Origin of the sequence: Paenibacillus sp. GCM10028914 (assembly GCF_042666275.1) — a bacterium.
Classification (GTDB): Bacteria; Bacillota; Bacilli; order Paenibacillales; family Paenibacillaceae; genus Paenibacillus_AQ.
In genome coordinates this window covers 115,343-173,013 of the sequence record NZ_JBHTFO010000001.1, presented here as the reverse complement: position 1 = coordinate 173,013, position 57,671 = coordinate 115,343, and the positions used below count along the sequence as shown (strand labels likewise).

Below are 57,671 nucleotides of genomic sequence, written 5' to 3'. Positions count from 1 at the left end.
CCAGATATGTACTGTCCTGAACAACTACATCTAGGGATTTCGCTTTCATCATAATACGATCTAAACAAGACATCTCCACAGTTATCACAAACTAGACCGTCTGCATCCAAAAACCTTCTCATTGCATTCATTCATAACCATTGTTATTGCCCTTGAGTTACGATGGTTATCTACTAATTCATCCGTTAAAGATTTGATTTGAACAATTGTAGAGGATGTTTCTGGTTCTTCTAATTGTAATTGAAGTAAATGTATGAGCTGTGAGATTGGATCGCGAATCATCTTTTACTTTACACAATGAAATATGAATGACCTATTCTCTGAACTTGCCTTTTTGAACTCCCAATCACCATAGGCTTGGATTTGTGCAAATCCAGCTCCTTTAAGGGACTCAACAAGTGCCTCGTATGTACGAAATCTTAATTGCATTTTCACATGAGCCAGCAATTGGCCTGATCTTGTATTTCTCACGGACTCGTAAAATGTATATACCTCTCCCGTTAACCCTTCATCTTCCGTAATTATCTCAAGCGGGTCTCCACTCTCCAAATCTGTAGCTGTATCGGGAGTATCATCTTTCTCCCACTCTTCCCAAACTTTTGCTAATGGATTTCGAGTATCAAAAATGAAATGACCTCCGTTATTCAAGGAGCCATATACGTCTGATATCGTTTGGGTCCATATTTCGTCTGTAAGAAATACCTGGGCAACATTCGCTGTCATAATGACAACATCATAGGCGGAAGCTAACAAATTCGTGCTATCCCCGACAATCCAGTTCACTTGGTCGGCATATTCTTTCAATTTCGCTTGCTCAATCGCCTTTGCATTGGGATCGATACCTGTTGTACGGAGGCCCATTTCTGAGAAACGGGTAGACAATCTTCCTGTTCCGCAGCCGAGATCCGCTAGATTTTTTACATTTAAATTGTCTAATAGAGATACAAAAAACTCCTCATCTATTCGACAACTATTAAGTTGGTCATATACTAACGGAATCATAGTTTACCTTCTTTCTACTTCTCTTTATATAACTCCATAATGTAGAGTATTCGCGAAAATATTGAGCTATCCTCCCCCCGTTAGCTTTATAGGCTCTAATTGGCTATGAATACAAGTTCTTGTTCGCAGCTCAAGACAAGAACTTGCATCGTTCAAACAAAAAAAAGCCGCGGATTCCGCGACTTCATCATAAAACGATTACTTCTAAACTTTTCGTACTGTTCAACGCACTAAGTGTCTTTTGAAAACTTAGCAGTCACAATCGTATTGTTCCACTCCACGTCTATACGGTATGAGCCAGATTTCAAATTCGAAAATGTCTTTTTATCTGTGTACTCTTGTCCTTGCTCCAAAGTAAGGTAGTCTTTGATTGGAACCCCGCCTTCTTCCACAACTTTATTGTCTTTTACCAACTCATATCTTGCTCCTCCGATAACGGTGACGTCTTTTTTGCTTTCATTCTTGAAAGTATAAGTAACGATTGTATCTGAATCTGAGTCTTCTACTTTGACGGTACCAACTAAGTCAGATTGAACAGTTGTTTGTGGCTTTGTACACCCAACAAAAATGGTGGAGATCACTATTATTAACATTACGAAAAGGCTACTCATTTTCGTCACTTAACATCACCTCGTATTCTTAACGAATACTTTATTGGTTTTGTTGCAACAACTGAACATGAAATCAAAGAGCTGCCGTGGGTGGATTTTTCATCGTGATCGACCTTTCTTTATAAATATTCAAACTACCGTATCAGTTGCAATTCTTTTATAGTATCCTTTATGTTATAGATTTACTATTTTAAAGGTAGAGACTACCAGATACATATGAAGTTATTTTTAAATAATCATCTGGAGGTAGAAATGGAACAAACCCTTTTTGATCAACTGAACGAGTGGCATGAAGAAGACCAACATCAGCGAATTGTTGATTGTCTAACAGCGATTCCTGGTGAAGAACGAGACTACGAAGTGGTCAGTCAGCTCGCTAGAGCATATAACAACTTGGGACTTTATGAAGAAGCGCTAAATCAATTCGAGACCATTTCTGAAGCTGGCAAACAAGATTTTCTATGGCATTATCGGGTAGGCTTTGCTCTTTATCATTTAAAGCAATATGAGGAAGCTGCTCAAGCTTTCAGCAGGTCTGAGCAATTAGAGCCTGGCGATCAACATACGGAGTATTTTTTAGAACAGAGTATTCATAAAGCGGAGAAACAAAAAAGAGAAGAAATACGGCTCGCTAAGAAAAAGGCATCTCAAGAGCTTAACGGATCCCAAGCGAAGAAGATTCCTTTCTCAGATATGTCTTTAACTGATTTTTGGGAGGACAGTGAGTATTCAAGGGAATCCTATCAATCTGAGCCCCCCACGGATGATCTAATCGATTCAATAGAAAAAGAGCTTGGGTATAAACTCCCCTCTTCTTATATTCATCTAATGAAGCAGCAGAATGGCGGGGTACCGAAGAACACCTGCTTTCCAACAGAGGAACCTACTTCCTGGTCAGAGGATCATATTGCGATTACAGGGATCATGGGTATTGGACGCGAGAAAAGCTATTCACTGTGCGGAGAGTTTGGCAGTCCATTTATGATAGAAGAATGGGGTTATCCTGACATTGGAGTAGTAATCTGTGATTGTCCTTCAGCAGGCCATGATGTGGTAATGTTAGACTACCGGGCATGTGGTAAAGATGGCGAACCAGAAGTCATTCATGTCGATCAAGAAGGTGATTACGAGATTACCTTCCTTGCCGATAATTTTGAGGAGTTTATAAAAGGCTTAGTGAGCGAAGAAGAATATGATACTTCAGAAGAAGACAAAGAAAAAGCCTTTGAAAAAGTTGCGCACGGTAAATTTTCTCCGCTCCTGGAGGAACTGTGCTCTCGAGTAACCGAAGTGGAGCAGGTTGAACAGAAAATCCGCAGTATTTGTACACGGATTGTCGAAGAGAAAGGCCATTTTTCTTTTCATGCAGATGAATTATCGTATGTCATGTATGATGTGCAGTTTTGGTTATATACCAAGTCGTATCCGGACACGAGTCGTGATCAATATCTGGAAGCCTATCAGAATATAATTGCATTTGGCAAAGAATTCGGTATAGGCGGATATGGTCCCTCTTTTATTACAGATTGGCTTGATAACCGCATCAAGGAAGGGCGGATCGTACAGGACCACGGGATGATTTGGTTTACCGATTCATATGCAGGTGAAGTAATTAAGTTATTAAGAGATGCCTAATCACGAAGTAAACCATATCAGTAATGAGAAAGAGCTCGCTTCCAAAGCGGGCTCTTTATTATAAGCTGATTAATCTTGATAATCTTAATAACAATCCCAATATAAATACCAATCGTTATCAATACTTGATTTGTAAATATATAAATTTCCGTTATCCCCTATCATTAGCCCTGGCTTTTCCTCTGAAGAAATTTGAAGAACAAATTCATATTCATCAGAAATAGGCGATTGAATATACGATGCATATCCTCCTATTTTAGTTTTAGAATAACTAGTAAATTCATCAAAGAATCTGTCATTCAATTCCTCATTTTCATTAATTTCAGTCATATCAACATATTCCCATGATTCTTCCCAACACGGATAATCTAGCTTTTCATTGAATTCCCATCTTACTGGAAATGGTTTGAGAATACTGGCGGGATCTGGTGTCTTAGTCGTTTTTAAATGATCTATTCTATTATAAAAAACGATCTTCCAACCATCTCCGTTCTTATTCACATCAATAGGTAGATTGTCTTTACTAAGATATATTTGCACTAGTATATAGTCTCCAAAAAATTTGTGTCCATCTTTGAGATCTGGAACATAGATTTGAATAATTGGCACTAATAATGATCCGTTATCATCTGGCCACTCTTCTGAAGGATCCAACAAGAAATTCCCACCAAACCAATTACGATCTGTATCTTCAGGTCGAAATCCACCAATTCTTGCAATAGAGGCATGTCTCCCAATTGATTTTATTTCATCAAAAATATTCATTATGAATGACCCTACCTTCTTGAAATATTTAAACTTCTCGTTTCTCACTTGGATCATTAATATTGGTAATCGGAATCTCTTGAATCCATATCGCCCAAAAAAATATACTCTTCTTGATGGTGCTTTATTTATATAAAATACTTATTAATTTCAGCTATATCAAAACACGGCTAAAAGCGATGTTCTCCCCTGGTGTAGGTTGCAGAAAAACTTGCGGACAATTAGGAAATCTCTTCTCCATTGTGCTCTTCTCCACTCTTCCTATAGGAGGTGCGAAAGGAATTTTTGAAGAGTTAAAGCCGTCATTTCTAATCATTTCAAAGAGAACATTTAAAAGTTCTCTCCTCATATATTCGTAACCATGTCGCTTGCTAATCTTCGCAACAAGTTTATCAGAGATTTGGGCTGTATGGGAAAGGGGAACACCTTTCTCATATAAATAAATCAATCCTCTCAATTGATAAAACACGAGCAAACCTGTTCCTTTATCGCATACGGGATTCGTGATAATTGCTTGCGGAATATCAAAATGTCCCTTCTGACAATGACGAACCTCATCAAAATGCAAGGACACATGATGGAGCGTATATGTATCTGAAATATTTTCGATCATTTCAGCAATGATCTTAACCCTTTGAGGTGAGTAATTACTGAATAGTTCTTTGACTTTCTGGCTGCTCTCCGTTTGATTAACAATTCTATCCCTCCCATTGCTTCAATATGGAAAATGAAAAACTTTGTAGTCAAGCAATTAGAAAAGATAAATTTACAGGTTCCGCAGATCTGATGAACTAGAGGCCGACACAAGGCAAATTTTTGTATCCGGACACCAGTCGAAAAAGAGCTCGCTTCCAAAGCGGGCTCTTCTCTTTATGATTACCTCCGGAGCTCCATCAATCATTTTTTAATACCCGTTTCTTCTATTACTTCACGTTTTGCACCTTCATCAGCATTCTCGCCTACTTCATTTTTACCACCAACACCGTTCCACACGCCCATAATTGGTGGTTATTCACTATGAAGTCTTCATTACATATAATTGAGAAATCGTTTGATCAAGTCTTTCTCTAATGAGAATCGCATTTTTATATTGGACAGGAATGCCTTCATAGCCATAATAAATACCTGCCAACCCTCCAGCAATGGCACCAATTGTATCAGAGTCACCACCTAGATTAGCCGCCTTTTGTACGACTCCTTCAAAATTGGATGTATGAAGCAAAATATGTAGCACCCATCGAAAAGTATGTACGACAAAACCACTCGGCGGACAATCCGGAAGTGCTTTAATACTTTCTTCATATTCACTTCCTGCAACCTCAGCCTTAATAGATGTTTCTAGATCTTCGCCCAGCAGTAGACGTTGAGCGATTCGGTTGTACATGACACAGACTTCAGCACACCTAGGATCATAATGCGTCATTCGAGACTGCATGATCGTCACTCGATCAATATCACCTAGCTCCTTGTAGGCCAGCGCCACCGGCAGGCATCGCATGAGCGAACCATTCCCACCGCTCTGCCCGATATCCATGTGAGCAACAAAAGCTGCTTCAAACCAGTCTCCTTCAAATTTTTCGAAAACACGACGAATGATGTTTCCTATATCTTTAGGGCGCGATTGGTACCATTCCATGAAAAAGTGCCCGATGGCTTCCATAGGTTCCTCCGTATTTTCGAGTATCCCATCAGCTACGCAAAGCGTCATCATCGTATCGTCGGTTACTTCTCCTGGTTCCAGGTTCCATACCCCGCCACCGATGATCTCCGTCAAATAACCATACTTTTCCTTGATCTCCCGTTCAGTCATAAACTCTGTTGTTCCGCCAAGAGCGTCTCCTACAGCCACACCATACATTCCACCCTTGATCCGGGCCATTAACTTGTTATCCATTCTAATCCCTCATTCTGTTCAAACTAAACTAGCCGAATTTTAATTTCGTTCCACATCGGCTGAGGCACCGTAGAAACCTACCACAGGAATATCAATAAGTCGCAAATATACCCGAGTCTAGCCCACTTACTGACTTCCCACCACTTCAGCACGAGTAAGAAGTACCCACTGATTAACTTCATCGTATCCTGATACTTCGGCGATCACACGATAGCGTGGGTACATCCATTCAGCAGGAGTTTCGGATTTCAGAGCGGCTGTGTCCGTTATACCTACAGCCTGAGGTTCCAATAAGTTAATCAAGGTACCTTGTGGAAAAAAAGCTTCTATATACCCTACCGCTCGAGTCCCGACAGGGAACAGGTTTTGGGTTCGATGCCAGTCTTCCATACCGAGTTGAAGTTGCTCGTACCAGAGTTCCTCGAATTCCGCCTGATTAATTTCCTTGTAATAGGATTCCTGCGCATCTAGTGGATGTTCAGCCAGCATATAATGATAGAGATCATGCTTTCGATTCGATGTGATACAGATGCCGTCATCATGATAAACCATCTGTCTATATGCCACACCATCGTTATCAATTTCAAAATACCAGGTCCCCATCCTCGGCTCCTGTATATCTTTTAAATATTTCAAAACAGTCACTCCAATCAGATGAGAAGTACTTTTTGGTAGCATATTCGTCTGTTACTTTAGATATTTCCCTATAATTGACTTCTATGGCTTAACTTGAATATAGGGAGCAATACGTGTTTGCGAAGTTCCCTGCGAGCAGATCTTCCTTTCGAATATAAAACTGCAATTCTCCAGCGTCCCACCAGCAGAATCCGACATCCTGATCGGAATCTAGCGCGAGCAGCAATAGAGTATCCTGCACTTCCTGCTTCGCTCTATCAGAATCACCTTTGAAGTAATCTGCAATCTGCTCCAATGCTGAATCCATTGAATAGTTATACTTTTGGCCGGTCAACAGATGTAGAGCTGCTTCATATTCACAATCTCCGTGTTGGGTTGAGGGATAACCAAACATCACTGCCAGATCACTTGAATTCTCATCATTCAACTCGAAGCATAACTCTTCGTACTGTTCATAATCATGCTCATCGTCTTCCACTATATCGTAATCTACATAACCATAATTGGGAGGTTCCATCGTTGATCTAGCATTTACCCGATAACCGGTAAACACATCCTCAAGAGCGGTCACTTCAGGCGAAGCGCAGCGTCTAGCTTCCTGAAGTTTATCTTCTGTTAGATATATCACCTTGTGCTCAATTCCATATGCAGGTTCATCTATTCCTATGAAAAAATACAACATTCCTTTAGCTGGTAGTAATGTTGATACATCATAGGGTACCAATTCATTTAAACGCAGCTGGGCCAAGAAGGTCATCGGAGTGCCATCAGAGTTCACCGGCCAATCTACCATAGCGGGCAAATCCGGATCGCCTCCTACACGGGAAAAGCCTATTTCGTTGTATGTTTCGATCTCTTTTTTAGATAAGCGAATGCCTTGACGTATAGTCTCTTTAAAATATTCCAATGCATGTTCGAACTGATATTCGTGGACGATCCGCTCGAGTTGATTTAAATTATTTTTACTAAGCAATCCCTACACCTTCCTTATTATAAATTCAGCTTTGCTGATACAACGTCGCTGTTATCGTGTCCTCTGGACATATAAACATATAAAATATGCCTTCCGAATACTCATCGAAATCAGCATAATCCATCTGCCCTATAAACTGCATTCTTCGTTGACAACAAGGACAAACCGGATACTCTGAATCCTGCACCCAACTTGGATGGCCACCAATCTGCGAATCCAATTGAGATAAGGCCCAATTTGAAGCATAATACGGCGATTGCGGCTCAAGTGAAAGTGATAATACAGGTGTTGAAACCGTACTGCTATCTATTGCTTCAACATCCGGAAGATAATCAGGTTCCTGATTATAACGGCTCCAGACTAATCCTCCCTTATCGTCCAGCTCCATGTAAATTGTGCTGAAGCCCCCACAAAGATCACAGGTTATCACCTGCAGCTTCTCCATCGGCAGGTCGAGATATTGCAAGGCCGGATGAGTGGTAGCGACATCCATCAATTTCGTTAACTTTCTTTTACACCATGGGCATGTAGAATGACTTATCTCAAGAAAGCGGGCATGATGTTCTTCATTTAAATTATCATTCGATTCATCTTGCTGTTCATCTGTTGGTCTGATCGCATAGCATAAATGATTCACTAGGTTGCGCCTTTCCCCATTCGGCGTAAGCTCCCAACCTCCATCAAGAGCATAAGTTTCAGGAGCTACATACAACTGCTCCGCCCATTTTGGCGGCTCTGTTTGCCATTCACGAAACTGGTCTATGACAACCTTATCACCAATCCATCCGAGCACAAGGAGAATATGGTTTCGGTTGTCTTCATCCCAGTTCACTTGCTCCAGAAGCTGATCTCGAATATTTTGTGCTGCGTCTTTAAAAAGGATCGGATTATGAAATAAGCCGCGTTCTATAAGCTCAGGCAAAACATCTGATACATTATGATCCCGGTAGCAAACCAGAGAAAGAAGAATGTTTTCTGCTTCACTTTCATTGTTAACGGTGAGCAATTCCATTGCATACTTCAGCATTCGGTCCGCTTCTTGATCGGATAAGGAAATGTACATCTGCTCTTTATTCAATGGATAAGGAACGTATTGAATAAGCGGGTCAAGCTTTCTTGGTGCATGCATCACCTTGAGAATGTCTACTGGATCTATTAATTCTGCATACAGATTCACTGTTTTGCGGTGCTTCTCAATATAAGCCTGCTGTTTTTTTCGTTCCTGCTCTTGGAAGCAAGGCATGCAGATGCCGTCTGTTTTGGCTGCGGTGTTCGGCAGGATCGTCGCGCTGCAGCCTTCCGTCTTGCATGGTAATCGTTCCGTCATATTCAGTTAACCCCCTTTATTACGAACCGATATACAGTTTGTTTTCCGAAAAGATCGCTGAGTATCCTAATCGATACAACTCAAAATACGGTGCGAACGGATCCCCTTTGAGCCCATAGCGGTGCCATTGGAGATAATAAGAAATCCAGTAATCGCAGGCAATCGAGTAATACGCCTCGTCCAATACCTCAATCGGTTCATCGTAATCCCTATGCTCGCTGATTATATCAGATATCGTTTCATAGATTTCTGGATCGTATTGCTGCCGAATATCATCTATTAATCCATGAGCTATGATTCTAACCTCTTTGATCCCAGCAAGGTAAGCTGCTGCATCTGCCGTATCAATCTTTTCAGAAGACTCGACGATCAGCTCCTTCAAACCTTGAATAAACTGCCTACCATAATCTATTAGAATGTCGCTCCGCACATCACTAGCTTTACTATTAAAATATCCAGGCACTTCGTTCCCGCTAAAATCGTCAGGGTCCAACATTTCATAGATTTGCAAAATTTTATGCAGATAAGTATCTCTATCCGCTAGAGGTTCAAAGGTAGACTCTACCCCTTTTCCATCTGGCATATACATTTGGAAATACCCATAAAACTGAGCCTCTTCAATATCCGATTCTTCTGAATTTATCTCTTCATCCATAAGTTGAAGCAGATTCCTTGCATAAGACTGTTTATCCATATGTATCTCTCCTCTTTCGCTTATCAACGGAGTGATGAGTCATATATAATCATATCCTATGACGGCATCATTCCTCAATTAATCTATTGATTTCGGCAAATCAAACAAGCCTGCCAAATCGGCAGGCTTATTCGTCTCTATTATAGCTCTAGTATTCAAGTTATCTTACTAATTAGAAGAATAGTTAACAATCATAGCTTCTTGCGTACCCTCATCGTATGCGATCCATACCTCATCTCCAGCAATCACACCATATACCGGTTCAATTGTCTGTTTAATGTGGTAGGTTACTCCGTCCTTTTCTACAATAATATTAGCTACTGGACGTTCTCCCTTTGTTCCATCAAAATGTACAGATTGCACTTTAGCCGCACCCTGCTTACCTCGAAGTAAACGGGTTTCTTTTTGTAAATCATCTTGTTCCATGTTGACAGGAATGACTGTACCCACATTTACGGACAGGTTTACTGGGGCAAAGATACTATTAACTTTACGGATTCGGTCCGCCCCGCTGGAAATCATGACTTCCATAAGCATAAGCTGCTTATTATCAATAATGATCGGCATTTTTTGGACATGGATCACTTCACTCTGCAATGAGAGTTGATCCGATGCTTTTACTGAGTTCTCACTTCCGTACCTGAAGATTCTCGCCATACCCTGAATCAGAATAAGGGTCGCTCGTTCACCCGTACGATATTCAAATCCAATTGGCTGAACAACTGGTAACGTATAAACGCGTCCAGCGGCTGTGAAATGAAGCTGAAGGGCTTCTCCCCGGTTTACTTTTCCATAACGTTCAATCCGGGTGAGGACAGCATCTTGAATCAGTTCCGGTTTAGACTCCTGCGCCGCATGTTTAAGATCCTCTTCTGTGATGAAAATAGCGTTGTGTTTCTTTCGGTTGTAACTGATCATGACCGGATCGCCAATTTGAACAGGATCCACAAAGGAAATGACCTGCTTGATTTCAACCTCTTTCATTTGACCCTCATCTTCGAACTGAACGATAAATCGAACCTGAGGTCGTTCATTCACAATTAAACCCGTTTCTTCCATATGAATAATCCGGCCCTGAATATGCTGGCCCTCTTTCATTTTATTCATTTTTGATCTCGCCGACATGCGAGGGAAGATTGCGATACTCAGGAATGTGATTAGAATAAGGAAGACCCAGACCGCCCAGTTAATAACAATCGCTCCACCTTGCTTAATATAATTCCAGAAACTTTGAAGCGAGACCTTGTTTTGAACTTCAGCTAGAGTCCATTTTTCAACCTGATCGCTCGAAAGAATCTTCGCCTGCTGAATTTCCATATCGACATAACCTGCCGCACTACCTTCACTATTATCTCCACTATTATAGTAAAGAACATTACTTCCCAAATTCTTATGGAATTCAGTCTTGTCAGTTTTCAAATTCTCATAAGGCAGCTGCTCCAAAAGAGCAGTGGCATCTTGAAATTTTCCGGATTTCTCATTGAACACATATCCAGTAACCGTTCCTTTTAATTCATCTTCTGCAGTAGACCCTGCAATCAGAACTTCCTCGTCATTCAACAGGAATACACGGGCTTGATATACTGGCTTAGGCGTAGGAACCGCAGCTCCCCAATGGTTCTCGTAAGCATTATAAAATGATGCTTCTTCAGGGTAGTTCCCATTCTCACGTACCAACTTGTTGTTATTGAAACCAAAGACTTTAGAGAATTGAGCACCAGCCCGATCCTGTGCATTAAACGTCCCCTCATCCTTGTCCTGAAGCATAATAGATAAATCACCATTATTATCTAAGATCGCGCTGACAAACGCTGTTCTATCATCCTTCAAAGCCACTGAAAATATGGGTACTGCCTGGTCGTTCTTAAAGCTCCCATGCACTTCATCGATCCGAACCGGCCTGGACGGAAGTAAACCTTCTTCGCCCAAATTAACTTTATCCAGCTTCCCGTCCTTCACCTGAGCTAATAAAAATGTATCATCTGGCGTTTTCCCTGCTACAATGAGTCTGCCACGCCAAGAATAAACATCTGAACTCCATGAGCCTGACAGCTCCATCGTTCCCTGAGCCAACTCTTCAACCTTACCTGTTGAGTGGAAGTAATTTATTTGCAGCCCATATGAATCGTCGTAGGTTGGGATGATGATTCCATCTCGGCTGTAGGTCGCCGGCCCAAGTCCGCCTATGAAACCGGTATGTACAGTTGTATCTTTAATCACAGTTTCCTTATTGGTATCAAAAAGGTAGACATCGTATTGCTCTCCAACAGGGTGCTTTGCTAAGCCAATCAATTGCTTTCCCTCATCCAGCATATAGACACGCTCAAAGGATGGTATATATTCATCAATATAATCCTTGTAATCATTCCACATGAAATAACTCAACAATATTACTGGAATAAAAAACAGTAAATTACCGAGAGATATCGTTCGCCTTTTCTTCATCTTGTTTCTCTCCCTTTAAACTATGTAAGTACACATTTTCGTTGTTATATGTTATGTAAAGATAACGTTTATCCGATGGTAGAAACCACATTTCCATCTTGATCCTTGATGTATGTTTTAACGACTTGTATGATTAAATCTTTATAAGAAGACAAATGAATTGTTCCTTCTTGGGGCAGCAATTTGTGCATGAGCTCGTCAACAACCGCTTCAGTAAGTTTCAAATGGACCTTCTGCTCATTTTTTTCGATTTCATTCGTTGAAGCGGGCTCCAATGATACACTTATCTCTTTGCTCATTAAATTCAAATCTTTACCTTTAAGCAACCGGCCACGCAGCAGCTTTCCAACCGTACCAGCTTGTTTCGCCCCTAATGTAAGCACAGACGGCTTCTTACTTAACAAAGTATTCTTACCGGGTTCCCAGGCCAATTGATCCACAAATAAAAATCCGGTGCTTGAACCGTCACGATCTATTCCTATTTGAACACTTTCCTGAATAGCAGGGACTCGCAGTATAGAATTTCGGGATAAATCTGTAATGTAACCCGGAAGTTCCTCTTTACCAGCTTCAAGTAAACCTTGTGTATTCCATGTTTTCATTGCTTCCAGCTCATCTTCAGTGATCCCAATCATTTGAAGGAATTCAACGCGTCCATTAGGCGTTTCCAGCGTATCAAGTTCTGGATCGGGTATAAAGGCAAGAGCGGTTAGCTCAGTGTCGGCTCCCAAGCAGATTGGTCCATTAGCATCCAAATAATCGCCTGAAGAGAATATATTACCGCTGCTAAACACATATCGTCCCATATTTTGAAGCAGGTTCAATGCCCAGGCGGGAGGCTCCTCTTCGTCCTTACTACGGGCTACGCGAAAAGTAAGTTCAAACCCATACCCGCTATACTCAGGATTCTTCGATTCCTTCTCATAAAGCTCCGAGAAACCAAAAGTTACAATATGCCAGTGCGGAATAGGTGCCTCCGCTTTATAGGCACTAAGTCCATCTAATGGATCTTGTCCACCAAGCATATAAGGAATTGCGGTACCATAATGCTTCGGTTCCTGTACCCCGTATATCTTCGTTACTTCCTCTTCAATTGCATCCCATCCTGTCGTGTTTACTTCTTCGGTCATTTTCTTCCCTCCAACTCGTATATTCTAAATTAACTAGATTCAATTGGAACTCATACTGGCTACTTATTACCGCAAACCTTTTACGTAAAAGAAATTCTGACCGTCACTATGTAATTGCGAGAACATTTTAATGCCTTTATCAAAATTCTTATGGTAGTATACCTGAGGTTGTTCTCCAAATCCACAAACACAAAATTCAAATTTACCTTTTGATAGACCAAACCCTTTTTTTAGTCGAAGGGTTGCATAGCCATCGTCTAGTTCCAAAAAGATAATTTCATCAGCTTCAATCAAATTCTTTGCCTGGAGTTCAAAGTTAACAAATTCCAGTTCATTATCTTCTTTGAATTTTGCAAAGTCTGATTCGGTTATAATCTGAAAACCTTTCATTTGATGTCATCCTTCCTCATGCTGTTATGTTCCAAATTGTACTATATGGGCACAAAATGAGTAAGACCAGCTTACATATCACTCTGTCAATCTATTAATTATACTAAAGGTATCCAAAATAAAAAAATAATCACTGATTTTAAATCAGTGGCAACAGAAAAAAGAGACTTAACATGGAATGGTTATATCCATTCATTGTTAAGTCTCTTGCTTTTAAATCATTTCAATGATCGTACAGCGTTTATTGAATATATCCTTATTTGTTCTCTAACATTCGTAGCATCTACATATTTCTCATCTCATGGATTTTTTGCAAGGTATTAAGGTGCAATGATTTATCTTCGGGCGACTCAGCGAATTTATACCACTCCACAAGCCTATATCCGAACATAATAAGGATTAGTTCATAGATACAATGATCGGAGATTTGTGACACATCCGCATATTCAGAGAAACCCTTGTAATATGCCGGAATGCATTTTTCGTAGTATTCAACCATATGACAGACGTCCGGTTCATCCGTTATTAAACTCGCGATATCCTCACCCATATACCCCCATCCGGCGGTATCCCAATCGATAAATACGATTTCACTGTCCGAATAAAATATGTTTTCTACCCAAAAATCTCTGTGGCAAAGCACTATTGGCAGCTTTTCAATGCGCCTGAATATTTCGTCTGCATTGTTATCTATGTCTATGAGCATGTCACACAGGTGTTTCGGAATTTCGCAGTCTTCGGAGCGTATATAATCATACAAAACATTCCATGACCGATACCGTAAATAGTAGTTTTTCATATACTCAACCTTGCTTAAGTTGGGGAGATTCTGCAATACGCTTGGTCGTTCCGTGTATAACTTGCCTTGAAATCGCCCCAATTCCTTGGCTATACGTTCATACATTTCCGGCGTCAGATTTAAGCCCGACACACCATCAATATACTCCATCCATAGTTGAATCTCATCGTCATTTATTTCGGCGTGATAACACTGCGGCCATCGGAACGAATCGGAGAAAACTTTATTGAAATCCGATTCATAGAGATCGTATTCCCTTCGCCATGATTCCGGATCACCATAACGATCGAATTTCTTCTGTATTTTCCAAACCATCTTATACGGCAGATTCTCACCATCGGACGTTTCAGCCATACCTGTTACAAGTCGAACATTTCCTATTGTCCCACCTTGCAACTCTTTAAGTTGATAATCTGCAAAAATGATTGTTTTATCGAACATTTTACTCAAAACAAGCACTAGTATTTCAATCTTTACAAAGTTAGTATCATGATTATTCATATCTTCTTTCCTCCTTTTTTACCCTTATGTCGCATCGCAATCGACTTTTGCGTTGCCCGTTTATCGATGAGATACCCTGATTTATCATTCACAAACTTGTTTTCTCTCTTCTGTACAAGGTAGCGCTCCCAATTCTCTGGCGCCAATGATCCATCTTTAAGGGCGGCAAGTACTGCGCAGCCTGGCTCAGTCTGATGGCGGCAGTCATTGAAGCGACACTGAGTGAATAACTCCTCCACATCGTTAAATCCCGAACTGATCCCTTCGTCTACACCGAACAGGCCAAGTTCACGCATCCCCGGCGTATCTATAACCATCGCGCCGGAAGGGAGCATGAACAGCTGGCGATGCGTTGTAGTGTGTCGGCCCCGGCTATCGGTCTCACGGATAGCATTGACAGTCATCACTTCCTGATTCATCAAGGCGTTTACTAGCGAGGATTTACCCACACCGGACATACCGAGGAATACCACGGTTTTACCAGGTTGTAGATATTCACTCAACGCGTCTAAACCACTCCCTGCGTGACTGGAAACTGCGTGTACCGGCACATCAGGAGCGATATTCTGAACCTCAGCTAACTGTGCGCTAAAATTAGGGGCCAAGTCAGCTTTTGTTAAGATGACGACAGGCTGGCCGCCGCTCTGGCGCGTTTGTGTCAGGTAACGCATGATGCGACTGACCTTGAAATCCCAGTTTAGGGATGACACGATAAATACGTAATCAAAATTCGTTGCTACGACTTGCTCCAGTATGGTTTTGGCATACCCTACTGCGTGTCCCGAATAGTCAGCGCGGGAGAATTTCGAGCGGCGAGGCAGCAATTTAGCAATACGCGAAGCGCCATTTTCGTTGTATTGTAGAAATACATAATCACCAACGCACGGAAAATCTTCTCGTGTTCCCGCCGTGTGGTAGAACCCCCCCTTCAATACAGCCGTCACTTCTCCATGTTCTGTGATGACGGTATATTGATCTCGCTGAAGTTCTGTAACCCTTCCGGGTATTAAATCTATAGGAGACGCTTCGGCTTCGATATAGCCGTATTGTTTCAAATCAATCATTGAACGGATCAACCCCTAAAATTTAACTTGTTTTTGGGCATAAAAATACCGCGAACAGGCAGCCTCCTAAGAAGCTGCTATTCGCGGCGAAAAAGCCAAAAATCGGCTTATAACCAAAAAGGATACGACTTTCATCGTATCCAGGTTAAATGGACTAACCGTTGCCCAAGGCAACGACCAGTCCCGCTAACAGCAGTATTCACGAAAGGTTACTGTTTACGGCATAGCAAAAAAACAGGTGATATACCCGGTTGCTCATTCCAAGCTATAATCAGAGATTGGAATTTACTATGCCCGATATTCGGTTAAAGAAAAATCACCCATACCATATTAGCAGCCATTATAAACATCTCCTTTCGAGGAAAAAATTTGAAATTAAATCGTACTTCTATAGTGTGCCATAACCCTTTGTGAGAAATCAACAGGAAAATTGATTATTATCAAATACAATAGATTGACCTAGGAAAGCGTTAAAACTTCAAACTGTTCAGCAAGTTCCATAAAGTGTCCCATGCTGGATATTTCTCCAACGGTCAACTGCTCTCTTAAGTTATAATAATCAACACAGGTAGCGCAGGCGAGCACAGGGATATTTTTGTCCATAAGCTCTTTCAAATGTAATGAAGTCAGAGACTGCTCCGTTAAAGCAAACACACCCCGATTAACACAGAAAATAGCTGCTGGCAGCTGTTCTCGCTGCTTCAAAAGTGTAAAGAAAGTTTCTAAAAGCTGCGTTCCAAGCTCCCTATCCCCATTGCCCAAGCTGTCCGTTGTCAGAAATATCAACTTATTCTTCATTGAAATATTCTTTCCTTTCGTATTTATAATCGTATTTTGCTCCACGTAAGATACTTATCTGTTATTATAACGGATACAATTCAGCAAAAATAGAATTCAACGAATAACTGTCATCACACCATCGTAAGTAATATTTTTATTACAACAAAAAAAAGCCGCTTTTCAGCGGCATGTTAAATCTTCTCGTCTATTCTCGGATATCGATTGGCCATTGGGATCGATCCTGCTGACCGGATGCGTCAGGCGCCCATTGCTTGCCGTCTCTCTTCAACCTGATGAATAAGCTCTTCCATCACAGATTCTAGTGAACGATTATTAAGCCAAGTCTGTCCATACATTTGGAACAGCTTAATGACAGGGGCGTCTTCCCAGAAACCAACGAATTCCTCATTCAGATATACTTTATCTACGACATGTTCATTCATTTCATTAAAGCACTCTTCTAACACTTGCTTCGATGCTTCATCATTGATCCAATCACTCAGAAGGCTGAACTTATGAAGCTTAACTTCCTCTGTACCAAAATCACAATACAGGCGCTCTGTAATCCGGATATCACGAGATGAACTTCCGAGTGCAATATGGAAATAACCTGTCTCTGCTACCCAGCGATTAACTTTAGTATTGTAGTAAGCAAAGTCTCTCTCTTCTAATTCAAATTCGATTTCTTTCTTCTCACCAGGTTCAAGCTCAACCTTCGTGAATGCCTTTAATTCTTTCTCTGGACGGATCCATTTACATTCTTCGTCATGTACATACAGTTGAACAACTTCTTTACCTTTCATATTTCCTGTATTCTCAATCGTGAAGGAGACTTTGGCTCCATTCTCTACCTGAGCAACTTTCAAATCTTTATAATCAAATGTTGTATAGGATAAACCATGTCCAAACGGAAATTGTGGAGCAAGTTCTTTTTTATCATAGTAACGATAACCAGTAAACAGCCCTTCACGATAAATAAGCTTGCCGTTCTCTCCATGAATACTCATGTAAGCTGGATTATCTGAAAGTTTAACCGGGAAGGTCTCAGACAATTTACCAGACGGATTCGTAAGGCCGAACAAAATCTCAGCAAGCGCCTTACCCATACCTTGTCCAGACAGCCATGAATGAATAACACCAGGAACATCCTGAACCCAAGGGCTCATCGCTAAGGCGGAACCGCTGCTTGTTATCACAACGCATTTCGGTTGAACTGCTGCAACAGCTTGAATGAGACGAACCTGTTGAATAGGGAGATCAATTCCTTTCAGGTCACGCATCTCTGACTCGGCATATTCAGGCTGACCCACAAATAGAATGGCAACATCTGATTTAGCCGCGAGCTCTACACTCTCTTTAATCATTTCTTCATTAATCGTATCATTATCCGGATAGCCTTCTGTAAAGTCTATTGCTACAGCGTCTCCAGCTATCTTCTTCATCTCATCCAAAGGAATATCCACCTGTGTCGGTGTAACTTTCGCGCTTCCAGCCCCCTGGATTCTAGGCTTTTGGGCAAAGCGGCCAATTACAGCAATGGACTTGGTTGATTCTAACTGAACAGGCAGTACACCGTTCTCATTCTTTAGAAGCACGATGCTTTCCGCTGCAGCTTTTCTGGCGAGAGCATGATAATCTCGATTGGACTCCGGAGTTGGTTTCTCACCTGTTACACGCTCAACAAATTTCAGAATGCGGCCTACCGTAGTATTGAGCTGCTCTTCGGAAACCTCACCACTTTCAACAGCCTTGATAATAGCGTTCGTATTGTAGATCGCAGGCCCCGGCATTTCAATATCTAGTCCCGCTTTTAATCCACGGACACGGTCGTTAACAGCTGTCCAGTCTGACAGTACAACTCCATCATATCCCCATTCTTTTCGCAAGATATCATCCAATAAGTGTTCGTTCTCACTCGTATACGAGCCATTAAGCAGGTTATAAGAGCACATTATGGTCCAAGGATCTGATTTTTTAATAATGCGTTCAAAGGCACTTAAATAAATTTCGCGAAGTGTCCGTTCGTCAATTTCTGAGCTGGTCACCATTTTTTCGTGCTCCTGATTGTTACCAGCAAAGTGCTTCAGTGAAGCTCCAACCCCTTTACTCTGAAGACCGTTAATAAAGGAGGCTCCGAGTTCACCAGTCAGGCATGGGTCTTCAGAGTAATATTCGAAGTTTCTTCCGCCAAGCGGAGTCCGCTTCATATTAATCCCTGGTCCAAGCAGAAGTTTAACATCCATCTCATTGGATTCATCTCCCAGTGCTTCCCCGACCTCTCTCAGCAGATCCGTATTCCAGGAAGAACCGATCGCTGATCCGGTTGGGTAACAGGTTGCAGGTACATTCTCCGAAGTAATCCCCATCTCTTCATCGCTCATCGTTTTACGAATACCGTTCGTTCCATCATACATATGAACTGCAGGAATATTCAGTCTTTCAATTCCCTTGGTCATCCACATATTCAATCCAGCACACAGAGATGCTTTTTCACTCAATGTCATTTCTTTAATCAAGTTCGAAATAGAAGTATTCATTCAAATCACCCTTTCATTTCATTACGCTGTTTCTTCTGGATGCTGTTCTTTCTTCAGTTCCTGAGCATCATACAATTTAAAGAATGGGAACCATACGGCAAACACAATCAGAAGGACAATAGCAAGCAAAATCAATCCGTTAAATCCAGACATCAGGTAAGTTGATACTCCAAGCGGTGTATACCATAACTGAAAGATCTTACTTGGAATTTGTGCAAATCCCATATCTAGAGCCAAGTACACAATAATTGGTGTGATCAGACCATTGATCCACATTGGCACCATCAAGAGCGGATTAAAAGCAACCGGTGCGCCGTATACAACAGGTTCATTAATATTGAAGAGAGAAGGAACAATCGTTGCTTTACCGATCGTTTTCAGTTTTTTCGATTTAGCGAACAGGAACCAAACGACAAGTGGCAGTGTAGCCCCCATACCTCCGATACCAAGCCAGCCGGAGAAGAATGTCTCAAATGTATTAATGTTCACTGGATCAAGACCTTGTGCCACCAAAGCAGCATTTTGTTCAATCGCAGGAATCCAGATCGCATACCAAATCGGCATGAGAACCCATGGGCTGACTCCAAAGGAATAGAGCACAACCCCGATAAAGTTAAACAGCACAAATCCAAACAAACTTTGACCCATAGCATTGATCGGTTCGAAAATGCTTACAATAAGTGCAAAAATATCGAAGTTCAATTGATATACCAGCAACCAACCTGTACCCAGAATCACTGCGATTGGGATAAGGAAGTCAAACCAATCCATGATGAACTCTGGCATCGACGAGCCTTTTTTAAAGAACGAAATTTTTCCGGTAATCGTCATGATCACAGCAACGAAGACACCAACAAGCAAAGCTGTAATCATGCCCCCAGCGCCGAAGCGCTCCAGAATAAAGCTAATGCTTCCATCTTCATTGATGGTTGGGTTAAGCAGCATGATGAATAATGATAATCCGGTCATACCGGCGAGCAGTTTAATTTTGTGACGTTCCTTTTTTTCCATTACGGTGTAAGGTGTCAGGAACGCAATAAACAGACCAAGTAAGCCGAAGCTAAATGTTGTGATTGGTGTTAAATCCGGCATTCCTGGAATAAAGTCTTGCAAAATCGAGATCAAAGTGATAATTGATCCGATAAAAATCATGGGAATGGCAACCATGATGGCTTCCTGAATGGAAGCAATCCAGATATTGTTTGTAACCGCCTCCAACCTTGGTGCAAAAGATTCTGTCATCCATTTCATAAAACGTTTCATCTATGTTTCCCCTCCTGTATGTCTCTTGGGTATGTTTATAGTATAGTTTTTGTTGCGAGCGCTTTCTTGTTCTAACTTGTCCCCGTTAGGGTCGTTTTTTGTTCACTTTATCCCTCTTCATCTGCTTCAATCATTCTGTCCAGAATAAACAGCAAAAAACACCCCTCCTTAAGACAGAGAGGTGTTCTTGAATTATTATGAATACTGTTTTTCAAATGTAAGTAACAAAATTCCGTGCGGGGGAAGATTAATTTCTTGGTACCAGCTGCTGTTCAGTATCATCTCTGTCCGGATCGCAGGCCCGCTTCTTCCTTGTATAAAGGCATGCTCCTCCTTTGACATCATCGCTGGCGCTCCTAAATGAACCCATTCATCAAACACAGATCCATGTTCCCGGTCCAACTGGTATTTAGTATACTTATAGGTTCCTGTAAGTTGTGAAATATTGATTCGAAATACTCTGTTCCCCTTCTCCTCAAATACTTCATAGCGATGAAGTTCAGACATTTCTGACCAATCTCCACTTGAGAACAGATGGTCCATATGGACATAGTGGTACAGAAGAAGCTGAAGACTCCCGTCGCTCTTTTGTGTACAGATATATCCTTCTCCTTTTGCAAGGATGCGATCACCTAGTTTCTGAAGGAATTCCAGAGCGTAGTAGCTCGGCTTCTTCAGTCCGTCCTTATTCATTAGACCAAATCCTCCATGAAATGGAGAAGGAGGCGGTACACTTTCCTCAAATACATCCGTAAAACACCAAAACGTCATGGATTTCATATCTCCGATTGTGTTCAGTGCATGGTGAATGACAAAGGGAGCCATAAACATGGTATCATGCAGCAAATGACGGTCATAAAGTGAAAAGTTCCATTCTGTCATATGCAGCTCCAAGTCAGGGTAACCGGCATGCTCCATTTTCTGCTGCATTCGGCTAATGCTATCCTTATAAAAAGAAGGCGGCATCATTCGAGACAAGCTTTGACCTTCAGATTTACGATAGGGATATTCCGAATACACATGAAATGAGAAGAAATCGAGCGGAACATTGCCTCTTTTACAGTAGTCCATAAACTCCTCAGCCCATGTATCGTTCCATAGGGAACCATAACCCAAAGCAGGACCACCGACTCTAAGCTCAGGCAGCACGGACTTGATCTCACGAGCAGTTGATTCATAAAAGTAAAAGTACTCCTCTTTGGTCCCTGCCCAGCATACGCCTGACAAGTCTGGTTCATTCCATACTTCGAAATACCACTGTGTGACCTCCTCCACCCCGTACCGGTTCAAACAGTGACGAACAAACTCACGTACAAGCGACTTCCACTTCGACATATCGGATGGCGGAGATATATGGCCCTTCCACCAAAATACGGTTTCATTAGATCGGGCGAGCTGTGAAGGCATAAAACCAAGCTCTACAAAAGGCTTTATTCCGATATCCAGAAGAAAATCATATAGTTTATCAACGTACGACCAGTTATAAGTTGGAGTGCCGTCATCTTCCTCGCTATACACCATCATTTCGTCATTGAAAATGCCATGGAACCGAATATATTGAAATGGAATTCGGCGAGCAAGTTCAGTAAGCTGCTTACGCCAATCATCACGGAGTCCTTCCACAGCTCTGCCTGCTGCCGTACTTACATTCCAGTGCTTCGTATATTCTTGGAATGGCATATCAGTCCGAATCCTGATATCTTCGTATTCCGTCACCATGGATGTTAGAGGATTGACCACCTCTTCTCCTGCTTTCGGTGTAAGATTCAGGTACTTATATAGCGCACCCATTGCGTGGATTGCATCCAATTCATAATAGTCTCCACTTGTTGACTCTTCATAAGTAAGTGGTTTTCGATTGGCCTTGTTCGGTTCCGCTGCCATAGAGGCTTCCCGATACGCACCTGGAGTACATCCGTATTTCTCTTTAAAGTATTTGTTGAATAACTTTACATTAGCAAAACCGCAATCCATAGCAATGTCGGTAATGCTTTTTTCACTTCCGGAAAGCTCTGATTGAGCTTTCTCCAAACGAATCAGTGTCAAATACTTTTGAAAAGGAATACCGATTTTCTTCGTAAAAAAGTGTGAGAAATAATGCAGGCTTAAATGCTCCTGCTCCGCCATCGTCTGCAGTGTTATTTTCTCATTGTAATGCTGATCTATATATGTAAGAACTCGGTTCAATCTTTTATAATCGTAGTTCTTATTCCCATCCTCTGCTTCCGGATTTATTCCCTGAGAGAAATAGCGAAGGAAATGACCACAAAGTGTTTGCAGTCTACCCATGATATAGCTTCGATACCCGGGTGCTTTTTTGTTCATTTCCCATACCATCTTCGCAAGCTCTTGCTTAATGGTATCATACTGAAATTCGCTCGGTTCTGCTTCTGATGCAGAATTACAGGAAATAAATACATTATCATTCAGCCACTCGGGACTAAACTGTAGCGTTAATAAAATATTATCATGGCTGCTCTTCTCAATCTGGTGAACCGACATGCTGTTTACGACAACCAGATCATCTTGATTCAGAGTGAACTGTTTCTGATCCAGATGCATAATAACCGAACCCTCAAGTACATAAAGGATTTCCACCTCTTTATGCCAGTGAAAAGGAATATATTTAACGCTGTTAACAAACAGCTTGAATGGCATATCTGCCTCGTGCTCAATAAACTCGTAAAGGTAACGCATCGTATGTCCTCATTTCTAACGTGAAAATAGTCGCTTATTTTATAGCATACATATTTACGAAGAGTCCATACATGCGCTACCAACTAAATTTTCTTTGGCTTCAATGACATTGCAATCCTTTGGTTAGACTACATTTTTTGCTTATCCAATAAACTCAGCTCTTCTTCAATCCGACTTATGTCAATGCGCTCGAACAAAAGTTCTAACTTTTGAACTTGTAAGTCAGCTGGTACAAAAATCAACTCCCAACTCGGCTGTTCAAGCTTAAGAAATGTTCTTATTTTCTCACAAGAGAAGGGAACGAAAGGTTGGAGCAAATTTGCAAGATTCGCAATAATTTGAACACATGTATGAAGTGTAAGTCCACACGCCTCTCGATTTTCCTTGATTTGCACCCATGGTTTTTGTTCATCAAAATATTTATTTGCTTGACGAACATAAGTGAAAATCAACTCAATCGCCTCTTTTAGACGGCCTTCTTCAATTAATGTTCCAGCATCTCGATACAAATCTTCAGTTGCCCTTATCCATTCCTGACTAAGTTCTCCTGAAGGAATACGTCCTTCAAAGGATTTATCGATAAACGCCAATGTACGGTTGACGAAATTCCCGAACGCACCAAGCAGCTCCCCATTGTGACTGTGAATGAATTCCCTCCATGAAAAATCAGTGTCACGTTTCTCAGGTCCATTTGCAATTAAGAAATAGCGAATAGAATCTGGTTGGTACCTTTTCAGAATATCCGGCACCCAGACTGCCCAGTTACGGCTTGTCGAGAACTTTTTCCCTTCTAATGTCATGTACTCACATGAGATAATCCGATCTGGTAAATGTAATCCCCCTACTCCCAGGAGCACAGCTGGCCAAATAAGTGTGTGAAAAGGTATATTGTCCTTTCCATGTACATAGTAAGCCGTTAGATTCTTCTCTTCGTTCAACCAAAAGGACTCCCAACGACCATCAGTCTGAGCTGCCCATTGTTTACTTGCAGACAGGTACCCGCTAACGGCTTCAATCCAGACATAAATTTTCTTGTCATCAAAACCTTCAACCGGGACTTCAACACCCCATGTTAGATCTCTAGTCACCGCACGATCTTGAAGCCCTTCATCTAAGTACCTATGAGTCAAATGGACAGCATTTCCTTTCCATCCCTGTGCTTTTTCAACGTATTCGGTCAATTCAGCTTGGAATTGAGACAGTGCAAGGTAAAAATGCTCTGTTGGTCGCTCGGTAGGAGGATTACCGCAAATTTTACATGTCTTTTCTGACAAATCTGCTGGATCGAGCAATGTTGAACAAAAGTCACATTGATCACCTCGGGCACGATTACCACAAACGGGGCAATTCCCTTCAACGTATCGATCCGGTAAGAATCTTTGATCTGTTTCACAATACGTCTGTAGAATGGTTTTTTTATATAGATGACCATTCTCCAAAAGCTTCAGAAACAAGTCTTGTACTACACGATGGTGAAATTCTTGATCGGTGCGAGTGTATAGATCATAAGTAAAACCCAAACGATTAAAGCATTCCACAAATTCCCGATGGTATCGATCTGCAATATCACCTGGTGAGACTCCCTCTTGAATAGCTTGAACAGCCACAGGAGTTCCATGACAATCGCTACCTGACACATATAATACGTCTTCTCCCTTTGCACGGAAATAACGTGCCACTACATCCCCTGGTAATAAACTTGCCAATCGTCCCAGATGTAAAGAACCATTCGCATATGGCCATGCTCCACCAATAAATACTTTCGCCATGAGATTCCCTCCCTCAATTTTGACACACAAAAAAACCCTCATCCCAAAGGGACGAGAGTTTAATCTCACGTGGTACCACCCAATTTTATTAAATGCCTCACGACATTCACCTTTTCAGGTACGACGCTATTCGCGTTTATACCCTAGCACATTAACGGGTGCGGGTTCCGGCGCAGCCTACAACCACATGAGGTTTCGATGCGCAGCTCTGAGACCATATTCCCAAGGATTTTTCTTTACTCCTTTTCAGCTACCGGAGCTCTCTGTAAAAAGACGTCACCAAGGTACTCTTTCTCTTCTTAGCTTTTCAGGTATTCAAGTTATTGGAAATAATATACTGAACATCATTTCCAAAGTCAAGTTACAAGTTTGGATTATCTCTTCTTTAATGATCATTCAGTTTACTTTTCCAAAAAGGCATCTAAGGAATCAAGCTTATTGCCTTGATAGTCAAATAACGTTAAATTTGACCAATTATTCTCGTGTCCAACCGACCACTCCGGCTTGGAAGGAATCCAGCACGGCTCCCAATAATAGATGCCTTGACCATGGCCATTCGGCACTTGCCTAATTCGTCGGATTAGTTCCTCAAGCCATTTCCTCTGCCCTTCTACGGTTGGAGGAAAACCGGGATGCACCCATTCCTCCGTGTTGAAAATTAGCTGCTGCTCGTCTGGCGGAGTCATTGTCCACGGATAAGCTACCTCTACGACTACAATTGGTTTACGGTAACGGCAGGCCAAGTCATTCATATTATCCGTGAATTCTTCTAAGGTGCCATGCCACCATGAATAATAGGAAAGCCCGATAATATCATAATCAATATCAAACTCTGAAATCTTGTCATAAAAGAATCGGCTGCCTGTATTATCTCCGCCACGATCGATATGGATCATCACCGGTATTGGTTGCCCATTCTTCGTCACAGCTCGCACACCCCGAACGCCGGCAGCGATTAGAGCTGTCAGCTTCTCCCACTGCTCCGGCGTATTATGCTCGCCATCGACACGTCCCTCTTCCCACAGCATACCGTTCGTAATTTCGTTCCCCACCTGTACCATATCCGGCAATGCATCCTCGGCTTCCAGCTTTCTCAGCATTGATGCTGTAAACTCCTCTACCTGTTCAACCAATTGCGGAAAGCTTAACCCTTCCCAATCCTTTGGCATAAATTGCTTGGACGGATCTGCCCAATAATCAGAGTAATGGAAGTCCAGTAAAAAATGTAGTCCTTTCTCTTTAATTCTTTTAGCCATTTTAAGGGTCTTTTGAGGGTTGCAATAATCAAAATCCGGATTGTTCCACAAACGCAGACGAGCTGAATTTACACCGCTATCTTTCAAAATATCCAGTACATCGCGCTCTTGTCCGTTCTCATAAAACGTGCCGCCTTCGCTTTCGATTTCGTCAACAAATGAAATGTCTGCGCCTTTAATAAATGATGTTCTCATATGCAACTGCTCCTTCTTTGTTAACTATCAGCTTTTGGTACCACTCAGTTTCAAAAAAAACAGGGGGTCAGCAGTCATTTCCTGATTGCTCCCCCCTTAATTCTGTTTAATATCTTATTTGTTGGCTAAGAAAGCATCGATTTGAGCCTGCAGCTCAGCTTGGATTTTATCAATACCAGCTGATTCAAGCTGCTTGTTCAGATCAACAAGACCTTTGTCGATATCTTTAATAACACCGTACTCAAGTGGAATTGCATAGCGTAGCATTACATTGCCTACATTGGCAATTTCCGTTTTTACTTTACTATTGTCAAATACAAACGTTTCAAGTGGATAGTGATAAACATCCGCTTCCCATCCATTAGCTAAATCGTTGGCTTCTTGCGGGAATGCTTCATTATCACGGTTTAGCGGCGAGTTGAAGTTCCAGTTCGAGAAGCCGGTATAGTTCGGATTTTTATCAAGTGCTTTATATTTATCGTCGCCAACCGCTTCATAGTGAACGCCATCAATACCATACATCATCAGATCATGCAGTTCTTTATCATTTTGCATCAAATCGATCAACATCAGAGAACGCTCTACATTTTTGGAAGTCGCATGGATGGACGTACCATTTTGTGTAGAAATCGCGATCTGTTTTTTCTTACCTGGGGTGACGTCGGCTAGTGCTACTTCATATGGAGAATTTTCTTGGCGCATTAAGGCCATAAGTGATCCAAGCGTTCCGTTGTTATGCGTGATCGATGCTGTTTTACCAGCTTTAAAATCGGCTTGATGATCATTTTTGCTATTCAGCACGTTTTTCGACCATGCATTATTGTCAGCAAGATCCTTGTAATATACGAGTAAATCTTTAAACTCTTTGGTTTCGTATACGTTAAACACTTGCCCTTTTTCGTCATCTAATCTGAAGGCAAAAGGAAGATCAAGATCGAACATATTCCATTCATTTTGCTGCTTCAGAAGTACACGGTCTAGATTATGATATTTCCAGTCACCTGTTTCAGGAGTGAAAGCCATAATACCTTTTTCGTTTTGTGCAACCGTCTTCAAATAAGTGGCATATGATTCTGGACTATTGATTTCAGGAAGGTTGTATTTCTTGCGCAAATCTTCACGATACAGTATAAGCTTTTCAATGGATTCCCCTCTGTTTTGCGGAACCATAAATAGCTTGCCGTTAACCTTGGCTTGATCCCAGCTCACTTCCGGCATAGCCGTCATTGTCTGTGGCATATATTTGTTAAGCAGCTCATCGGTTAGCTCGAGGAATCCACCCTTCAAAGCCATATCATTATAGCCTGCCCAGTTAGCCGAATAGATGAGATCGAAATCTTCGTCTGCTGCTAGCTTCAATGGATATTTTTGAGCCCAGTCAGACCAGTCCAGGAATTCACCTTCGATGGTGGCATTAATTTTTTCCTTTAAGATTTTATTGATTTCAGCGAAAACGCTATCATAATCTACAGGCTTTGGTCCTACAAAAATCATTTTTAGATTTACTTCTTTAGTAGTATCGGAATTATCTGAAGATCCGGAATTGTTTGCAGCATTCGTGTTGTTAGTAGAATCACTTCCTGCCTCCGGCGTATTAGCATTATTGCTGCCACCGCCACAAGCGCTCAAAATCATTACAATAGTTAAAACGAGTGCAAGCATAATGGATCTATTTTTTCTCTGCATTTCAAACCTTCCCCCTTGTATTTAATATATTGATAAACCGGATTGTCCCGGGTTCATCCTTTCACAGCGCCAATCGTCAAACCTTGAACGAAGTATCTCTGAACAAATGGATAGGCTAATAGAATTGGTCCGGTGGCCACAACTGTCATTGCCATCTTTAGGCTCTCGGAAGGGATTGAAGTGGTTACGACAGCACCTGCTCCCATCATGGCTTTTCGCATACCATCCATATTTCCAAGCATTTTGTACAAATAGTATTGAAGCGGCATCAGTTTTTCATCAGATATAAATAACAACGCATTATACCAGTCATTCCAATAGGCTAGGGCAAGAAACAAACCGATTGTAGCTAACGCCGGTTTGGACAGCGGTAGGATTAGACGAAGATAGATCTTAAAATCACCTGCTCCGTCAATTTTGGCCGATTCTACAATTGCATCCGGAATGCTGCTCATAAACGACTTCATAACAATAATGTAGAAAACATTGAGCATCAACGGAATGACTAAAGCGGTCAATGTATCTTTCATGTCGAGGTAGTTGACCATAAGCAGATACCACGGAACAAGTCCCCCGCTAAACAAAGTGGTAAAGAAGAAAAAGAACGAAAAATGATTCCGCCATTTAAAATCTTTTCTGGAAAGTGCATAAGCGGTCATTGAAGTCAGAAACAATCCTAGTATTGTTCCAATCACTGTAACGCTAATTGTCACCAAGTAAGCCTGAACCATCTGTTCGGGATACTTAAATAAAATACTGTAGGCTTCTGTAGAGAACGCAGTCGGGAAGAATTGATAACCCTCAGTTATGATTTTATTTTCTTCTGTAAGGGATGACGATATGACGAGCACAAATGGGAACAAACACAATATCGCGAGAGAGACAAGGGATACATAACCAATACCCGAAAATAATTTACGGTCGAACTGCTTCATATCGTTACCTCCATTATAAAAAACGATCTCCTATTCGTTAGAATAGTGCGCGGTCCTTATCATATCTGCGAACAGCATAGTTAACAGTCATGATGGTTGCGAATCCAAGAACAGATTGGAAAACACCTGCAGCAGCCGACATGCCAATATCATTCGAAGTAATCAGCGACCTAAATACAAAAGTGTCAATCACATCTGTTGAAGAGAATAACAACCCATTATTGCCGACCATATTATAGAACATCCCGAAATCCCCACGGAAAATATTCCCGACAGCAAGCAGAACTAGAATAATAATCGTTGGATAAAGATTAGGTATCGTCACTTTCATGATCCGCTGAAAAATGTTGGCTCCATCAATCTCAGCCGCTTCATACATCTCGGTATCGATCCCCGATATTGCGGCCAAATACATAACCGTTCCATAACCGAGGCTTTTCCATGCGGAGACGAGAATCAAGATATAAGGCCAGTAGGCTGGTGTGTTGTAAATATCAATAGGATCAAGCCCAATCCCTGTAAGCAGCGCATTCACCGTACCAATATCATAGTTAAGCAGGTTATAGGCAATCGCACCAACAACAACCCACGATATAAAATAAGGAAGAAATAATGCAGATTGCGTGATTTTACGGAACCATTTGCCTCCAACCTCAAACAGCATAATCGCAGTGAAAATTTGCAAAGCGTTATTTACTACGATAAACGCTATATTATACAGGGCAGTATTTCGTGTTACCCTCCAGGCATCCCCTGATTCAAAGAAAAAACGGAAGTTACTCAGACCATTCCAGGCACTACCGAAAATACCGCCAGCGTAATCATAACGCTTGAAAGCAACAACGATCCCTGCCATCGGGATATACGCAAATAGAAGGAAAAATGCAACCGCCGGGGCTAGCATCAGTAAGAGAACCCTATATTTTTTCAAATCGCTCCAAAATGTATGCCCTTTCATTTTTACTTTCCTCCCCCTCTCTTCTCTATATCTCTCATTATAAAAGGGCGGTGCCCATCAAATAATTCAGCAAAACAACTAAACATAATACTAATTCAACGATATATATAAAAAAATAAGACTCAGGTCTACCGATAACTTGAGTCTTATCCCTATTTATTCAAATCTTATTTCTTTTTCGGTACTCGCCGGGCGACATACCCATATACTGCTTGAACTGCCTGTTGAAATAAATAATGTTCTTATATCCAGCTTGCTCAGCAATTTCATAGATCTTCTTAGTCGGATCCTCGAGAAGCTCACATACTCTCTGCATGCGCAGCTCACTCATAAAATCGCTAAAGAGACTATTCGTTTCAGCCTTGAACAGATGGCCAAGATAGTTAGGTGAAAAATTAAAATGAGCAGCTACTTCGTTCAGTGTTATTTTATTCTCCAACCGTTCCTTTACGTATTCGATAATTTCATCGATCAACTTTCGTTTTTGCCTTTGCCGCTTCACATAAAGCAGCTCTGAGAGTTCAAAGAACCGTTTTCTGAGCCATGAGAGAATATCGTGCACGGTTTCGAACTGAAACAGTACAAATGGCTGGTGAGAATCCCAATTTAATATCTCGTACAGATGCTCATTCATTTGCTGCAGATCGGCATGAAGCTTAGAGGTAATGCGGATAATGATTTCATAGATATCGTTCTTGTGAGAAAGCGGACTATCGCCGTCAAATAGCTGCAGCAAGCAATCGTCAATGGTCGTAAGGTCGTACTCAAGCATCGCTTTAAGCATCCGATCAACAATAACCTCTAGATCGGTAGCTATTTTCTTCTTGGGCTGCCACTCAGAAGCATCATGGATGATTCTGTTTTTTCCAACAATCCATTTAATGCTTAGCGCTGCCTGTGCCTGCCGGTAGGAATCATGAAGCCTTTCTAATTCAGAAGTATACATTCCTACTCCGATCGTAATTGAATAGAAAAATTCCTGATAAAATGCTTGAATCAGCGCTTCCATTAAGGCAGTGAAATAAGGCTCCTGTATCGCAGCTAGAATAACAAAGTGATAGTCATAGGTAGTGAAGACCAAGCCTATATTATGATCTTCAACGTACTTCCGGATAAATTGATTTGCCTTGCTGCTCCACAAACTCCGCTTTTCTTCAGGCCAGGTTTGAATTTTCCATGCCATGTCGTCGATTTCAATGATGGCGACCGCCGTAGCGCCTTGTAAATATGTCTTGAGAAAGTTATGTATATGCGTCTCGACCTGTCCTGGAGCGGATTCATTAAACCAGCGGAGCAGCAGCTCCTGATTAACAAGTGACAACGTTTCCGATAAGGAGATGTGCTGCTTTCTCTGCTTCTCGATCTTGGCGCACAGCTCCTTCAGTGCCTTTTTCAGTTCATCATCATCAATCGGTTTGAGCAAATAACCGGATGCATTCAATTGAATAGCCTCTTTGGCATAGTTGAAATCCTGATGTCCACTAATAAAAAGAATATGAACCTCAGGATTAATCTCTTTCGCTTTTCGCACAAATTCCACTCCCGACATGATCGGCATACGAATATCGGAGAGAATAATGTCTATCGGATACTGTTCCATCATATTTAAAGCAGCAAACCCGCTTGTCGCCGTTCTAACGCTATGCAAAGGCAAATCTTCATTGCCCACGACACGTCGTCTGAGCCATTCCAATTCAACTGCTTCGTCATCCACTAGCAGAATGTTGATCTCCATCGCCACCATCCCCCTTATTCCTCCATAACATTCCGGATTTCAGCATTATCCACGGGTAAAATGATTTGAACGGTCGTTCCTCCTCCGAAGCAGCTCCCGATATGAATGCCAAAATCATTGCCATATCTCAGTTTAATCCGTTCCTCCACATTTCTAAGGCCATAACCGCCTGGGAGAACCAGACTAGATCGCATCTTCTGAAGGGTATCCGGGCGCATACCAATTCCGTTATCTATGACTTTAAGCTCTATTCGATCCTTTAGATGCTTTCCTGTAATTCGAATTCCTATCGACTCTCCAAACCAAGCATGCTTGAATATATTTTCCACGAAAGGCTGCAGGATCAGTTTAATAATCGGGACATGTAAAATTTCTGGATCGATATCATAATACACCTTAAAAGCATCCGCATATTTTACTTTCTGGATATCTAGATACATTCTTACCTGCTCCAGCTCTTGTTCAATAGAGATATAGACCTGACCTTCATTCAACGTAAGACGATAAAATTTAGAAAGAGCTTGTACCATCCGTGTAACCTTCTCGACCTCTCCTAAATTGGCCAAACTGCCAATAGTAGACAATGTATTATACAAGAAATGCGGGCTGATCTGCGCTTGAAGCACATCTAGTTCAGCTTGCTTTTTCTGTAATCCCTGCTCATAGACATTCTGAATCAGTTCCTGGATATTTGTTGCCATTTCATTAAAGCTATTAGCAATATAAACAAATTCATCGTTGCCGTGGAAACTGATTCTCTTGTAAAAGTTCCCCCCCTGAAACGATCTGACCAAATACACAATTCGCTTAATTTTCTTTCCGGACATACGGGCCACGATGAATCCAATTAAAGCCATGACCAAAAAGCTAATTAAACAAACCGTACCAATCGCTCTCTGCATTTTGCCTGCATCCTTGTTCAGATAGGAATTTGGTACACGCGCTTCAATAACATAGCCTGGCATTGGAAGCTCTTCGTATATCAATAGAGATGAGTTTGGGTCTGGATCTCCATTCTCGGTTCCTAGTTCATAGATAGGCTTTCCAAGGTTCGTATCCATAAGTCGAAGCTGAATACCCTGTTCCGTAGGAAAAGCATCAAAATTACCAAACAGCTCATCGATACGTGCTGTTACACGAATATATCCAATGATGGATGGAGCTACTTTTGATGTTACAAGCTTACGAAAGTATGAAATATTGCCCATCTCCCGATCGTTCTCCGTTTGAAACCACAAGCCATCCTTGTTGTTGGTTACGATTGAATGAAACCATTCTTCGTTCTCAATCGTTTGATGTGACAGAACATAATAATCACTTCTACTAATGGGCATGGACATATCGTCACCATCAATTTCAAGCATCGTTTCGTTGACCGTATAAAGCACAAATCTCAGCTTATTCCCGTATAGCTGTAGCGGTGATTTCATATAAGGGACAATATCATCTCTCATTTTGAGCATATTCTCCAAAGGATCGCCTCTAAATTGAAGCGCATCTTGAAAAGTCGTATTAAGAAACAACGAATTAGTCATTCTTTTGATTTCATCGGTTTGGTATTCAATATTGCTCCTGGTCTGCTTCAAAGCCGTCCTCACATTCGTTTCGGCCATCTCGGTTCTCGACTCTACTAGCATGGTATAGGATATATAACCGATCAATATGTCTGTTAGCAATACAAGAATGAGATAAGGAATCATCATCTTGTATGTGAAAGGTATATACTTCTTACTAGATATGAATCTCTCCATTGGAATACTCCCTTTTATCCGAGTGCAAGCAAGCTGCTAACTGCTGTCGACATCCGTTCTACAAAGCAGTGCAAAAGTTACTATGATTTGATCCATACGTTGTTTGAATCCTCATAGAAATAGACCGTCCGAAGGACGGTCTATTTCCTTTCTTAAAGTCTTTACAGTAGATTCATTATGATCAACACGGCCTCTGCTCTTGTTACTGTCTCGTTTGGTGCAAATAAATTGTCATTACGTCCGCTCATAATTCCTAACTTCTTCACAGCTGCAACCGCATCTCTTGCCCAACCAGGAATTTGGTTAGCGTCAGCAAAATCTGATGACGCTGAGGTCGCTAATTCTACTCCGGCTGCACTAGCGGCTATAACCGCAAGCTCCGAGCGTGTTAGACTAGCTCTCGGACGGAAGGTTTTGTCTTTGTACCCGTGAATAAATTTTGATTCTAAGGCTTGTGCAATGGGTTTTTGAGCCCATGCTGGGATTGAATCTTTGAAGTCCAGTTCCACTCCATTTTCTTTAGGCTTCAACGCATTCATCAGCATAACCGTAAATTCAGCGCGTGTTACCGCAGCATTCGGTTTAAATGTTCCACCTTTATACCCCTTGATCATCCCCATACTCGCCGCTTGTTTAATTTCGGCTTCTGCCCAATGCCCGGAGATATCGCTTAGTTGAACGTCTTTCGTCGGATCAGATGAGGGGACTGTTACTGTTTCTTCAATACTTTTATCAAAGCTAAGATAAAAATCATCAATTGTTCCCCATGCGCCTCCATCAGCTTTAATATTAGCACCGATCGTAAGCGTTCCATCAGTCACGAGAATATTCTGAATTTCAGGATTACTCCACTGTACCCATCCGTTTACACTAGTTTCTTTTTTAATTTCTTCACTTCCTGTTAAGGCAAATAGATTCATATTAGGATTTTTAGTGTCTCCACCTTGTATAAACATAGATAGATTATAATATCCCGGTTTCAGCCCCGAAAGGGCCTGTTCTACTCTAAAGTTCACCGCATCTTCGGAGTAGTAGTGAAGAGAATAGTTTCCGCTCTTAGCATCTGATGCTTTATTCTGATAGTTTGTATGCGGCTTTGTTCCCTCTGGATAGCTGATTTTCCACATGCTTCTATCATTACTTTCAAAGCCTGCATTTAGGACAAGATTCTCTTGTTTAATGACTAGAAAAGCCTTTACCGCCTGACCACCTTCAATAGTTCCACCAATCACATAGCTGCCAGCTCCCTGGCTAATAGCTTTCTCAAACGCAGCTTGGTCCCAGACTACTGAAGTCTTGCCTGAGCTTCCATCGTTGTATGTAACGCTTACATTTTCCGGAAGATGAATTTGCTCTCCAGCAATCGCCGTTATCGAGATATCTTTAATTTCATCTACAGCAACAGGAGCAACCGACCCTGTATTTACATATTTAAAAACATTCAGCGAAGCAAGTGGATGTCCATTAAAATCAAACAATGCTTGATTATCAACTGCACTTCCGCCATACCATAACCCTGCGTCTTTAGGATCATATTCTTTAGCATAGCTAGCTGCCCAACCAGAACCGTATTTCTCCCAAATCTGCTTATTGTTTTCTAGGTTCTCTTTTGGACCTACCGGAAGCCATGCAGGTTCCCAATAAAACACACCAATTCCCGCATCACCCACATTTGCAACGGCCTCGATCACGTCTCTAACCGAGCTGGCCTGGCCTTGGACACTAATTGGATAATTTAAGGTTTGACCTGAACTTTGAGGTGCAGTATTTTCATGTCCATCTCCATCCTCAGCAGTATAGGTGTACGAGGTCTCGGCAACCATCACTTTTTTACCATACGTATCGGCTACCTGTTTCAGGACAGAAGTAAGGTTACTTAATGTGCCGTGCCAGAATGGATAATATGAACTAGCGAAGACATCATAATCTACCTTATTATCCTTTAAGTTTTGTGCATAGGAATCATATCTGCCTTCCGATTCTGGGTTGGTAAAATGCAGCGCGATCAGAATGCTAGGATCAATCTCACGTATCGCCCTACTCCCCTCGTTAAACAATTCACTCATCTTTGACCAGTCAGATTCACCTACAAATTGTCCATTGGTTTCATTGCCTACCTGAACCATACCAACTTTTACACCCTGTTCAAGCAGGTATTTCAGACTGTCTTTGGTATAGTCGTACAAGGATTTCTTCTTATCCTCAAAGCTCATGTTTTCCCATGCCTTTGGTGTATGTTGCTTGCCCGGATCAGCCCAAAAGTCTGAATAATGAAAGTCTACGAGCAGCTTCATACCATTAGCGGTAGCTCTTTTGCCAATTTCAGCCGCACTTGCGAGATCATTATTGCCCCCGCCATAACCATTTCCATTTGAATCAAAAGGATTATTCCATACGCGCACCCGAATATAGTTAACCCCAGCGTCACTTAGCGTTTTAAAAATGTCCTGCTCTTTTTCATTTTCGTTATAAAACTTGACACCGCTTTTTTCTAAAGAAAGAATACTGGAGATATCCACGCCCTTAATAAAGTCAGACCGGAGACCTTCAACCTTCTTCACAGTAATATCCGCAGCAACCGGAGATTCCGATTCGGAACTCACTTGCTTCAGCTCAAAGCTGTCCATATATCCCCATGCTTTTGGAGTACCACTTATGTTCGCTCCAACGACAAGATTCATAGTATCTTGCTCCACAACAAACTTGAGTTTGACCGTCCCCCACTCATTATAGCCCGTGGTGGCAGTTACAGTGCCTTTGTTGTTTCCTGCAAATAACTCAACATTTCCCGCTTCTTCTGCAGCTCCCCCCATCGACTTGAGCGATAGCTCATAGTTTCCTGCAGGGAGGGCCGGAATGGTTTGCTTCACCGAAAAAGTCGGTTTTCCAGCTGCAGTCTCCTTGATCCAATATTTAAATGCTTGTTCATTTGGGTTAAGCGAGGAATCATTAGCATATGGAAATTGACTAAGTTCTAATTGATCCCAATTATTCGTCTCCACTGTCCATGATTGATCATTCCAAAAGTCAGTCTCAAAACCGCCATTCACAATGGATGAACTATTCGTTGAAACTGCAGCCATTGCTGTCCCCATGTTAAAGGATAGTGAACTTACTATTAACAGCGCTACTAATAATACAGAGAAAACCTTTTGTTTACATCTCATGTTGTCATCACCTTTTCATTTTAAATTTCCTATACAAATAGGTTGTCATTCTTTCTTGTAAGCCCTTACAGCTAAATGTACTATGTAAATATACTATAATGAATAAAATATGGAAATACTCAAAAAGTCACCATTAAGGTGACTAGAAAAATACCGTGCATAGAGCGATTGTCATGGTAGCCTTCAACAAAGATTCAGCGAGAAAGAACTAATCACTCATATAATGATATATTGGGTTACGAACACAATCGGTTCGTCAGCACGGATGTATTATGAAAATTCTCATTCTTTACCACCATTAGGCCATATAGAGGTGCCAACAAGCATTGCAATGTTCCCTGCAGATATTTTGTTGCCGCCCAAGGAATGGGCTGTACATAATCTAAATGTAACTCGCTGGACTCCAATGCCTCGCGGCGGACATTTTACCGCTATGGAAGAACCCGATCTTCTGGCCCAGAACATACGTGAGTTCTACAGACCTTTTAGAGTGAAAAAGCTTACTGATCATCCGTAATCAAGCATTTGTAATTCTTGTTTCTGTCCCAAGCTGGCGCTGCTCATGATTGATATGATTACAACAAAAATAGCCAAGGAAGTCCGCAATCAACCTACGGTCTTTCTTGGCTATTGTGCTATCTGTTCAGTCCTTCTTAAAGGAATCTCTAAGTAATAGAGCGCCATGCAGCATTGTTTTTTCGAATGGGCGATTCGGGTTCGCAAGCCGATGGAACAAAATCTCGACAGCTCGTCTTCCCAATGTCTCGTTCGGAACGTGAATGGTGCTCAAAGAGGGAAGTGTCGGGTCCCGTTCTTCATCCGTATGATCGAATCCAGTTACGGCTACTTCCTCGGGCACTTTGACACCGTTTGCAACCAGAGACTTCAAGATCAAATAGGCAAAAAAGTCGTTCGCGCAAATAAAAGCCGAAGGCAATTTCCCCTCTGAAACCAGTTTCGGAATTTCCCGATCGACAATGAGATAGGCGTGCTCCTCCATTTGAAGAAAGGGATCCTCTTCCGGCTTAGGAACATGTAAGCCAGCCTCCTCCATAACCATGCGAAAACCGAGCCAGCGGTCATGGAAGCTACGGGAATATTCCGGGTTTCCAGCGAAACGTATATCGTGATAGCCCTTTTGCAGGACAAGGGATGTCATCTGTCTCATACTATCATAATTATTCATGTATACCGAGTCAGAGGGAACGAGTGCATCTTCATGATCAACAAGAACGAACGGAATGTCTAAATAGCGGATTTCGAGAAGAAGGTTGGTCGCGATATATCCGATGCCGATTAGTCCCAACACGCCGTCCGGGTTAATACTTTTGAGCGCGCGATCCGAGTACCCCTCAGTCACCATCATGACGCCAACTTCCCGCTCAGCCAAGGCCACGGAGACGCCATCGATGATTCTTCCCCAGAACAGAGATTCACGGCTCTGGAATCGAACATTCGGCATGAGAATAATAACGGTCCCCTTGGAAACGGACGTTTCCCCTATGAAATCGCTCCCGCTACTATTTTCTCTTCTGAGAGATTTGGTCTTCATAGAATATCCGAGATCATTCGCAGCCCGAACAATCCTCATCCTCGTCTCTTCAGATACTCCCGGCTTTCCGGACAATGCTTGAGATACGGAAAACTTGGACACGCCGACCCGTTCGGCAATCTGATGCATCGTTACTTTTTTCAATGAGGTTCCCTCCGCATGATCAACTTCTCTCATTGTAACAAAATTATACAAACCATACCATTTTAGTAGCCGAGTTATCTTTTATTACCGTTTCTTGACGTACCATTCCTTCAATACTCGCTCTGCTTTTTTGCCATAAATATCAAAGCCGTTATTCACCTTTGCCTCTTCCAGAGGATACAACTTCACACTCCAATCCCACCAGAAAAAGCCTGCAAACCAAGGCTCCTCCCAGAATGTCTTGATGACAGAGCTATAGAAGTTTGCCTGCTCCTCCTCGCTCACGGGCAGCTCCTTATGCAAAAAATCCCATGGCATTGTTGCGCACCCCAAAGCACTTCGGCATCCGATCTCCAAGAAGGCAATTGGCTTGCCGAATTTGGCGTGCAGCTGAGATAGCTTATCCTTAACAGGCAGCCAATTCTCCATCATCGCCTCCTCACTGTCCCCAGGATGGTTCGCAACAGGATAATAAGCACTGGTACCGATAATATCCACCCGATCAAACCAGGCAATTCCTTCTTCTTTGCCATGATTGGCATTATAAGTGATCGGACCGCTGTATATCTGTCGTACTCGCTCGATCACTGCTGCCCAATGTCCGGTTTTCTTTTCTGTGGTGACCATTTCGCAGCCGATGCAGAACATCTCGCAACCGAGTTCGTGCGCCAGCTCGGCATAGTGACACAAGAAGTTAGTATACGAACGGAACCAAGCGTTCCAATACGGCTCTGCTCCCTCTTCTTCGGGAAAACCGATGTGGGCGCGCCAGATGCCATCAGCTGAATTTACGACGGGTTTCAGGCATACCTTTAACCCTAGCGCGTGAGCATGTTTAACCGCGTATTCGATATCCCGGTCCGTCATCGTAACGCCATAATCGAACGGTATTTCGGTTGAATAAACGCTTGGCTGAACCGTATAAAAAGCCAAAGCGATCCATTCGCTTCCCGTCTCCTTCAATTTACGGAGCGAGTCCAGCGCATGGGGCTGGCGGTAATCTCCGCGTTTGCTGTTCCACCCATAAGTCATACCTTTTATAAACAACTCGTCACTCCTCCCACTTGCAGCTGTCTTATTCTACTAGATGGCAAACAGCAAAATGGCCTTCAGATACTTTTCTCTGCTCCGGTTTGACGCTAACGCAGATTTCCGTTGCAAAAGGGCATCTTGGATGAAATGTGCATCCATTCGGCGGATTTAAAGGAGATGGTATTTCACCTTGGATGGATGTCATCTTCTGCTTTTTCTCCGGACTCTCCGGAATTTTTAATATCGAACTAAGCAGTACCTGAGTATAAGGATGCGTCGGTTTTTTAAACAGTTCATGCGCCGGGGCTTGCTCTACCACTTCTCCCAAATAAAGAACGGCAATTTCATCACTCAAATATTCGACAACCGCCAGATTGTGTGAAATAAAAATGTAGGTGAGGTTAAACTCTTTCTGTAAATCTTTGAGTAACTGGATGACCTGAACCTGAATGGATACGTCGAGTGCGGATACAGGTTCATCGCAAATGATCATTTTCGGATTTAGCGATAAAGCTCTGGCGATGCCAACGCGCTGCAATTGTCCCCCAGACAATTCATGGGGATAAGCATACTGAACTTCATCCGGCAGACCTACCCGTTCAAGCAATTCCAGTACGCGAGCGCGCCGGCTTGCCTTCGTCCCTATTTTATGAATCACCATAGCATCTTCAATGGCATCGTAAACTGTCATTCTCGGATTCAAACTTGCTTTGGGATCCTGAAAAATAATTTGCATCTGCTGACGCAATTCACGGAGATGCTTTTTCTTGATCTTTGATAGATCCATACCATCGAAAATAATCTTCCCTTTATCAGACTCCAGCAAGCGCAGCACCATTCGTCCCAATGTCGATTTCCCCGAGCCGCTCTCGCCTACGATTCCCAGTGTTTTTTCCGCTTCCAAGGTAAAAGAAACGTTCTCGATAGCATGCAGTTTTTTCCCTTGAACACGAAAAGTTTTCGAGACATTCTCTACTTGCAACAAAGGAGAATTAGACAGCATAGGAAGCGACCTCCTCAACATGATGACAGGCTATATAATGATCAACATCAAAGGCTCGAAGCTCCGGTACTTCGTTGAGGCAGCGCTCACTTCTGAACTGGCATCGTTCTGCGAACGGGCAACCTGTCGGGGTCTCCGTAATTGACTTTGCTGCCCCTGGTATAGGAATAATCTCTTTTCCTTTGTGTCCTACTTCAATAATCGAACGTTTCAACCCGAGGGAATACGGATGCATGGCCTTGCGAATAAACTTATCTGTACTGGCCGTCTCCATGATTTGGCCCCCATACATGACGATAATTTTATCGCAAAAATTAGTAGCCAGGCCGAAGTCGTGCGTCACAATGACCACACTCATTCCGCGCTTTCTGCGCAGTTCCTGCAAAAGAGCCAGAATTTGCATCTGAACCGTAACGTCAAGTGCCGTTGTCGGTTCATCAGCAATCAACAATTGCGGTTCACAAGCCAGAGCAATGGCAATCATGATACGCTGACGCATCCCTCCGGAGAACTCGTGAGGATAATTCTTAAACCGCGTATGTGGATCGGGAATCCCCATTTCCTGCAAAAGTTGAATCGTTCTTTTAAAAGCTTCCTTCCGGCTGGCGTATTGATGTGTCAGCATGGCCTCCATAATCTGATCGCCAATGCGCATAATCGGATTTAAGCTTGTCATTGGGTCCTGAAATACCACACCAATGTCGCGTCCGCGAATGTCTTCCAACTGTCTAGGACGTAACCTCAGCAAATCTTTTCCTTGAAACATAGCTTTGCCAGATGTTATTTTTCCATTTTCGCGGAGAAGACCGATCGAAGACATCAAGGTTACGGATTTGCCAGATCCGCTCTCGCCAACAATTCCTAACGCTTCATTTTCATGAATCGCAAAACTGATGCCGTTCACAGCATAAACTTCATCTTCGCTTCTGGAGAACTTTACTTGAAGATTCTCGATCGAAAGTAGCGGCTCTCTCATATCATTTGCCCCCTTTTGGACTGAATGCTTCTTGAAGACCGTCTGCTACAAAAAGGAAGGAAAGCAGCGTGATCGCAAAGATGCCTGCCGGAAAATATAACAACCATGGAAATCCAAGAATGTTCTCACTGGCTTGGGCAATCATGTTACCGAACGAAGGGATCGGAGGTTGAAGTCCCATACCGAAAATACTAAGTCCAGCAATTTGCGTGAGGTCCCCTGGGATGCCAAAGGCAAGTGCTACTCCCATGCTGCCGATGACATTCGGCAACATATACCGTTTGGCAATATGAAACTGAGAAGCGCCCATGGCTCTCGCCGCTTCCACCATTTCACTATTGCGCATGCCCAGTACCAAACTCCGGATGAGTCTCGCATAACCCGCCCAACCCGGAATCCCAATAGCCAATATCAAAGACCAATAACCGCGACCCAGCATAATTACCAAAATCAAGGCAAAGAGAAATCCCGGCAGCGTCATCATAAAGTCGACGGCACGCATAATAATCATATCTGCGATTCCACCACGAAGACCTGCCCACAGCCCCAAGATAATACCGATAATGAAGCTGACTAAAGTCGCTCCAACAGCGATAATGAGTGCACTTCGGATACTGTACAGAATCTGACTGAACATGTCGTGTCCTACGTTATCGGTCCCAAAAATATACTTCCATGTCGGGGCTTGATTAATCGCCAAGAAATCGCCGGTCCGGTAATCATACGGAGCCACCCATGGACCGATGATTCCTGCGAGGCAGAAGATGACGACCCATACTAGACCAATCACGGCAAGTCGATGTTTCTTGAATCGTTTCCAACCTTGATAAAGTTCCGATCTGCGAATATTTTTGTTTTTTTTCAGGACAACGTCTGATTGAGTCTTTGTAACGGTACTAGCCAAATGCGCCCCCTCCTATGATCATATACATGCTAGCTGCTTATAATTTGACGCGAGGATCGATAATGGAATAAATAATGTCCACCAATAAATTCATAATCATGATCATGGAGCCCAGCAAAAATACAGATGTGATGGCAAGCGGAAAATCAAAGCTGGTAAAGGCCGTCTGCATGATCTGTCCAAGACCCGGAATTGCAAAGATTTGCTCAACCCAAATCGTCCCCATGACAGTAAAGGCAAATTGCGGTCCAATGACGGTAATCATCGCGGTCAGTGAGTTTTTAACCCCATGCTTCATGATCATAGGCCAATATTTAACCCCTTTGGCTTTGGCCGTACGAATATAATCGGACCTTAAGGTTTCGATCAAGCTTCCCCGCATATATCTGGCAACAACGCCGACATTCGCGGCGGATAAGCAAATGATTGGTAGAATAGCTTCCTTCCAGTTCCCCCAACCGGTTACAGGCAGTATCCCTTGAAAGACAACACCAAATAACAAAACCAGAATAACCGCGAGAACAAAGGCAGGTATAGCTTGACCTGCAAGCGAGACCGTACTGACGAGATAATCGATCCAGGTATTCCGTTTTAATGCGGCAATAATACCAAGCGGTACTCCGATAATCACCGCCAATAGTACGGAACTGAACGCTAGAATTGTGCTAACCGGCAAAGTTCGCTCCAGTTGCGACATGATCGAAAGCGATGGATTTTGCATAGAGTTTCCGAAATCAAACGTTAATTCATGCCATACATATTTCATAATTTGCTGCCAAAGCGGCAAATTCAGACCATAGCGGCTTTGGAATTGATCCATAACTTCCTGATAGAGGACTGGGTTCTGACCTTGCAATGGCGCTAGAGCCGTGGCCATCGTACTCGTGTTCATGAACCCCCCCGGTGAAAAGTACATCATCATGTAGCTAACCGAAATAACTAAGATTAAGGTGATAATGATTTGGACGATACGCTTGGAGATAAATTTTAAAATGGCCATGATCGCCACCTCCTTTACCGATTCGAGGGCACCCGTACAGATGCCCTCGATCAGTAATTATTCAAACTTCACAACTTCAACTATTCGACATTCAAGAAATGAAGATTATAGAAGTTGCCCCACGCCCAAGGGTTGGATTGCACCCCGGTAATGCCCGGTTTCACCAAGAAGTACTGCACTTGATAGAATAGCGGGATGTCATAAGCATCTTCCAAGAGAGAATTAACGAGCTTGGCTGTGATTGGAGCGGCTTCTTCAACGGTCAAGGCATTCACAAATTGAGCTTGCCACATTCTTTGATCCCGTATTTTTGTGATTTCCGAAGTGTACTTGTTAAAGTAGACTTGAACATCCAGAGCGTTTTGATTCAATTTTCCGCCAGGTGCATTTGGCGCTACGAAGTTCCAAGCCGTCACAAAAGCACCATGCTTCTCATCATCGGTCTTAGCGTTTTTCCAAACATCGACGATTTGCTGCCACTGCTCAGCTGTCGTTGGCACTCCATCTTGTTTCAGATAAGGCTTCCATTCCTCTGGCTGTTCGGAAATCCACTTTTCCAGAAATTCGATATTCTCTTGTGCCGACTTTTCTAGAGCTGCCCAGTCACTCCATGCCACTCCCGCTTTCGCATCTTCCGGATTACCGTATTGCTCTATGGCAGGTTTATAATAGACGTCTTTGCTCCAGTCAACGAATTTTTGGGTAGCTTCTAATGGTGCATCGAGCGTTCCGATGGAGTAGAGTTGTTGAGTTGCCCCCATGTCCAAAGTTCCGGGTTCACTCCAGTTCGTAGCACCGGAAGCTAATACAAATCCTGGTTTCGCATCCGCTTGCGGTCCACTGTACTGGTAGGCGTTGAATTGCGTTTCGTTCAATTGAGATATTTCCGTCTTGATGCCCAAATTTTGCTGGAGGATTTGACCAAGCGCCAAGGCGATTTGTTCACCCTGAGCATCAACTTGTTTAACGCCGATATAAAGCGTAAGCGTCGGCAAGCCTTTGCCACCTTCATAGCCAGCATCCTTCAGTAATTTCTTTGCGCCTTCAATATCTTCTTCAATACCCTTCTCCATTTCTGCGGTCGGCCAGCCCGGGGTGGCAAAGATGTTCGTCGCTCCACCTAATCCGTTCAGGACCGAATCTACGATCGGAGAACGCTGAACCGCTTTTGCAATAGCCTGACGCACTTCTTTTTTATCATAAGGCGATTCCGTTTTAGGATTGCTCCATGCCATATATCGAATGGAATAATTCGGTGCTGAGTAGAGTTGATTTTTCAAATCCGTAGTCTTGACATACTGCAAATCTGAAGCCGTCTGAACGAGAACTACATCCGTTTGTTTGGACATATAGTCTTGGACCGGAACCGTAGTTGCCGGAAGCACGTGGATTGTCTCGACATTCCCGTGATTCAGTTGGTCGACTGGTCCTACATAATTAGGATTGCTTACCATCACGAGCTCGCCGTTAGGGGTAAAGGATTTCACCATGTAAGGTCCGTTGCCCACAAAGTTCTCCGGTTCAAACCATTTGCCCGGATGGGCTTCGGCATTTTTCTGATTCATCGGCATGGAGCCGGAGAGAACCAAGCTTCCCAATAAAGCATGCGGTAACGTAGTTGTAATTTCCAAGGTATAGTCGTCAATGACCTTCAATCCGACTTCCTCTTTACTCACAGAACCGGCATGATAGGCATAACTGTTCTTCACGAAGTTAAGAACGCTGAGCCATAATTGTCCGGTCGTATTGGCCGGATCGAGCTGATACATGTATGAATAATAGAAATCATGTGCCGTTACCGGATCACCGTTGGACCATTTCGCATCTTTTCTGAGTGTAAAGGTCCAAGTATTTTTATCTTCAGATACCGTATAGCCTGTGGCTATTTTCGGAACGATCTCATGGTCTTGATTGTAGCCGTAGAGTCCTTCAAGCAGAGTACCTTGCCCCACCAAAATCTGTCCTTGCCACTGCGTAGGATCCAAGGTAGGCATCTTGGGATTGAAAACGGTTACAGAACTTCCTGCTTTAATTTCCGGATCCGAGCTATTTTTATTTTTGGGCGACTGTGTTTCTTCCGTGATGACCGTCTTCGTCCCGTTATCTCCTTTATCCACCCCACTCTTGTTATTGCTGTTGCTGGAATTGCTATCTGTACATGCAGACGTAAATATCAACGCCAATGACAAGACTATAGCCGAAAATGTGGTTTTCTTATTCACCTTTAAGTAATCCTCCTTAAAAAAATGTTTTTGAAGATTCCAAAAAAAGCTAACATACATTCCAAACAAAACAAGAAAACCTCTTCCAAGACCCCAGTCAAGAAAACTAAATTTAGGCTAACCCCCTTGCTAAACACCTAATTTTAATAACGCTTTCATTTTAAATTCGCTTCTAAAATTTGTCAATAATCATTTTTTTGGCTTATTTTATCCTGATACATCAATGTTTTGTCGCTTTTTTATACATTTAACACGGATGGTTATTTGTTAGGTAAAGTTATGATATATAATGGCGAATTTTGGCGTTAGCAATTTTGTTAGGCACAAAAAACAAAAAAAGCCGCAATCTATATGCGGCCTTTGGGGTAAATATTATCCTCCCTATGAAATGAAAAGTCATTTCTTTAATCGTGAATTTTAGCATTATTCAATGCTTTCACGATTTCAACATCGTGATGATTTATTATATTACTTTTACCTAAATCAAGCGTAGCAATCTGTTCAATATCTTCTTGGCTCAGTGAAAAATCATAAATATTAATATTTTCTGCCATGCGTTCTTTTCGAACTGATTTAGGAATGATAATCACATCTCGTTCAATGTGCCAACGTAAGATGACCTGAGCAACTGTCTTATCGTATTTTTTTGCAATGTCTTCTAGTAATTTGTTATGGAAGATATTGTTGGTACCCTCAGACAAAGGCCCCCACGCTTCCATTCTTACACCATATTCATCCATAACAGCTTTAGCATCGTTTTGTTGGAAGAAAGGATGTACTTCAACCTGATTAACTGCTGGAACTATTTTATTATTTAAGATTAGATCGACTAAACGGTCTGCTTCGAAATTCGAAACACCAATGGCTCTAATTTTTCCTTCTTCATATAATTCTTCCATCGCACGCCAAGATCCATAAACATCACCAAAAGGTTGATGAATTAAGTATAAGTCAAGGTAGTCTAATCCAAGCTTGTTTAATGATGTTTCAAAAGCTTTTTTCGCATTTTCATAACCTTGATCTTGAACCCATAATTTAGTCGTAATAAACAGTTCCTCTCTAGGAATCCCACTACGTTTAATCGCATTACCTACAGCTGATTCATTCATATACGCTGCTGCAGTATCAATACTACGATAGCCAACTTCTAAAGCGTCTAATACACATTGTTCCGTTTCTTCTGGTGAAACCTGATAAACCCCATATCCTTCAATTGGCATTTCAATACCATTATTGAGCTTAACTGTTTGCATTAAATAACCTCCTGTTGATTATTATTGGATTTGTTTCTAAAATGACTATATCAACTTAGAGTCGCTCTAAGTCAAATATAGATAGGAGATTTCATATGTATACAGTAAAAGATGTTGCTGAGCGTTTGGGAATGAATCCTCATACCATCCGATTTTATACAGATCATGATTTAATTCCTGGATTAAAAAGAGATAAAAATAACGTAAGAATATTTGATGAAGATTCAGTAGCGTGGTTATTAGGAGTAAAGAATTTAAGAGATAGCGGGATGTCCTTAGAATCTATTAAAAGTTATATTGAACTGTGTTTAATAGGAGACGAATCTTTGCCAGAGAGAATTGAAATTGTTCGACAACAAAGAGAGAACATAGAAAATCAATTAATAGACTTGATGCGTTGTGCAAAGTACTTGGACAATAAGTTGGCTTTGTACCAAAAATTGATTAGTGGAGAAATTTCTATAGACGTAACTAATCCCAATCAATGGGATAAGAATAAAAACGATGATGAGGCTTTCGATATTAGAAACCAATGTTCCGTTAATTCTCTTTAATTTTCTCTTGATTACTCCCTAACAACCCCATGCATACTGGGAGATCAAGGGGGATAAAAAAGAGACCTGTGCCTTGAGCGCAGGTCTCTTTTTTAATGTTTATCGTACATACAACGAGTGAAAAGTGTTATCGTCTCTCCTTTTCCAGCGTTTTTATTCTTTGTACTGACGATCATAACCTTGCTGGTAAGTTTCCAGATATAGTTTAAGTCCGATTTTGTCCAGACTTTCTACATACTTATCCCAATCTATATCCAGATTCAAATCTCCCGTAATAAAACGAACGGTTGATTCCTTTACATAATTGGCCAATTCGACGGATATCGTCTGAATTTGCTGACTCTCTTCATCCTTGAATTTAATGGGTGGTAATACAGATAATGCATCGGTCTTTGGAACATAGGGTTCATATTTATTTTTCGTTTCATCACGTAACATCAACTCTAACCCTTCTGCGCTAAAGGGATCCACATTCGGATCCACCGCTTCGCCAAATCGGAATTCCTCCGGTGCATAATTGATCCCGATCTGCATTAATGAATGGTTTTGCGGTTCCTCGACATATGGAATAATTCTTTGCGATAGAGCCGGTTGCCCATTCAATCCAACATCGCCCGGTTTGGGATCTTCCCATCCTACTCCCTTCAACCCTACTTTTTTTGTAATGGCTCCTTCGAAGGTATAAATGTAGTCAGCCCACCGAAGCGCAGCTTCCGGATTCTTGCTCGTAGCCGGAATATAGAATGATCCCGGGATAGCAGCATCGTATTTCGAATGGGTTGCATATCGAACGCCGTTCGGACCTTCGAGTGGTGCCAGTGCGACATAATGTCTGTATCGTTCCGGGCCGACGGATGCCTCATCAATGATGTTGACATTCGCCCCCGACACAAAAGCTCCTAATATTTCGGCATCTGGGTTGGCTGCCAATTGTCTCAATTGATCATTATTTTGTGTATACGAGGGATTATAAAGCAAGCCTTCTTTATATAATCGTTGAATGTATTTCAATCCATCGCGGTATTCCGGTGTATTCACAATGGTTTCCACTTTATTGTCCTTAACAATAAGTTTTAAGTCATCCGAATTGGTATACGTAAATGCGTTCATGAGAAAGATATTTGGATCTGTGTTCCATCCGCTGGTAGCTCCGGCAAACGGAATTTCATCAGCCTTTCCATTGCCGTTCGGATCTTTCTCTTTAAACGCTTTCAATACTTGATAAAATTCTTCGGTTGTTTTCGGTTCTTCCAGCCCAAGCTCCTCCAACCAATGTTTATTGATCCAAACTTTTTTCGACATGCTGCAATGGTAACAATCATTCCATGAAGGCAAGCCGTAAATTTTTCCGTCCGTTGCCGTAATAATGCCTCGCAGGCCATCGTGTTTCTGCATAACTTTTTCAAAGTTTGGCGCATACTTCGGTATCATGTCGTCCAAAGGCAAGAACATCTGCTGAGATACTGCGTATTGTTCCTCATTAAATGTGACCCCAAAAAAAGCATCCGGCAGTTCACCGCTGTTTAAAATTAGATTCACCTTTTCCGTGGCCGAATCTGATGGAATGACGTCCCACTCGATTTCAATGTTTGTTTTCTCTTCGTACCATTTAACAAAATCATTATTCTTGTAATCGATAATCATCGGATCTTGTATAACAAGAAATTTGAGCTTCGTTTTATTTTGTACAATTGGGAATGTCTCTCCCTCAGCAACTTCTTCACGCTCTTCAGTAACGCCTGAACTCGCATTTTTAGAAAAGCATCCTGAAGTAATCATTGCGAGAACGATGACACATAAGACCGTCAAGTGAAATTTCTTCTTCATTGTAACCCCCACATAAATTTATTTTTTTCATCTGCCAGGACTCATTACCTACTAGCCTTTAATCGAACCAATCATGACGCCCTTAACAAAATATTTTTGTACAAATGGGTAAATGAGTAGAACAGGAACGCTAGCTACTACGATGACGGCGTATTTCAGCACATCGGCCAGACCTTGTTTGCGCTGCAGCACCTCAAAGTCCACGACCATTGTCGGGTCGATATTGTTTACCACTAGAATGCTCCTCAATATGATTTGCAGTGGGAACAGCTCTGGCGATTTTAAATAAATGAGTGCACTGAAGTACGTATTCCAATGGCCGACGCCGTAATAAAGCGCCATTACAGCAATGATCGGAGCTGATAGCTTGATGGCGATGCTGGCCAAAAAGCGGAAATCTCCTGCACCATCTAGCTGCGCTGCTTCATAGAGCTCTTGTGGAATGGTTGCCTGAAAGAACGTCCTCGTGATGATGACATTCCAAACGGACATTGCAGCCGGGATGATCAGGGCCCAGCGAGAATCCAACAATCCCAAATTTTTGACAAGCAGGTAACTGGGAATGAGTCCCCCTGAAATAAACATCGTGATTACAAAATAAAGCGTCACTACACTTCTTCCTTGCAACTCTTTACGAGAAAGAGGATAAGCCGCAAACACAGTCATAACGATATTCAGTGTTGTACCGACAACCATATAAAACAAAGAGTTCATGAATCCAGTTACGATTTGCGAATTTTTGAACACCGCTACATAACCTTGCAGAGTTGGTTTTACAGGAAATAACCACACCTTCCCTGAAACAACGGCTTGCGGATCGCTAAAGGATGAACTAAGGACAAATAACAGTGGGTAAGCTACGACAATAAAGCCTGCACCTAGTACTACATATACAAATACATCGAATATCCGATCCCCGACTGTTGGTTTAATCAATTTGCTCATCATGTCACCCCCTCAGATAAGTGTGCTGTAGAATTACGTCAATCCAGGCAAGTGAAAGCATCTTCATTTCAGTGCTTACCAGAGCCCGGAGTCTGTTAGCTTTCTCGCTGTAAAATTGGCGATGATGAGTAAAATTAAATTAATAATGGAGTTAAATAAACCAATCGCTGTAGAAAATCCATAGTTAGAGTTGATGAGTCCTACTTTATATACATATGTTGAAATGATTTCGGAAACAGAAAGATTCAAATTGTTCTGCATCAAATAAATCGTCTCAAATCCAACACTCATAATGCCACCGATGCTTAATACAAGTAAAATGACAATGGTGGACCTGATGCTTGGTAAGTCAACATGCCATATCCGTCTTACCTTACTTGCACCATCAATGATGCTTGCCTCCTGCAGATCTTTGCTTACTCCTGCGAGCGCCGCCAAATAGATGATGGCTCCATACCCAGTCCCTTGCCAAATTCCCATCCAGACGTAAATCGATCTGAAAGATTGTGGATCTCCCATGAAATTAATCGGGTCCCCACCGAAAAGTTGGATGAATTGATTGATTAGACCGATACGTGGATCCAGCACTTGCATAACGATCCCTACCAGGACAACCGAGGAAATAAAATACGGCGCATAAGTTAACATTTGTACCGATTTCTTAAACCACTGTACCCGAACTTCATTCAATGCTACAGCCAGCAAAATCGGCAACGGAAAACCTGCGACAAGCGAGTATAAACTGATAAGAATCGTATTTTTTATGATTCTCCAGCTTGAAGGAGAACTGAAGAATTGTTCAAAGTGGCTGAACCCCACCCAAGGACTACCGATGATTCCTTCTAGAAGTTTATATTGTTTGAAAGCGAGAAGGACACCGTACATAGGAACATAGCTAAAGATAGCAACGTAAATGATTGGCGGCAAAATCAGGACATACAGTGGCCAATGAGCTAGCATTTTTTTAAAGCCGGTTCTCATTCTTACTTTTATCGCTGGTTTATGTAGGAGTAATTTCGTATGCGCTTTCATGATCTGCGATCACCTCCCTTCACTCGTCATATATGGAACTGTGATTCAAATTATCATGGACGAATGAAGTTTCACAACAGACATGATTTGATGAGCGGACTATTCTTCATAAACAGGAATATTTAAAAAGTTAATGACAGCCAACTTGATGAGGACATTTTTTAAAGAGCGGACCAATGCTAAAAATAGACATTAATACTAAAAAAGATGACCTTTGTTTGGTTTCGAGACCAAAGCAATGGGCATCTCATTTGAATCCGGTATTCTTGGTTAAGTGGAATAGGCCATCGGAGAAACCCCCATTACTCGCTTAAAAGCTCTTCGAAACGAACGATCACTGCTATATCCGACCATCAGAGCAACATCCTTGATCGATATCTCTCGAGTTCTAAGTAGTTCGCATGCTCGACTAATTCGCATACTTTCAATGTAGTCACTGAATGTCATCCCCAAATGCTCCTTTATTAACTGGTACATCATGGTTTCGGTTGTCTTAAATTCATCGGCGACCATAGACAAAGTCAAATCGTCGCGTACATAATTCTGCTGAATATACTCCTTTACTTGATTACGCAGCTCCGTTTTTGCAGATTGATTATTGAAGTGAATAGCTTCGCAGTATTCAAGGTACACATCTCTGATTTTACTAAAGTGCTCCTCAATACTGTCATTCCTCTTCTGTATTCCCATGGACAGTTCACTCATGGCCATAGCTTTGGTTTGATCTAATCCCCTGGATACTGCGCCAATCATCAAAGAGAGAAACTGCTCCGCATCTGGCACGGATAAATTCCTTGTTACGAAATTTTCATTGTACAGTAGTGTCAATACTTGTTCCACATCCGTTCGATTCCCGGATTTTATACTGTTAATCAATCTTAATTCTAAGTCTATTGGAAAGTAGTACTTATCGCTTTCTTGCGGTATGTCCTCATAACGAGCAAACCTTTGTCCCTGATTTTTATTCAGTACATACTCCAGTGCTTGCTTTGCCTCATAAAAAGACATGTTTATATCGCGTATCCCCTTATAAACTCTGCCGAACGCAAAGGACAACCTCATGTGACTAGAATTATCTAGGGTATGGGAAAAGCTCTGAATGATCGATTTCGCATCCTCAATACCAAATTGCCTGTCTTTGTCTTCGTCGTTGAATTCGATAATAAGCGCAAATTTATTCTCGTCAATATCGTATTTGAAATACGTTAAATGCGTCATAGCTCCATCAATTGCATCGTTAATTACAATCTTTATCATTCGAATTTCCTCGAGAGAGGCTTCACTCGTGTTTCCTTTCAATTCATCTACGCGTAACAGAAGAACGAAAAAACTCCGATCAGATATTTCCATGCCAATATTATTTTGAAATATTTCGATTTCTTTATCATCAATGGATTCACCATAAAGAAGCCGGCGGAAAAACGCTTGCTGAAGTAAAGGAATATGCTCTTGTACCTTCTCATTTAGCAGTTGGTGATTTTCTATCAATCGGGAAATGGAGTCATTCAAATAGTTATATTCGTTCGTATGTCGTTCTTCTGCACTACCGAGCCATCCCCGTAATTGTTGAAGCAATTGCTTTATAGGCTTCCAATCACGATAGCCAAGAAATAGGGCAAGAAAAGTGCCCAACACGATCGTTATGAGCGCTGCTACTGTGGTAATATTTTTAATGTGTTGCACTTTGGCAAGTACCAAGGAGGCAGGCACAGCGGATACGTAATTCCAGCCATTCAGACTAGAAACTGCTCGTGAAACATACAGTTCGTCTCCATTTTCTGTTTTGAAAAAACCGTCTTTATTTAGTGAAGCCTCTAGTTCCTCCGGCGTCACCTTCGTCTGTTTCCCCGTTACGGATGTGACAACTTTCCCCTCTTCATCGCTTATATAAATCAATCCGCTTGCCGCAATATCCAATCTACTTAATAACTGATTAATTTGGTTTTGGTCAATCAAAATTAGAACAACACCGAGCGGATTATTTATAGCATCCACAGGAAACGAATGCAGATAATAGAGTACTTCTTGTTGTTTCTTATCCAATGTCACTTGGCTGCCAGGCAAAAATGTTGATTGATGAAACCGATCCCAAAGCATTTGATGAAATTGTTGCTTGTCAAAGGAAACATTCTCCCGAAACAAGCTCTTCCAAAACCATTCTATATCTGGAAATGACGTATCTGAAGAGATTATAACGGAATTGCTACGGAAGAATACGAAGTGATTAAGGACGAATGTGTTGATTGAGTGAAAATTTGGGCTGTCATTAATTGCCTTCCAAACAAGATACTGTTTCGGTGAGCCCTCCTCGATGTTTCTGACGTTCATAAGTGAAATCATTTTAGAATCGAGGGCTATCTGTCTACCGATCCCTTCGACCTCTTGAAGGCGAGCATCCATAACCTGTCTTGTTTGTTCTAGCATCAATAAATTATGCTGCATCGCATCAGTTTTAACTGTCTGCACAGCTGTATTGTATACAAAACTACTGATTAGTATGGGTATGATCAGTACAAGTAGATACGAGACCGATAATTTCCAGAATAACGACCGCCGGATTCGCCATTTGTAAATAACCAATGCAGTCCTCCTTATCAATCTAATTTTGTTCTTATGTCAGCTTAACGAGGTAGATTCTTTAAATTGTCGATAGGAAGCGCTTTCAATCATGGAAATACAATTCCATATCGCATAAGCCGGCAATTCTATTGACATTTTATAGAAGAACTAATTGTTTGACAAGTCAAATTGTAGCACCCTTGTTCAAATCTCCATTATTATCTCATCTTACCTTTTAATTATGGTTTTTTATAAACAAAAAAAGCCGCTATTTTAGCGACTTTCAATGAGAATATCTTCTTGTCCCTCGGCTATTATTCTCCGTTAACAGAGGTCTCCTGTCGATCGATGGTCTCTTCAGGAAGCTGTTTGGACATGCTTGGTACGTGTCGTGGCTGATATTCGATAAGCTCTGAGGAATGAACAGAAACGGCGATTCGTCCGCCGTTGCTGTAAGCCCGTATCAGAATCGGCTGATTGTAGGCATTCTGGAACACGAAATCCGGCCCTCCCCAGCTGACGGTTGCATCCCGCCCAGGCAAAACGTAAGGCACGTTCCGACTGTGGGAATACCGTTTCACGATCTGTAGTCCCGCTCTGTCAATCGCATTGAACAAAGTAGAAGATACTTGGCATATACCGCCTCCCACACCTTCAGAAAGTTCACCCCTGACGATGACGCCCGCTCGTTTATATCCTTTATCAATCGTTCTCATGCCCACAACCTCGTTGAATGAAAATGACTCTCCGGGAAATACCACTGCGCTGTCAATTGCCTTAGCGGCCAAGTCAATGTTATGCGACCGGTTTTTGTTATTAGAATTAAAATAAGTAACGTAATACCCGATAGGCTTCGTTCGAATCGAAGACAGCACTTCGGCATCTACTTTGGGATACAGCGGGTATGTCGGCACCTCGATCGTCGCCGCTCCTTTGCCATAATAATAGTCGTAGAATGATATCAGCATTTTTCGCCGATCCAAACGATACCCGTTTCGCCCCTCAACAATCTGTCCATTCGGAGCGATTCGCGCATTTTCTGCCTTTTTCAAACTTATTCGATCTAGTTGATCCGCCCACTGGTTGTAGGTATCCATGTTCAGGAGCGGGAATACCCCAAGACTATGCTGGCTTCGATCAATCTTACTCAGCGGGTTTCCATCTTGGGTTACCGTCAGCAGATCCGCCGGGTTCGCCTGTGTCATGAGTAGTCCCAGCAGACCCAAGATCGATAACCATTTCAAATTACATTCGCCTCCTTCCCCAATTGATTCCATATTAGTCCTTCTGGTATTATGGTAATCTTTTGAGAAAATCATGCATATGCAACAAAGACGGCCACTCTCTCGCTTGTGGGCTAAAACTCGTTTTTACAGGTGCTCTTACTTCCATTTATCATCGTGTCCTATGGGCGGACATAAGGCATCTCGAACTGAAGTCTAGATTATCGTAGTTTTAACTTATTTCCATCAAGGGTATACGCTTGAATTTCTGTACGTCCGTTCTTCACGAAGGAAAAGTTAATGACGGACTGACCACCCATAGCTTGGTAATGAGTTATAACCTGCTGCATACCTACATTTTGACGATTTGCAAAAGAACTGAACGCTTCACTAAAGTTCGCGATAGCAAACCTATCGTTTTGAAATCGAATAAGGGAAACCGCCGGTGGGTTCAACCCTTTTCCCGGGAATTGTACCCATATGCCATCGTTCCCGCTGGCAACCACTTTCCCCGGAACATGCATCACGCTCCATTGTTGATTCGATGGGTTGAACACTAAAATTTGTGAAGCGTATTCCGCCCCAAGTGTAGACACAACATGCCGCTGGTTTTCTCCCGAACCAAATGACAGCTCCAAATTTTGATTCTTCACTTCGTCGATCGTCCCCGCAGACAAGTCGTTTAATACAAACTGCTGATTGTTATACGCAAACACACCATGAATGAGGGGAAACCCAGCCAAATTGGTCTCATACAACTCCAAAACCAGTTCCGCTTGATTAACTTCACCTAACCGCAGGCTGCCCTTTTTCTCCCAAGCGGATGGAATCGTCTGAAGCTGTTCGACTTGTTCCAATTCAGTTGCTTCAAACTTCAACCCCAAATTATTAGGGAAAGTAATTGTGTTGGCTGTATCTACAGTTACCCGACGACTTTGCTGATCCCATTTCACACGAGCCCCCGTCCCTTCGGAAATGATACGAATGGGAACCATTGTTCTTCCGTTAATGATTTGAGACGAAACATCCGAAGCAATTGGGTTTCCGTTGATTACAATTCTTTCATTGCTTGGATTGGGGGCGTTGCTTACTTCGTTTTTATTATTCAAATACACGGTTCGGGTGCTTCGATTCCAACCTACCGTATAGCCTAACGCCTGTGAGATTTCTCTTGCCGGAACCAACGTGCGTCCTTGCTGTATAACAGGAGGAACCAACATATTTAATGATTCTCCGTTCACGAAGACCTTTACATCGCCCGTGAAATTAGCAAAGGAAGTACCCGTTAAAGATGCACACATAGCCGTTGTTATCAGTAATGAGATCATTTTTTTCTTCATGATTCTTCCCTTCCTTATTACTTGATATAATATTAGACGTTAAAAAATCGAATATGTTGTAGATTAACATTACGACTCGTTTATTTATTCAGAATACAAACTACGTTCTATTTCCTTAGCCCAAAATAAGAGGGCTTCATCATTCCCATGACTCCCAATACATTGAAAACCTAAAGGCATTCCACCAATATTAGTTACGGGTATACTTATCGTTGGAAGTCCTGCATAAGACCAGACTGCGGTCATCCCTGCCCAACCCGTTTTTTCAGAACCTTTTGGCGCCACTCCTCCTTGAGCAGGTGAAACCCACAAATCAATGCCATTCTTTATTTTGGTTTCTTCCAAATCAATTCTTAATTTCATTTGTCCAGCCCGGAGTTTTTCTATTTCCGCTAATGGCACGGCTTGACCGTTTTTAATTGCCGCCTTTACTGAAGAACCATATAGATGTTCATACTGCCGAAACCAGATTTCGTGGACTTGCGACATTTCACCTTGTACCAATCTAATCATGGCATCACCCGCAATAAAATCTTCATCCCAGGGCATATCGACAAAACGGATGGAGTATCCCGCTTGCTCCAAAGTTTTTAGCTGGTTTTCGAAGGTGCGTCTAACCTCATCGAACATAAAGCTCATATATATACCATTCGGAACACCCAAAATAGGTTTTTTATCTGATTGAAAGCTGTACCAGTTAGGAATTAAATGTGAACTTGTATATATCATACTCTCGAGGTCCTGTGTGAAAAATCCGATGGTGTCCATTGATGGTGATAGTAATACAACCCCATCTAAAGCAATACGGGCATAGCTAGGTTTAAACCCAACCACACCACAGAATGAGGCAGGAGCAATTACTGAACGGAGAGTCTGAGTGCCGACTGCGATTGGACATATGCCAGCGGCAACGGAGGCAGCTGATCCAGCGCTTGAGCCACCAGGAGTATGTTCAATGTTATGAGGATTACGGGTAGGAATTACGCTATGATACGCAAATTCTTCTGTAACGGTCTTCCCTGCAAATATTGCCCCCATGGATCGAAGTTTTGAAATAAAAGTCCCTTCTAGTGTGGTCAGAGCATCAGAGGGCAGATTGGAACCTGCCCGAGTTGGAAATCCATCAACGTGTATCAAATCTTTAATTGCAAAGGGGACACCAAAAAAAGCAGGTTTCTCATCAGGGAATTTTTTAATTAAACTACAAGCATCATTACTTAAACGCGCTTTATAATTATCTTCCTTAATAAAAGCGTTTATATATGGTTCGACTTTTGTGTAACGATCATGGAAATTGGGTAGATATTCAGTTAATAAAGCGTTGTTTTTGTCTACTAAAGATGCTTCATTAAGAAACAAAGAAATCCCCTCCAACAGCGGTAGTTTCCTAGATTATACACAATTAAATTCTTGAACGAAGTAGAGAAAGAAGTTCTTCATATATTCCTGGATTAGCGCAAACTATTTCTTCTCCATATATTTCGGCTGGATAACCCGAAGGTACCACACC

45 protein-coding genes, 1 pseudogene and 1 other annotated feature (1 of these 47 cut by a window edge) are annotated in these 57,671 nt (G+C 42.0%); of the genes and pseudogenes, 3 read left to right on the top strand and 43 right to left on the bottom strand.

Annotation, left to right across the window (positions count from 1 at the left end):
• Nucleotides 1–285 precede the first annotated feature (285 nt).
• Nucleotides 286–1,002, bottom strand: a complete 717-nt coding sequence (locus ACFQV5_RS00795) for a class I SAM-dependent methyltransferase (protein ID WP_379242613.1) — start codon at nt 1,000–1,002, stop codon at nt 286–288.
• A gap of 230 nt (nt 1,003–1,232) precedes the next feature.
• Nucleotides 1,233–1,622, bottom strand: a complete 390-nt coding sequence (locus ACFQV5_RS00790) for a hypothetical protein (RefSeq protein ID WP_379242611.1) — start codon at nt 1,620–1,622, stop codon at nt 1,233–1,235.
• Between the two features lie 243 nt (nt 1,623–1,865).
• Between ACFQV5_RS00790 and ACFQV5_RS00785 the strand changes: the two genes are divergently transcribed.
• Entirely contained in the window at nt 1,866–3,248 is a 1,383-nt protein-coding gene (locus tag ACFQV5_RS00785) for an SMI1/KNR4 family protein (RefSeq protein ID WP_379242609.1), read from the top strand.
• Between the two features lie 84 nt (nt 3,249–3,332).
• Here ACFQV5_RS00785 and ACFQV5_RS00780 read toward each other — a convergent pair whose 3' ends face one another.
• The 25 genes and pseudogenes from ACFQV5_RS00780 to ACFQV5_RS00660 all read right to left on the bottom strand — a co-directional run bounded on the left by ACFQV5_RS00780 (nt 3,333) and on the right by ACFQV5_RS00660 (nt 36,595).
• Nucleotides 3,333–4,013: a DUF1963 domain-containing protein gene (locus ACFQV5_RS00780; RefSeq protein ID WP_379242607.1), complete on the bottom strand. Its 681-nt coding sequence runs from the start codon at nt 4,011–4,013 to the stop codon at nt 3,333–3,335.
• A 154-nt stretch (nt 4,014–4,167) separates the two neighbouring features.
• Nucleotides 4,168–4,626 carry a DUF4274 domain-containing protein gene (locus tag ACFQV5_RS00775; protein WP_379242605.1) on the bottom strand — a complete coding sequence of 153 codons (459 nt, stop codon included), beginning with the start codon at nt 4,624–4,626 and terminating at the stop codon, nt 4,168–4,170.
• A 296-nt stretch (nt 4,627–4,922) separates the two neighbouring features.
• Nucleotides 4,923–5,012, bottom strand: a pseudogene (locus tag ACFQV5_RS00770) (NUDIX hydrolase); the annotation flags it as partial.
• 16 nt (nt 5,013–5,028) lie between these two features.
• A complete protein-coding gene (locus tag ACFQV5_RS00765) occupies nt 5,029–5,907 on the bottom strand; it encodes an ADP-ribosylglycohydrolase family protein (protein WP_379242603.1) in 879 nt (292 codons plus the stop codon).
• A gap of 126 nt (nt 5,908–6,033) precedes the next feature.
• Nucleotides 6,034–6,585, bottom strand: coding sequence for a hypothetical protein (locus ACFQV5_RS00760; protein WP_379242601.1), 552 nt, complete (start codon nt 6,583–6,585; stop codon nt 6,034–6,036).
• Nucleotides 6,586–6,631: 46 nt separating this feature from the next.
• Nucleotides 6,632–7,516, bottom strand: coding sequence for a YwqG family protein (locus ACFQV5_RS00755; protein ID WP_379242599.1), 885 nt, complete (start codon nt 7,514–7,516; stop codon nt 6,632–6,634).
• A gap of 25 nt (nt 7,517–7,541) precedes the next feature.
• The gene (locus ACFQV5_RS00750; protein WP_379242597.1) at nt 7,542–8,843 is read right to left on the bottom strand and encodes a DUF1963 domain-containing protein; all 1,302 of its coding nucleotides are present in this window, start codon (nt 8,841–8,843) and stop codon (nt 7,542–7,544) included.
• A 19-nt stretch (nt 8,844–8,862) separates the two neighbouring features.
• Complete coding sequence (locus ACFQV5_RS00745; RefSeq protein ID WP_379242595.1) at nt 8,863–9,537, bottom strand: hypothetical protein; 675 nt, start codon at nt 9,535–9,537, stop codon at nt 8,863–8,865.
• A 168-nt stretch (nt 9,538–9,705) separates the two neighbouring features.
• Nucleotides 9,706–11,982, bottom strand: a complete 2,277-nt coding sequence (locus ACFQV5_RS00740) for a hypothetical protein (RefSeq protein ID WP_379242593.1) — start codon at nt 11,980–11,982, stop codon at nt 9,706–9,708.
• A 68-nt stretch (nt 11,983–12,050) separates the two neighbouring features.
• Nucleotides 12,051–13,112, bottom strand: coding sequence for a suppressor of fused domain protein (locus tag ACFQV5_RS00735; protein ID WP_379242591.1), 1,062 nt, complete (start codon nt 13,110–13,112; stop codon nt 12,051–12,053).
• Between the two features lie 66 nt (nt 13,113–13,178).
• A complete protein-coding gene (locus ACFQV5_RS00730) occupies nt 13,179–13,502 on the bottom strand; it encodes a hypothetical protein (RefSeq protein ID WP_379242589.1) in 324 nt (107 codons plus the stop codon).
• A 283-nt stretch (nt 13,503–13,785) separates the two neighbouring features.
• The gene (locus ACFQV5_RS00725) at nt 13,786–14,802 is read right to left on the bottom strand and encodes an aminoglycoside phosphotransferase family protein (RefSeq protein ID WP_379242587.1); all 1,017 of its coding nucleotides are present in this window, start codon (nt 14,800–14,802) and stop codon (nt 13,786–13,788) included.
• Nucleotides 14,799–15,866 (bottom strand): ribosome small subunit-dependent GTPase A, encoded by a 1,068-nt coding sequence (rsgA, locus tag ACFQV5_RS00720; RefSeq protein WP_379242585.1) that lies wholly within the window; start codon nt 15,864–15,866, stop codon nt 14,799–14,801. Before rsgA ends, ACFQV5_RS00725 begins: the two co-directional genes overlap by 4 nt.
• Before the next feature lie 459 nt (nt 15,867–16,325).
• Nucleotides 16,326–16,664 (bottom strand): DsrE family protein, encoded by a 339-nt coding sequence (locus ACFQV5_RS00715; RefSeq protein ID WP_379242583.1) that lies wholly within the window; start codon nt 16,662–16,664, stop codon nt 16,326–16,328.
• A gap of 239 nt (nt 16,665–16,903) precedes the next feature.
• On the bottom strand, nt 16,904–19,183 hold the full coding sequence (locus ACFQV5_RS00710) for a beta-glucosidase family protein (RefSeq protein ID WP_379242581.1): 2,280 nt from the start codon (nt 19,181–19,183) through the stop codon (nt 16,904–16,906).
• A 21-nt stretch (nt 19,184–19,204) separates the two neighbouring features.
• Complete coding sequence (locus ACFQV5_RS00705) at nt 19,205–20,446, bottom strand: PTS sugar transporter subunit IIC (RefSeq protein WP_379242579.1); 1,242 nt, start codon at nt 20,444–20,446, stop codon at nt 19,205–19,207.
• Between the two features lie 195 nt (nt 20,447–20,641).
• Nucleotides 20,642–23,143 carry a GH39 family glycosyl hydrolase gene (locus ACFQV5_RS00700; RefSeq protein WP_379242577.1) on the bottom strand — a complete coding sequence of 834 codons (2,502 nt, stop codon included), beginning with the start codon at nt 23,141–23,143 and terminating at the stop codon, nt 20,642–20,644.
• A 128-nt stretch (nt 23,144–23,271) separates the two neighbouring features.
• The gene (gene metG, locus ACFQV5_RS00695) at nt 23,272–24,912 is read right to left on the bottom strand and encodes a methionine--tRNA ligase (protein ID WP_379242575.1); all 1,641 of its coding nucleotides are present in this window, start codon (nt 24,910–24,912) and stop codon (nt 23,272–23,274) included.
• A 44-nt stretch (nt 24,913–24,956) separates the two neighbouring features.
• Nucleotides 24,957–25,222, bottom strand: a binding site (T-box leader).
• 91 nt (nt 25,223–25,313) lie between these two features.
• Nucleotides 25,314–26,363, bottom strand: coding sequence for a glycoside hydrolase family 53 protein (locus ACFQV5_RS00690; protein ID WP_379242573.1), 1,050 nt, complete (start codon nt 26,361–26,363; stop codon nt 25,314–25,316).
• A 114-nt stretch (nt 26,364–26,477) separates the two neighbouring features.
• Nucleotides 26,478–28,049: an ABC transporter substrate-binding protein gene (locus ACFQV5_RS00685; protein ID WP_379242571.1), complete on the bottom strand. Its 1,572-nt coding sequence runs from the start codon at nt 28,047–28,049 to the stop codon at nt 26,478–26,480.
• Nucleotides 28,050–28,102: 53 nt separating this feature from the next.
• Nucleotides 28,103–28,984, bottom strand: a complete 882-nt coding sequence (locus ACFQV5_RS00680) for a carbohydrate ABC transporter permease (RefSeq protein ID WP_379242569.1) — start codon at nt 28,982–28,984, stop codon at nt 28,103–28,105.
• Nucleotides 28,985–29,021: 37 nt separating this feature from the next.
• Complete coding sequence (locus tag ACFQV5_RS00675) at nt 29,022–29,942, bottom strand: ABC transporter permease (protein WP_379242567.1); 921 nt, start codon at nt 29,940–29,942, stop codon at nt 29,022–29,024.
• A 160-nt stretch (nt 29,943–30,102) separates the two neighbouring features.
• Complete coding sequence (locus ACFQV5_RS00670) at nt 30,103–31,677, bottom strand: response regulator (protein ID WP_379242565.1); 1,575 nt, start codon at nt 31,675–31,677, stop codon at nt 30,103–30,105.
• Between the two features lie 14 nt (nt 31,678–31,691).
• Nucleotides 31,692–33,428, bottom strand: coding sequence for a sensor histidine kinase (locus tag ACFQV5_RS00665; protein ID WP_379242563.1), 1,737 nt, complete (start codon nt 33,426–33,428; stop codon nt 31,692–31,694).
• Between the two features lie 161 nt (nt 33,429–33,589).
• Nucleotides 33,590–36,595: a glycosyl hydrolase 53 family protein gene (locus tag ACFQV5_RS00660; RefSeq protein WP_379242561.1), complete on the bottom strand. Its 3,006-nt coding sequence runs from the start codon at nt 36,593–36,595 to the stop codon at nt 33,590–33,592.
• Between the two features lie 223 nt (nt 36,596–36,818).
• Here ACFQV5_RS00660 and ACFQV5_RS00655 point away from each other — a divergent pair, with 223 nt between their 5' ends.
• Nucleotides 36,819–37,112 carry an alpha/beta fold hydrolase gene (locus tag ACFQV5_RS00655; protein WP_379242559.1) on the top strand — a complete coding sequence of 98 codons (294 nt, stop codon included), beginning with the start codon at nt 36,819–36,821 and terminating at the stop codon, nt 37,110–37,112.
• Between the two features lie 126 nt (nt 37,113–37,238).
• On the opposite strand, the gene ACFQV5_RS00650 is transcribed toward ACFQV5_RS00655, so the two are convergent.
• The 8 genes from ACFQV5_RS00650 to ACFQV5_RS00615 all read right to left on the bottom strand — a co-directional run bounded on the left by ACFQV5_RS00650 (nt 37,239) and on the right by ACFQV5_RS00615 (nt 46,681).
• Nucleotides 37,239–38,291 (bottom strand): LacI family DNA-binding transcriptional regulator, encoded by a 1,053-nt coding sequence (locus ACFQV5_RS00650; RefSeq protein ID WP_379242557.1) that lies wholly within the window; start codon nt 38,289–38,291, stop codon nt 37,239–37,241.
• An 84-nt stretch (nt 38,292–38,375) separates the two neighbouring features.
• Nucleotides 38,376–39,338, bottom strand: coding sequence for a glycoside hydrolase family 113 (locus tag ACFQV5_RS00645; RefSeq protein ID WP_483874785.1), 963 nt, complete (start codon nt 39,336–39,338; stop codon nt 38,376–38,378).
• 28 nt (nt 39,339–39,366) lie between these two features.
• On the bottom strand, nt 39,367–40,326 hold the full coding sequence (locus ACFQV5_RS00640) for an ABC transporter ATP-binding protein (protein ID WP_379242555.1): 960 nt from the start codon (nt 40,324–40,326) through the stop codon (nt 39,367–39,369).
• Complete coding sequence (locus ACFQV5_RS00635; RefSeq protein WP_379242553.1) at nt 40,316–41,302, bottom strand: ABC transporter ATP-binding protein; 987 nt, start codon at nt 41,300–41,302, stop codon at nt 40,316–40,318. Before ACFQV5_RS00635 ends, ACFQV5_RS00640 begins: the two co-directional genes overlap by 11 nt.
• A gap of 1 nt (nt 41,303) precedes the next feature.
• Nucleotides 41,304–42,206, bottom strand: a complete 903-nt coding sequence (locus ACFQV5_RS00630) for an ABC transporter permease (RefSeq protein WP_379242551.1) — start codon at nt 42,204–42,206, stop codon at nt 41,304–41,306.
• A 37-nt stretch (nt 42,207–42,243) separates the two neighbouring features.
• Entirely contained in the window at nt 42,244–43,206 is a 963-nt protein-coding gene (locus tag ACFQV5_RS00625; RefSeq protein WP_379242549.1) for an ABC transporter permease, read from the bottom strand.
• An 80-nt stretch (nt 43,207–43,286) separates the two neighbouring features.
• Complete coding sequence (locus ACFQV5_RS00620) at nt 43,287–45,428, bottom strand: peptide ABC transporter substrate-binding protein (protein WP_379242547.1); 2,142 nt, start codon at nt 45,426–45,428, stop codon at nt 43,287–43,289.
• Between the two features lie 404 nt (nt 45,429–45,832).
• The gene (locus ACFQV5_RS00615) at nt 45,833–46,681 is read right to left on the bottom strand and encodes an aldo/keto reductase (protein ID WP_379242545.1); all 849 of its coding nucleotides are present in this window, start codon (nt 46,679–46,681) and stop codon (nt 45,833–45,835) included.
• Between the two features lie 95 nt (nt 46,682–46,776).
• Between ACFQV5_RS00615 and ACFQV5_RS00610 the strand changes: the two genes are divergently transcribed.
• On the top strand, nt 46,777–47,235 hold the full coding sequence (locus ACFQV5_RS00610; protein ID WP_379242543.1) for a MerR family transcriptional regulator: 459 nt from the start codon (nt 46,777–46,779) through the stop codon (nt 47,233–47,235).
• A 153-nt stretch (nt 47,236–47,388) separates the two neighbouring features.
• Here ACFQV5_RS00610 and ACFQV5_RS00605 read toward each other — a convergent pair whose 3' ends face one another.
• The 8 genes from ACFQV5_RS00605 to ACFQV5_RS00570 all read right to left on the bottom strand — a co-directional run.
• Nucleotides 47,389–49,062: an ABC transporter substrate-binding protein gene (locus ACFQV5_RS00605; RefSeq protein WP_379242541.1), complete on the bottom strand. Its 1,674-nt coding sequence runs from the start codon at nt 49,060–49,062 to the stop codon at nt 47,389–47,391.
• Between the two features lie 51 nt (nt 49,063–49,113).
• On the bottom strand, nt 49,114–50,010 hold the full coding sequence (locus ACFQV5_RS00600) for a carbohydrate ABC transporter permease (protein WP_379242539.1): 897 nt from the start codon (nt 50,008–50,010) through the stop codon (nt 49,114–49,116).
• A 72-nt stretch (nt 50,011–50,082) separates the two neighbouring features.
• Complete coding sequence (locus tag ACFQV5_RS00595; RefSeq protein WP_379242537.1) at nt 50,083–51,039, bottom strand: ABC transporter permease; 957 nt, start codon at nt 51,037–51,039, stop codon at nt 50,083–50,085.
• Between the two features lie 270 nt (nt 51,040–51,309).
• Entirely contained in the window at nt 51,310–53,619 is a 2,310-nt protein-coding gene (locus ACFQV5_RS00590) for a helix-turn-helix domain-containing protein (RefSeq protein ID WP_379242535.1), read from the bottom strand.
• 293 nt (nt 53,620–53,912) lie between these two features.
• Entirely contained in the window at nt 53,913–54,842 is a 930-nt protein-coding gene (locus tag ACFQV5_RS00585) for a VanW family protein (RefSeq protein WP_379242533.1), read from the bottom strand.
• Between the two features lie 200 nt (nt 54,843–55,042).
• Nucleotides 55,043–56,161: a copper amine oxidase N-terminal domain-containing protein gene (locus ACFQV5_RS00580; RefSeq protein WP_379242531.1), complete on the bottom strand. Its 1,119-nt coding sequence runs from the start codon at nt 56,159–56,161 to the stop codon at nt 55,043–55,045.
• Between the two features lie 84 nt (nt 56,162–56,245).
• Complete coding sequence (locus tag ACFQV5_RS00575; RefSeq protein WP_379242529.1) at nt 56,246–57,520, bottom strand: amidase; 1,275 nt, start codon at nt 57,518–57,520, stop codon at nt 56,246–56,248.
• 43 nt (nt 57,521–57,563) lie between these two features.
• Nucleotides 57,564–57,671, bottom strand: the 3' portion of a protein-coding gene (locus tag ACFQV5_RS00570) for an inositol monophosphatase family protein (RefSeq protein WP_379242527.1). The gene runs 702 nt beyond the window's last position; the window shows 108 of its 810 coding nt (coding positions 703–810); the start codon falls outside the window, past its right edge; the stop codon is at nt 57,564–57,566.

Excerpts from the sequence above, each read along its gene's own strand:
- ACFQV5_RS00795 (WP_379242613.1), bottom strand. The coding sequence starts at position 1,002 with ATGATTCCGTTAGTATATGACCAACTTAATAGTTGTCGAATAGATGAG.
- ACFQV5_RS00785 (WP_379242609.1), top strand. The coding sequence starts at position 1,866 with ATGGAACAAACCCTTTTTGATCAACTGAACGAGTGGCATGAAGAAGAC.
- ACFQV5_RS00780 (WP_379242607.1), bottom strand. The coding sequence starts at position 4,013 with ATGAATATTTTTGATGAAATAAAATCAATTGGGAGACATGCCTCTATT.
- ACFQV5_RS00775 (WP_379242605.1), bottom strand. The coding sequence starts at position 4,626 with ATGATCGAAAATATTTCAGATACATATACGCTCCATCATGTGTCCTTG.
- ACFQV5_RS00765 (WP_379242603.1), bottom strand. The coding sequence starts at position 5,907 with ATGGATAACAAGTTAATGGCCCGGATCAAGGGTGGAATGTATGGTGTG.
- ACFQV5_RS00760 (WP_379242601.1), bottom strand. The coding sequence starts at position 6,585 with ATGCTACCAAAAAGTACTTCTCATCTGATTGGAGTGACTGTTTTGAAA.
- ACFQV5_RS00750 (WP_379242597.1), bottom strand. The coding sequence starts at position 8,843 with ATGACGGAACGATTACCATGCAAGACGGAAGGCTGCAGCGCGACGATC.
- ACFQV5_RS00745 (WP_379242595.1), bottom strand. The coding sequence starts at position 9,537 with ATGGATAAACAGTCTTATGCAAGGAATCTGCTTCAACTTATGGATGAA.
- ACFQV5_RS00740 (WP_379242593.1), bottom strand. The coding sequence starts at position 11,982 with ATGAAGAAAAGGCGAACGATATCTCTCGGTAATTTACTGTTTTTTATT.
- ACFQV5_RS00735 (WP_379242591.1), bottom strand. The coding sequence starts at position 13,112 with ATGACCGAAGAAGTAAACACGACAGGATGGGATGCAATTGAAGAGGAA.
- ACFQV5_RS00730 (WP_379242589.1), bottom strand. The coding sequence starts at position 13,502 with ATGAAAGGTTTTCAGATTATAACCGAATCAGACTTTGCAAAATTCAAA.
- ACFQV5_RS00725 (WP_379242587.1), bottom strand. The coding sequence starts at position 14,802 with ATGAATAATCATGATACTAACTTTGTAAAGATTGAAATACTAGTGCTT.
- rsgA (WP_379242585.1), bottom strand. The coding sequence starts at position 15,866 with ATGATTGATTTGAAACAATACGGCTATATCGAAGCCGAAGCGTCTCCT.
- ACFQV5_RS00715 (WP_379242583.1), bottom strand. The coding sequence starts at position 16,664 with ATGAAGAATAAGTTGATATTTCTGACAACGGACAGCTTGGGCAATGGG.
- ACFQV5_RS00710 (WP_379242581.1), bottom strand. The coding sequence starts at position 19,183 with ATGAATACTTCTATTTCGAACTTGATTAAAGAAATGACATTGAGTGAA.
- ACFQV5_RS00705 (WP_379242579.1), bottom strand. The coding sequence starts at position 20,446 with ATGAAACGTTTTATGAAATGGATGACAGAATCTTTTGCACCAAGGTTG.
- ACFQV5_RS00700 (WP_379242577.1), bottom strand. The coding sequence starts at position 23,143 with ATGCGTTACCTTTACGAGTTTATTGAGCACGAGGCAGATATGCCATTC.
- metG (WP_379242575.1), bottom strand. The coding sequence starts at position 24,912 with ATGGCGAAAGTATTTATTGGTGGAGCATGGCCATATGCGAATGGTTCT.
- ACFQV5_RS00690 (WP_379242573.1), bottom strand. The coding sequence starts at position 26,363 with ATGAGAACATCATTTATTAAAGGCGCAGACATTTCATTTGTTGACGAA.
- ACFQV5_RS00685 (WP_379242571.1), bottom strand. The coding sequence starts at position 28,049 with ATGCAGAGAAAAAATAGATCCATTATGCTTGCACTCGTTTTAACTATT.
- ACFQV5_RS00680 (WP_379242569.1), bottom strand. The coding sequence starts at position 28,984 with ATGAAGCAGTTCGACCGTAAATTATTTTCGGGTATTGGTTATGTATCC.
- ACFQV5_RS00675 (WP_379242567.1), bottom strand. The coding sequence starts at position 29,942 with ATGAAAGGGCATACATTTTGGAGCGATTTGAAAAAATATAGGGTTCTC.
- ACFQV5_RS00670 (WP_379242565.1), bottom strand. The coding sequence starts at position 31,677 with ATGGAGATCAACATTCTGCTAGTGGATGACGAAGCAGTTGAATTGGAA.
- ACFQV5_RS00665 (WP_379242563.1), bottom strand. The coding sequence starts at position 33,428 with ATGGAGAGATTCATATCTAGTAAGAAGTATATACCTTTCACATACAAG.
- ACFQV5_RS00660 (WP_379242561.1), bottom strand. The coding sequence starts at position 36,595 with ATGAGATGTAAACAAAAGGTTTTCTCTGTATTATTAGTAGCGCTGTTA.
- ACFQV5_RS00655 (WP_379242559.1), top strand. The coding sequence starts at position 36,819 with ATGATATATTGGGTTACGAACACAATCGGTTCGTCAGCACGGATGTAT.
- ACFQV5_RS00640 (WP_379242555.1), bottom strand. The coding sequence starts at position 40,326 with ATGCTGTCTAATTCTCCTTTGTTGCAAGTAGAGAATGTCTCGAAAACT.
- ACFQV5_RS00635 (WP_379242553.1), bottom strand. The coding sequence starts at position 41,302 with ATGAGAGAGCCGCTACTTTCGATCGAGAATCTTCAAGTAAAGTTCTCC.
- ACFQV5_RS00625 (WP_379242549.1), bottom strand. The coding sequence starts at position 43,206 with ATGGCCATTTTAAAATTTATCTCCAAGCGTATCGTCCAAATCATTATC.
- ACFQV5_RS00615 (WP_379242545.1), bottom strand. The coding sequence starts at position 46,681 with ATGCAAACAGTTAAGCTCAATAATGGTATTGAAATGCCAATTGAAGGA.
- ACFQV5_RS00610 (WP_379242543.1), top strand. The coding sequence starts at position 46,777 with ATGTATACAGTAAAAGATGTTGCTGAGCGTTTGGGAATGAATCCTCAT.
- ACFQV5_RS00605 (WP_379242541.1), bottom strand. The coding sequence starts at position 49,062 with ATGAAGAAGAAATTTCACTTGACGGTCTTATGTGTCATCGTTCTCGCA.
- ACFQV5_RS00600 (WP_379242539.1), bottom strand. The coding sequence starts at position 50,010 with ATGATGAGCAAATTGATTAAACCAACAGTCGGGGATCGGATATTCGAT.
- ACFQV5_RS00595 (WP_379242537.1), bottom strand. The coding sequence starts at position 51,039 with ATGAAAGCGCATACGAAATTACTCCTACATAAACCAGCGATAAAAGTA.
- ACFQV5_RS00580 (WP_379242531.1), bottom strand. The coding sequence starts at position 56,161 with ATGAAGAAAAAAATGATCTCATTACTGATAACAACGGCTATGTGTGCA.